58 protein-coding genes and 4 pseudogenes are annotated in these 53964 nt (G+C 71.5%); 30 read left to right on the top strand and 32 right to left on the bottom strand.

From position 1 onward, the window contains the following. Positions 1-271 precede the first annotated feature (271 nt). A complete protein-coding gene (locus ACWDVB_RS33880) occupies positions 272-1384 on the top strand; it encodes a hypothetical protein (protein WP_451514664.1) in 1113 nt (370 codons plus the stop codon). A 56-nt stretch (positions 1385-1440) separates the two neighbouring features. Here ACWDVB_RS33880 and ACWDVB_RS33875 read toward each other — a convergent pair whose 3' ends face one another. From ACWDVB_RS33875 to ACWDVB_RS33855, 5 genes and pseudogenes are all read right to left on the bottom strand, one after another. Next, positions 1441-1872, bottom strand: a complete 432-nt coding sequence (locus tag ACWDVB_RS33875) for a hypothetical protein (protein WP_451514663.1) — start codon at positions 1870-1872, stop codon at positions 1441-1443. 127 nt (positions 1873-1999) lie between these two features. Then, complete coding sequence (locus tag ACWDVB_RS33870; protein ID WP_451514662.1) at positions 2000-3607, bottom strand: sigma-70 family RNA polymerase sigma factor; 1608 nt, start codon at positions 3605-3607, stop codon at positions 2000-2002. 117 nt (positions 3608-3724) lie between these two features. Beyond that, the gene (locus tag ACWDVB_RS33865; protein WP_451514661.1) at positions 3725-6508 is read right to left on the bottom strand and encodes a LuxR C-terminal-related transcriptional regulator; all 2784 of its coding nucleotides are present in this window, start codon (positions 6506-6508) and stop codon (positions 3725-3727) included. 74 nt (positions 6509-6582) lie between these two features. Then, entirely contained in the window at positions 6583-7512 is a 930-nt protein-coding gene (bdeA, locus tag ACWDVB_RS33860; protein WP_451514660.1) for a bis(hydroxyethyl) terephthalate hydrolase, read from the bottom strand. 476 nt (positions 7513-7988) lie between these two features. Then, a pseudogene (locus tag ACWDVB_RS33855) lies at positions 7989-8470 on the bottom strand (sigma-70 family RNA polymerase sigma factor). A 129-nt stretch (positions 8471-8599) separates the two neighbouring features. Between ACWDVB_RS33855 and ACWDVB_RS33850 the strand changes: the two are divergent. From ACWDVB_RS33850 to ACWDVB_RS33835, 4 genes are all read left to right on the top strand, one after another. Further along, a complete protein-coding gene (locus ACWDVB_RS33850; RefSeq protein ID WP_451514659.1) occupies positions 8600-9631 on the top strand; it encodes a MerR family transcriptional regulator in 1032 nt (343 codons plus the stop codon). Positions 9632-9971: 340 nt separating this feature from the next. Further along, positions 9972-11087 carry a GNAT family N-acetyltransferase gene (locus ACWDVB_RS33845; RefSeq protein ID WP_451514658.1) on the top strand — a complete coding sequence of 372 codons (1116 nt, stop codon included), beginning with the start codon at positions 9972-9974 and terminating at the stop codon, positions 11085-11087. A 75-nt stretch (positions 11088-11162) separates the two neighbouring features. After that, positions 11163-12392 (top strand): DegT/DnrJ/EryC1/StrS family aminotransferase, encoded by a 1230-nt coding sequence (locus ACWDVB_RS33840; protein ID WP_451514657.1) that lies wholly within the window; start codon positions 11163-11165, stop codon positions 12390-12392. Next, positions 12379-12777, top strand: a complete 399-nt coding sequence (locus ACWDVB_RS33835) for a DUF4440 domain-containing protein (RefSeq protein WP_451514656.1) — start codon at positions 12379-12381, stop codon at positions 12775-12777. The genes ACWDVB_RS33840 and ACWDVB_RS33835 overlap by 14 nt, the downstream gene beginning before the upstream one ends. A 6-nt stretch (positions 12778-12783) precedes the next feature. Here ACWDVB_RS33835 and ACWDVB_RS33830 read toward each other — a convergent pair whose 3' ends face one another. Beyond that, positions 12784-12981 (bottom strand): hypothetical protein, encoded by a 198-nt coding sequence (locus ACWDVB_RS33830; RefSeq protein ID WP_451514655.1) that lies wholly within the window; start codon positions 12979-12981, stop codon positions 12784-12786. A gap of 19 nt (positions 12982-13000) precedes the next feature. On the opposite strand from ACWDVB_RS33830, the gene ACWDVB_RS33825 reads away from it, so the two are divergent. After that, positions 13001-13219, top strand: coding sequence for a hypothetical protein (locus ACWDVB_RS33825; RefSeq protein ID WP_451514654.1), 219 nt, complete (start codon positions 13001-13003; stop codon positions 13217-13219). Between the two features lie 692 nt (positions 13220-13911). Beyond that, a complete protein-coding gene (locus tag ACWDVB_RS33820) occupies positions 13912-15051 on the top strand; it encodes a DUF2867 domain-containing protein (protein WP_451514653.1) in 1140 nt (379 codons plus the stop codon). A gap of 105 nt (positions 15052-15156) precedes the next feature. Here ACWDVB_RS33820 and ACWDVB_RS33815 read toward each other — a convergent pair. From ACWDVB_RS33815 to ACWDVB_RS33795, 5 genes and pseudogenes are all read right to left on the bottom strand, one after another. Then, positions 15157-15373: pseudogene (locus ACWDVB_RS33815) on the bottom strand (MarR family transcriptional regulator); the annotation flags it as partial. 206 nt (positions 15374-15579) lie between these two features. After that, entirely contained in the window at positions 15580-16164 is a 585-nt protein-coding gene (locus ACWDVB_RS33810) for an alkaline shock response membrane anchor protein AmaP (RefSeq protein WP_451514652.1), read from the bottom strand. Beyond that, positions 16161-17222 (bottom strand): DUF6286 domain-containing Asp23/Gls24 family envelope stress response protein, encoded by a 1062-nt coding sequence (locus ACWDVB_RS33805; RefSeq protein WP_451514651.1) that lies wholly within the window; start codon positions 17220-17222, stop codon positions 16161-16163. The genes ACWDVB_RS33810 and ACWDVB_RS33805 overlap by 4 nt, the downstream gene beginning before the upstream one ends. Then, positions 17219-17404, bottom strand: coding sequence for a hypothetical protein (locus tag ACWDVB_RS33800; protein ID WP_451514650.1), 186 nt, complete (start codon positions 17402-17404; stop codon positions 17219-17221). The genes ACWDVB_RS33805 and ACWDVB_RS33800 overlap by 4 nt, the downstream gene beginning before the upstream one ends. Positions 17405-17488: 84 nt before the next feature. Next, entirely contained in the window at positions 17489-18007 is a 519-nt protein-coding gene (locus ACWDVB_RS33795; protein WP_451514649.1) for an Asp23/Gls24 family envelope stress response protein, read from the bottom strand. Positions 18008-18252: 245 nt separating this feature from the next. Between ACWDVB_RS33795 and ACWDVB_RS33790 the strand changes: the two genes are divergently transcribed. From ACWDVB_RS33790 to ACWDVB_RS33775, 4 genes are all read left to right on the top strand, one after another. Then, positions 18253-18843 (top strand): RNA polymerase sigma factor, encoded by a 591-nt coding sequence (locus ACWDVB_RS33790; RefSeq protein WP_451514648.1) that lies wholly within the window; start codon positions 18253-18255, stop codon positions 18841-18843. Continuing rightward, on the top strand, positions 18834-19565 hold the full coding sequence (locus ACWDVB_RS33785; protein WP_451514647.1) for an Asp23/Gls24 family envelope stress response protein: 732 nt from the start codon (positions 18834-18836) through the stop codon (positions 19563-19565). Before ACWDVB_RS33790 ends, ACWDVB_RS33785 begins: the two co-directional genes overlap by 10 nt. Next, complete coding sequence (locus tag ACWDVB_RS33780; protein WP_451514646.1) at positions 19562-19930, top strand: hypothetical protein; 369 nt, start codon at positions 19562-19564, stop codon at positions 19928-19930. Before ACWDVB_RS33785 ends, ACWDVB_RS33780 begins: the two co-directional genes overlap by 4 nt. Positions 19931-20085: 155 nt before the next feature. Continuing rightward, positions 20086-20697: a hypothetical protein gene (locus ACWDVB_RS33775; RefSeq protein WP_451514645.1), complete on the top strand. Its 612-nt coding sequence runs from the start codon at positions 20086-20088 to the stop codon at positions 20695-20697. 14 nt (positions 20698-20711) lie between these two features. On the opposite strand, the gene ACWDVB_RS33770 is transcribed toward ACWDVB_RS33775, so the two are convergent. Next, positions 20712-21695: an MBL fold metallo-hydrolase gene (locus ACWDVB_RS33770; protein ID WP_451514644.1), complete on the bottom strand. Its 984-nt coding sequence runs from the start codon at positions 21693-21695 to the stop codon at positions 20712-20714. 112 nt (positions 21696-21807) lie between these two features. Between ACWDVB_RS33770 and ACWDVB_RS33765 the strand changes: the two genes are divergently transcribed. From ACWDVB_RS33765 to ACWDVB_RS33745, 5 genes are all read left to right on the top strand, one after another. Next, on the top strand, positions 21808-22005 hold the full coding sequence (locus ACWDVB_RS33765) for a hypothetical protein (RefSeq protein ID WP_451514643.1): 198 nt from the start codon (positions 21808-21810) through the stop codon (positions 22003-22005). Continuing rightward, positions 21992-23404, top strand: a complete 1413-nt coding sequence (locus tag ACWDVB_RS33760; protein ID WP_451514642.1) for an amidase — start codon at positions 21992-21994, stop codon at positions 23402-23404. Before ACWDVB_RS33765 ends, ACWDVB_RS33760 begins: the two co-directional genes overlap by 14 nt. 9 nt (positions 23405-23413) lie before the next feature. Further along, positions 23414-23980, top strand: coding sequence for a TetR/AcrR family transcriptional regulator (locus tag ACWDVB_RS33755; protein WP_451514641.1), 567 nt, complete (start codon positions 23414-23416; stop codon positions 23978-23980). 171 nt (positions 23981-24151) lie between these two features. After that, entirely contained in the window at positions 24152-24421 is a 270-nt protein-coding gene (locus ACWDVB_RS33750) for a GlsB/YeaQ/YmgE family stress response membrane protein (RefSeq protein ID WP_451514640.1), read from the top strand. A gap of 71 nt (positions 24422-24492) precedes the next feature. Next, positions 24493-25059: a DJ-1/PfpI/YhbO family deglycase/protease gene (locus ACWDVB_RS33745; protein WP_451514639.1), complete on the top strand. Its 567-nt coding sequence runs from the start codon at positions 24493-24495 to the stop codon at positions 25057-25059. A 64-nt stretch (positions 25060-25123) separates the two neighbouring features. Here the strand turns inward: ACWDVB_RS33745 and ACWDVB_RS33740 are convergent, their stop codons facing one another. The 3 genes from ACWDVB_RS33740 to ACWDVB_RS33730 form a co-directional block, all read right to left on the bottom strand. Further along, entirely contained in the window at positions 25124-25672 is a 549-nt protein-coding gene (locus tag ACWDVB_RS33740; RefSeq protein WP_451514638.1) for a hypothetical protein, read from the bottom strand. Positions 25673-25824: 152 nt separating this feature from the next. Then, entirely contained in the window at positions 25825-26457 is a 633-nt protein-coding gene (locus ACWDVB_RS33735; RefSeq protein ID WP_451514637.1) for a hypothetical protein, read from the bottom strand. A 102-nt stretch (positions 26458-26559) separates the two neighbouring features. Next, positions 26560-27165 carry a VanZ family protein gene (locus tag ACWDVB_RS33730; protein WP_451514636.1) on the bottom strand — a complete coding sequence of 202 codons (606 nt, stop codon included), beginning with the start codon at positions 27163-27165 and terminating at the stop codon, positions 26560-26562. A 249-nt stretch (positions 27166-27414) separates the two neighbouring features. Here ACWDVB_RS33730 and ACWDVB_RS33725 point away from each other — a divergent pair, with 249 nt between their 5' ends. Next, the gene (locus tag ACWDVB_RS33725; RefSeq protein ID WP_451514635.1) at positions 27415-27810 is read left to right on the top strand and encodes a hypothetical protein; all 396 of its coding nucleotides are present in this window, start codon (positions 27415-27417) and stop codon (positions 27808-27810) included. 18 nt (positions 27811-27828) lie between these two features. Here the strand turns inward: ACWDVB_RS33725 and ACWDVB_RS33720 are convergent, their stop codons facing one another. Both ACWDVB_RS33720 and ACWDVB_RS33715 read right to left on the bottom strand, forming a co-directional pair. Beyond that, positions 27829-28734 (bottom strand): YihY/virulence factor BrkB family protein, encoded by a 906-nt coding sequence (locus tag ACWDVB_RS33720; protein ID WP_451514634.1) that lies wholly within the window; start codon positions 28732-28734, stop codon positions 27829-27831. A 47-nt stretch (positions 28735-28781) separates the two neighbouring features. Next, the gene (locus ACWDVB_RS33715; protein ID WP_451514633.1) at positions 28782-29042 is read right to left on the bottom strand and encodes a hypothetical protein; all 261 of its coding nucleotides are present in this window, start codon (positions 29040-29042) and stop codon (positions 28782-28784) included. A gap of 92 nt (positions 29043-29134) precedes the next feature. Here ACWDVB_RS33715 and ACWDVB_RS33710 point away from each other — a divergent pair, with 92 nt between their 5' ends. Beyond that, positions 29135-29305, top strand: coding sequence for a hydrophobic protein (locus ACWDVB_RS33710; protein ID WP_423591155.1), 171 nt, complete (start codon positions 29135-29137; stop codon positions 29303-29305). A 66-nt stretch (positions 29306-29371) separates the two neighbouring features. Here the strand turns inward: ACWDVB_RS33710 and ACWDVB_RS33705 are convergent, their stop codons facing one another. Together ACWDVB_RS33705 and ACWDVB_RS33700 are read right to left on the bottom strand one after the other, a co-directional pair. Beyond that, positions 29372-29608 carry a hypothetical protein gene (locus ACWDVB_RS33705; protein WP_451519504.1) on the bottom strand — a complete coding sequence of 79 codons (237 nt, stop codon included), beginning with the start codon at positions 29606-29608 and terminating at the stop codon, positions 29372-29374. Positions 29609-29751: 143 nt separating this feature from the next. After that, complete coding sequence (locus ACWDVB_RS33700; protein WP_451519503.1) at positions 29752-30654, bottom strand: ANTAR domain-containing protein; 903 nt, start codon at positions 30652-30654, stop codon at positions 29752-29754. Between the two features lie 245 nt (positions 30655-30899). Here ACWDVB_RS33700 and ACWDVB_RS33695 point away from each other — a divergent pair, with 245 nt between their 5' ends. Next, positions 30900-31151, top strand: coding sequence for a hypothetical protein (locus tag ACWDVB_RS33695; RefSeq protein ID WP_451519502.1), 252 nt, complete (start codon positions 30900-30902; stop codon positions 31149-31151). Positions 31152-31161: 10 nt separating this feature from the next. Continuing rightward, positions 31162-31266, top strand: a complete 105-nt coding sequence (locus ACWDVB_RS33690; RefSeq protein WP_451519505.1) for a hypothetical protein — start codon at positions 31162-31164, stop codon at positions 31264-31266. Here ACWDVB_RS33690 and ACWDVB_RS33685 read toward each other — a convergent pair. Beyond that, positions 31247-31378: a hypothetical protein gene (locus ACWDVB_RS33685; RefSeq protein ID WP_451519501.1), complete on the bottom strand. Its 132-nt coding sequence runs from the start codon at positions 31376-31378 to the stop codon at positions 31247-31249. The two genes, ACWDVB_RS33690 and ACWDVB_RS33685, sit on opposite strands and share 20 nt — an antisense overlap. 133 nt (positions 31379-31511) lie before the next feature. Between ACWDVB_RS33685 and ACWDVB_RS33680 the strand changes: the two genes are divergently transcribed. Together ACWDVB_RS33680 and ACWDVB_RS33675 are read left to right on the top strand one after the other, a co-directional pair. Continuing rightward, the gene (locus ACWDVB_RS33680) at positions 31512-32315 is read left to right on the top strand and encodes a DJ-1/PfpI family protein (protein WP_451519500.1); all 804 of its coding nucleotides are present in this window, start codon (positions 31512-31514) and stop codon (positions 32313-32315) included. 369 nt (positions 32316-32684) lie between these two features. Continuing rightward, on the top strand, positions 32685-33653 hold the full coding sequence (locus ACWDVB_RS33675) for a polyprenyl synthetase family protein (protein ID WP_451519499.1): 969 nt from the start codon (positions 32685-32687) through the stop codon (positions 33651-33653). Between the two features lie 16 nt (positions 33654-33669). On the opposite strand, the gene ACWDVB_RS33670 is transcribed toward ACWDVB_RS33675, so the two are convergent. Together ACWDVB_RS33670 and ACWDVB_RS33665 are read right to left on the bottom strand one after the other, a co-directional pair. After that, complete coding sequence (locus ACWDVB_RS33670; protein WP_451519498.1) at positions 33670-34290, bottom strand: L-threonylcarbamoyladenylate synthase; 621 nt, start codon at positions 34288-34290, stop codon at positions 33670-33672. Between the two features lie 198 nt (positions 34291-34488). Further along, a complete protein-coding gene (locus tag ACWDVB_RS33665; protein WP_451519497.1) occupies positions 34489-35250 on the bottom strand; it encodes a TioE family transcriptional regulator in 762 nt (253 codons plus the stop codon). Positions 35251-35308: 58 nt separating this feature from the next. On the opposite strand from ACWDVB_RS33665, the gene ACWDVB_RS33660 reads away from it, so the two are divergent. Continuing rightward, positions 35309-36535: an erythromycin esterase family protein gene (locus ACWDVB_RS33660; protein ID WP_451519496.1), complete on the top strand. Its 1227-nt coding sequence runs from the start codon at positions 35309-35311 to the stop codon at positions 36533-36535. On the opposite strand, the gene ACWDVB_RS33655 is transcribed toward ACWDVB_RS33660, so the two are convergent. Further along, positions 36521-36697 carry a DUF6196 family protein gene (locus tag ACWDVB_RS33655; RefSeq protein WP_451519495.1) on the bottom strand — a complete coding sequence of 59 codons (177 nt, stop codon included), beginning with the start codon at positions 36695-36697 and terminating at the stop codon, positions 36521-36523. The genes ACWDVB_RS33660 and ACWDVB_RS33655 overlap by 15 nt on opposite strands. Between ACWDVB_RS33655 and ACWDVB_RS33650 the strand changes: the two are divergent. Together ACWDVB_RS33650 and ACWDVB_RS33645 are read left to right on the top strand one after the other, a co-directional pair. Continuing rightward, positions 36653-36760 (top strand): annotated as a pseudogene (locus ACWDVB_RS33650) (NADP-dependent oxidoreductase); the annotation flags it as partial. The gene ACWDVB_RS33655 and the pseudogene ACWDVB_RS33650 overlap by 45 nt on opposite strands. A 65-nt stretch (positions 36761-36825) precedes the next feature. Next, positions 36826-37428: pseudogene (locus ACWDVB_RS33645) on the top strand (zinc-binding dehydrogenase); the annotation flags it as partial. A 30-nt stretch (positions 37429-37458) separates the two neighbouring features. Here the strand turns inward: ACWDVB_RS33645 and ACWDVB_RS33640 are convergent. Genes ACWDVB_RS33640 through ACWDVB_RS33630 form a run of 3 tightly spaced genes read right to left on the bottom strand, consistent with a single transcriptional unit; the run spans position 37459 to position 38928 of the window. After that, positions 37459-37911: a hypothetical protein gene (locus ACWDVB_RS33640; protein ID WP_451519494.1), complete on the bottom strand. Its 453-nt coding sequence runs from the start codon at positions 37909-37911 to the stop codon at positions 37459-37461. 55 nt (positions 37912-37966) lie between these two features. Continuing rightward, a complete protein-coding gene (locus ACWDVB_RS33635; RefSeq protein WP_451519493.1) occupies positions 37967-38473 on the bottom strand; it encodes a hypothetical protein in 507 nt (168 codons plus the stop codon). Between the two features lie 23 nt (positions 38474-38496). Beyond that, the gene (locus ACWDVB_RS33630) at positions 38497-38928 is read right to left on the bottom strand and encodes a hypothetical protein (protein WP_451519492.1); all 432 of its coding nucleotides are present in this window, start codon (positions 38926-38928) and stop codon (positions 38497-38499) included. A gap of 142 nt (positions 38929-39070) precedes the next feature. Between ACWDVB_RS33630 and ACWDVB_RS33625 the strand changes: the two genes are divergently transcribed. From ACWDVB_RS33625 to ACWDVB_RS33615, 3 genes are read left to right on the top strand one after another with little or no spacing between them, the layout of a single operon-like run. Next, positions 39071-40387: an ATP-binding protein gene (locus ACWDVB_RS33625; protein ID WP_451519491.1), complete on the top strand. Its 1317-nt coding sequence runs from the start codon at positions 39071-39073 to the stop codon at positions 40385-40387. After that, a complete protein-coding gene (locus ACWDVB_RS33620; RefSeq protein ID WP_451519490.1) occupies positions 40384-41505 on the top strand; it encodes a tetratricopeptide repeat protein in 1122 nt (373 codons plus the stop codon). The genes ACWDVB_RS33625 and ACWDVB_RS33620 overlap by 4 nt, the downstream gene beginning before the upstream one ends. 23 nt (positions 41506-41528) lie before the next feature. Further along, positions 41529-42797, top strand: coding sequence for an ROK family protein (locus ACWDVB_RS33615; RefSeq protein ID WP_451519489.1), 1269 nt, complete (start codon positions 41529-41531; stop codon positions 42795-42797). Between the two features lie 23 nt (positions 42798-42820). Here ACWDVB_RS33615 and xylA read toward each other — a convergent pair whose 3' ends face one another. The 5 genes from xylA to ACWDVB_RS33590 form a co-directional block, all read right to left on the bottom strand. Next, positions 42821-43987 carry a xylose isomerase gene (gene xylA, locus ACWDVB_RS33610; protein ID WP_451519488.1) on the bottom strand — a complete coding sequence of 389 codons (1167 nt, stop codon included), beginning with the start codon at positions 43985-43987 and terminating at the stop codon, positions 42821-42823. A 247-nt stretch (positions 43988-44234) separates the two neighbouring features. After that, positions 44235-44498 (bottom strand): hypothetical protein, encoded by a 264-nt coding sequence (locus ACWDVB_RS33605; protein WP_451612018.1) that lies wholly within the window; start codon positions 44496-44498, stop codon positions 44235-44237. A gap of 244 nt (positions 44499-44742) precedes the next feature. Beyond that, a complete protein-coding gene (locus ACWDVB_RS33600) occupies positions 44743-46569 on the bottom strand; it encodes an RICIN domain-containing protein (RefSeq protein ID WP_451519487.1) in 1827 nt (608 codons plus the stop codon). A 40-nt stretch (positions 46570-46609) separates the two neighbouring features. After that, the gene (locus tag ACWDVB_RS33595; RefSeq protein WP_451519486.1) at positions 46610-48400 is read right to left on the bottom strand and encodes an RICIN domain-containing protein; all 1791 of its coding nucleotides are present in this window, start codon (positions 48398-48400) and stop codon (positions 46610-46612) included. 115 nt (positions 48401-48515) lie between these two features. After that, positions 48516-49271 (bottom strand): anti-sigma factor antagonist, encoded by a 756-nt coding sequence (locus ACWDVB_RS33590; protein ID WP_451519485.1) that lies wholly within the window; start codon positions 49269-49271, stop codon positions 48516-48518. Positions 49272-49400: 129 nt separating this feature from the next. Here ACWDVB_RS33590 and ACWDVB_RS33585 point away from each other — a divergent pair, with 129 nt between their 5' ends. Continuing rightward, positions 49401-49763, top strand: coding sequence for a helix-turn-helix transcriptional regulator (locus ACWDVB_RS33585; protein ID WP_451519484.1), 363 nt, complete (start codon positions 49401-49403; stop codon positions 49761-49763). A gap of 1082 nt (positions 49764-50845) precedes the next feature. On the opposite strand, the gene ACWDVB_RS33580 is transcribed toward ACWDVB_RS33585, so the two are convergent. Beyond that, on the bottom strand, positions 50846-52126 hold the full coding sequence (locus tag ACWDVB_RS33580; protein WP_451519483.1) for a hypothetical protein: 1281 nt from the start codon (positions 52124-52126) through the stop codon (positions 50846-50848). A 449-nt stretch (positions 52127-52575) separates the two neighbouring features. Here ACWDVB_RS33580 and ACWDVB_RS33575 point away from each other — a divergent pair, with 449 nt between their 5' ends. Next, positions 52576-53847, top strand: coding sequence for a DUF5933 domain-containing protein (locus ACWDVB_RS33575; RefSeq protein WP_451519482.1), 1272 nt, complete (start codon positions 52576-52578; stop codon positions 53845-53847). Positions 53848-53964 lie beyond the last annotated feature (117 nt).

Below are 53964 nucleotides of genomic sequence, written 5' to 3'. Positions count from 1 at the left end.
TCCATCGTGCCCGCTCAGCGGCGTTCGTACCCTTGTCCGTAGGGTAGTTTGAGCGAACGACCCCTCCGATCAAGGGTCAAATGGGCGATTACGTAGTGTAATTGCAGGCCGGGTGGGCCGACCGCCTGCCGCACGGGCGAGAAGTATCGCCGAAACCCCGCTCCCGTACGCGGACGCCGTGCACCCAATTCGAACGGATCACCGCCTGGTTGTCGTCCCCGGCGCAAGCAGCGGATACGGTGCAGACGTGGTGATCGATAGGGAGGGGCCGGTGCCAGGAACTGCGCTGCTCATCGCGGCGGCCCCCGTCAGCAGGAGCCGGCTCGTCGACGCGGCCTCCGTACTTCCCGTGCTCGCGGCCGTGTCACCCGCGGCGCTCGCCGGGACCGATACAGCGAGCGTGGTGGAACTGGCGGATCCGCTGGACCCGCAGACGGTCCTCACCCGGCTGCGGGCCGCCGCCATGGCGCCGGGCCCGTTGACCGTCTACCTCATCGGGCAGCTCCATCTCGACCGACGCCAACGGCACTTGCACATGGCGCTCGCCCGGGCCACCCCCGCGACCATGCGCTACACGGGCTTCCCCTGGCACTGGTTCACCCAGGAACTGCGGCTGCGCCCACCGGGCGCCACCACGCTCATCGTCGATCTGCACACCGATGCCGAGAGCTGGCAGGCCCTGCACGAGCAACCGCTCGACGCGGGACCCGGCGTAGCGCTGTACGGCCGCGTCGCTCCACCGGCCCGGCGCCGCACTCCGGCGGCCCCCGCCTACATGAAGGCGCTCGCCACCGTCCTGCGCAGCGGCCACCGCCCCCCGCTCCCGCGACTCCACGAGCAGGCCGCCGCCCAGTCCCTCGCGGAGGACGCCCAGGACCTGGTGCTCGCGCGCGGCCCCCACACGCCGCCGCCCGCCGCGCCCCCGGGCGGGCACGACCGGCTCACCGACCCGCACACCGACCCGCACGCGGCGATCACCGCCGCCGTCGAGGCGGGCCGGCACGGCGAGGCGGCGGCACTCGCCGCCTCCTGGGAGCAGACCGCGCTGCGCATGCACGGTCCGGGCTCGAACGAGGTCATCCATTGGATGGAAGTCCGCGCGGACCTCGCGCGGTTCGCCGGCGACCCGGCACGCAGCTGCGAGACCTGGCTCGCGGTGGCCATGGCCCGCCTCACGGCCGGGCAGGCCCCCGATTCCCCGGCGGTGGAGGCCGCCGCGGACCGTGCCCACCACCTCTGGGACCGCGTACGCGACGCCGAGACCGTCCGCGCCCTCGGCCCCGACCTGGTCCGCCTGCGCCGTCAGGTGCCGGGCCGCCAGCGCGGAACGCTGTCGCTGGCGCAGCGCCGCCTCGAACAGTTCCACACGCAGCGGGTCGGCTGACGCCTGCCCGTACGTCATCGTCCGTACGTCACCGTCCGTACGCCACCGCCCGTACGTCAGTAGACGTCGCGTCCGACGCCTTCAGGTTCGACGTCTCCCTGCTCGGTCTCTCCCCGCTCGGCCTCTTCCCTCTGGGCCTCTTCCTGCTCGACCTGTCCCTGGTCGAGCTCTTCCTGCTCGAGGTCTCCCTGGTCGACCTCTCCAGGTCCGAGGTCTTCACGCTCGGCGTCTCCGGTCTCGCCTCCGCCGAGGAGACCGCCGAGGAGGCCCGTGACACCGCCGAGGAGGCCGCCGAGGATGCCCCCGAGGAGGCCGCTGGAGGGCTCCGGTTCGGCCGCGACGTGGCTGTGCGCCGGTCCGGGAGCGGTGGCGTGGACGCCCGCGAGGGGATTGCCGGGTGGCGCTGGGGCGGCGACCGCGGGAGTGGCGGTGGCCAGAATGCCGGCGGTGGCCAGGCCGACGGCGGTCAGAGCGGTGGGTGCACGCATGGTGCCTCCTGTGGTTCCTAGCTGACGCTAGCTGACGGATAGGGCTGTCTTGACCGAGCTTCGCGTTCCGCCGCACCACGCGCACGAGGAGCGCATCCGAATGCACGAGGCCCCGCCCGCCCCACCGTCAGAGCGCCGTGCCGAACGCCTGCGTCCACCACGGGCCGCCCGAGCCGTTGTGGATGCCCACCCCCAGCTCCTTGAAGTCGCAGTTGAGGATGTTGGCGCGGTGGCCTGAGCTGTTCATCCAGGAGTCCATGACCGAGGCCGGGGTCCGCTGGCCCCGCGCGATGTTCTCGCCGTACGTGCTCCAGCGGTAACCGGCCGCCGTGATGCGGTCGCCCGGATCGGTGCCGTCGGGGCTGGTGTGGTCGAAGTAGTCGCGCGCCGCCATGTCGGCGGAGTGCTTCGTGGCGGCCGCGGCGAGCTTGCCGTTGGACCGGACGGGCCCACAACCCGCCTTCGCCCGCTCGGAGTTGACCAGCGCGACGACCTGCGCGGCCGTGCCGCTCGGGGTGGCCGCCGGAGTGGGATCGGGTGTCCCCGGCTTCGGCTTCGGCTTCGGTGTGGACTTCGGCTTGGCCTTGATCGGGCTCGTCTTGGGCTTCGGCTTCGGCTTCTTCTTCGCCTTCGCCTTCGTCTTGCCGGGGGTCGGCTTGGCCGAGGGGGATGCGGAGCGCTTGGGAGAGGCCGACGCGCTCTTCGAGGCCGAGGGGGTGCCGGGTGAGGCCGGTGCGGCAGCGGTGGCGGGCGAGCTCTCGTCCGTGTCCGGTCCGGTGAGCAGATGGACCGCCGCGCCACCGGCGACGAGCGCGACGACCGCGGCGGCCGCACCGGCGGTGCGGCGCCGCCGCCTGGCACGTTCATGGCGGGCCCGCGCCCGCGCGGAGACGGGTGCCCCGGCACCGTGCACGGATGTGGCCGAGCCGACCGTGACGAGGTCGGGGCGGGTGACCAGCTGGGCCAGGGCCGCCCCCGCGGGGACGAGGCCGAGCGCCACGAGCAGCCGCTCGGCGGGCACCAGGTTGGACCAGTGGCCCGCGCAGACCGCGCAGTCGCGGGCATGGCGGGCCAGCCGCTTGCGCCACAGCGCCGAGGGCGCGCCGTCCCAGCCGGCGGTCAGCTGCCCGAGCCCCTCGCAACGGGGCTCGGCCGCCAGGGCGCGGACCACCACACGCCCCGTCTCCAGCTGGGCCTTCATCCGCTGCACCCGCACCGCCGCGTGCTGCGGGGACAGCTCAAGGGCCTCGGCGACCTCCGCCCGCGTCAGCTCGCCCGCGGACTCCAGCCACCACAGCGACAGCAGGGCCCGGTCGTCCTCGTCCAGCCACCTCGTCGCTTCGGCCGTCTCCCTGCGCTGCCCGGAGAGACCGAGCCGGGTGATGGTCAGGTCCACGAAGTCGGCGCCCGGGTCCACCACGTCGTACCCGTCCGCCGGACCGCCACCGGCGGGTATCGCACCCGTGGCGCGCTCCCGCCAGTGCCCGCGTATCTGGTTCATGGTGATGGCCACCAGCCAGCTGCGGAAGTCCTCCGGATCGCGCAGCCCGTCCAGACCGCCGAGGACGCGGAGCATGGTCTCCTGCACCACGTCGTCCACGTCCGTGTGGCCGTTCAGGGCCCGCCCGACGATGTTGTAGACCAGCGGAAGGTACTCCGCCACAAGCGCGTCCTGCGCCTGCTCGTTCCCGTCCTGCGCTGCCCTGACCATCGCGACCTGACGTTCGCTGCTCACGCTGTGACCACTTTCTGTGGGGGTACCTGTCTCCATCCGACACAAGGGAGACGCACAGCCGCCGCCCGGATAACAGAAACCGGATAACAGAAACCGGATAACAGAGAACCGATGGCTTCACGGCTCGTCGTGAGTGGTGAGCCGCTCGGACCTGGCCACGAGCCGGGACAGTTCGACGCGTGAGCGTACCCCGAGCAGCGCGAAGACGTTCCGGAGGTGGTGATCGACCGTCCTCGGGCTCACCGACAGACGCCGGGCCACCTCGCGGTTGGTGGCGCCCTCCGCGACACAGCGGGCGATCCGCAGCTGCTGCGGGGTCAGCCGCGACAGGCCGCCCGGCGGCCCCGCGGCCAGGGCCTCCCCGGTGGCGCGCAGCTCGGCCCGCGCCTGCTCCGCCCAGGCGCGGGCGCCGCACCGCTCGAAGGAGACGAGGGCGTCCCGCAGCCTGCCCCTGGCCTCGCCGGGGCGGCGCCTGCGGCGCAGCCACTTGCCGTACAGGAGCTGGGTACGGGCGCTCTCGAAGTCACCGCCCACCCTTTCGTGGCGGGCGAGCGCGACGGTGTAGAGCGCGTCACTGTCCTCAGGGCCCGCGAGCAGCGCGTGACAGCGGGCCAGCTGGGCGGGGGCCTGCGGGTCGGCGCCCTGGGCGGCCCAGCCGGCGAACTCCGCGACACAGCCGTGCGCCGCGTCGCCCTCCCCGGCGAGGACGGCCGCCTCCACGAAGCAGGGCACGGCGAGCATCCGCACGGCGAAGTGCCCCCGCCGCGGCCCCGGACGCACCACCGGGCCGAGCCGCGCGGCGGCCTCGGGCGCGCGGCCACGGCTCAGGTCGACGCGGGCCAGCGCCCACTGGGCCAGGGTCGCGGCCTGCGCGAGGCCGTGCCGGTCGGCGGTCCGTGCCGCGGCGGCGGCGTGGGCGGCGACCGCTTCGTCCTCGCCCTCGACGGACGCCACCAGGGCGAGGATCGCGTGATGCTGCGCGGCGATGTTGCGCTGCCCGGTGCGGCCCGCCGCGCGCAGCCCTTCCTCGGCGTGGGCCCGGGCGCGCGCGTGCCGCCCGGCCCGCAGTTCGGCGTAGGCCAGATACTCCAGGGCCTGCGGTACGTGGATGTCGGTGCCCCGCGCCCGCGCGGCGGCCAGGGCCCGCGCATTGACGCGGGAGGCCGCCGCGAGATCGCCGACGACGAGGGCCGCGACCCCGGCCCGCAGCAGCAGCGACGGCTCGTCCGCCCCCTGCCCACGGGCCACGACCCCGCGCAGCCCGTGGCTCGCGGCGCCGAGCCGCCCCCGCATGACGACGGCCATGGCGGCGCGGTACTCCTCGGCCAGCGTGTCGGCGCCGGCCACCGGTGACCGTGGGGCGCCGGCCGCCGGCGGCGGGCCCAGCGCCGACAGGTACGCCTCGGCGTCACCCATGTCCCATGCCGCCGCCATGGCGCAGAGGCGGGCCTCCCGGGCGTCGTGCGGGTCGTGCGGGTCGAGAAGCTCCGCCGCGAGCAGCAGCGTCTCGCGGGCATCGGCGACGGGGCCGTCCGCGAGCGTCAGCTGTCCCTGGACCAGTTCGACGGCGCCGCGCGTCCCGGCGTCCGTCGACTCGGACCGGGCGGCGGCGAGCAGCTCCTGGGCCTGCGCGGGCCGGCCGGCGAGACGGGCGTGGCGCGCGGCGGCGGCGCGGCGCAGGGCGCGCTCCCGCGCGGCCCTCGTGAGGTCCGCGGCCGCGGACAGGGCCGCCGCGCGCAGGGCGTGGGACACCACCGCTCCGGGCGCGTGCGCCGAGGCGGCCAGCACCGCCGCGAGACGGGCGTCGGTCCCCTCGACCGCCAGGGCCCGGTGAAGCTGCCGCAGCAGTGTGGGCGTACGGCCGTCGTCGAGGGCCGAGGCGAGCAGTCGGTGAGCGGCGCGGCGCCGGGCGGGCGGCGCTCCTGTGTACAGGGCGCGGCGCAGGCCAGGGGCGTCGAAGTGGATCCGGTCGGTGGCGCGGTGCACGAGCCCGGCCGCCTCCGCTGGGCCCAGCGCCACGCCGTCGAGCCCGGCCGCCGCACCGGCCCGCAGGACGAGATCCGCGTCGGCGCCCGCACTCTCGGCCCCTGGATCGTGGGCAGCGGCGGCGAGGAGAAGCAAGTGTGCCGTGTCCGCCGGCAGTTCGGCCGGGTCGATGCCGTCGTACGGGGATATGGCACCGTCATCGTCGGACAGCCGCCGGGGCAGCGGTGAACACCCCGCCAGTTGATGGGGCGTCAGCCCGGCGGTGAGCGCGTGGATCAGGCCCGGGTTGCCGCCCGCCACTCGCAGGATCTCCTCTCGTACGCTCGTGTCGACACCGTCGGTACCGCCCCGCGTGAGGTCGTCGAAGAGCGCGGCCGCCTCGGGCGGCGGGAGCGGGTCCAGGCGCAGGACGGGCAGCGCGGCCAGGTGGGGATCGTCGGCACGGTGAGCCGCGACGGAGAGAATGAGACCGACGGGGTGCGGTCCGTCGAGGCGGCGGGCGGTGAAGCCCAGGGCGGCGCGGGAGGCGGCGTCCCACAGATGGGCGTCGTCCACGCAGATCAGCAGAGGGCGTCCGCCCGCGAGATCGCGCACCACGGCGAGCAGGGCGCCTGGTTCCTCCGGCAGCGCGCGTGGGGCCGCCCCCGCACACCACAGGGAGTGCACCCCGCTGTACGGGATCAGGCTCTCGGCGGGGACGGCGCGCGTGCTCAGGACCGTCCCCGCCCGCAAGGAACGGAAGGAGCGGGCGGCGTGGGCGAGCAGCGTGGTGCGGCCGAGCCCGGGGGCCGCCGCCAGCACCAGGGCTCCGCCTCGCCCGTCGCGCACGTCGGCCAAGAGGGAGTCGACGGCGTGCAGTTGAGCGCTCCGGCCGTATATCCGGAGTGGACCCGTCACAGTCGTCAGTCCGGCCACGACCGTCACGTTACTGCCGCGTAAAACTTCTTGGAAGCCTCTTCAACCTCTGGGAGACCTTCTGGGCGACCTTCTCAAGAAGTGTGCGGGCAGTTGCCCCGGTACTCCTCGATCGTCGAGCTGGGGCGGGGCAGCGGGCAGAGGAACTGCTCGTAGCGCACGTCGTTGTCGATGAAGCGCTTGAGCCACGAGACGCTGTACTTGGCGATCGGGGTGTTCGAGGTGTTGGGCGTGAGGTGGCTCGCGCCGTTCAGCTCCAGGTACGCCTTGTCGAGCGAGCCGGGAAGGCTCTCGTAGAAGGGCTCCGAGTGCGAAGAGACCGGCGCGACGGTGTCGCCGTCCGCGCCGACGACGAGGGTGGGCGTGCGCAGTTCGGGCCAGGTCTTGTCGAGGTTCCAGCCGGTCAGCGGTATCGCCGCCTGGAGCGCGGGGCGGCTCTTGGCGGCCTCCAGGCTGCCGCCGCCGCCCATGGAGTGGCCCATGACGCCGAGCCGGCTGCCGTCGACGCGGTTGCGCACCGTACTGCGCTGCGTCAAGTAGTCGAGCGACGCCAGGAGCTGGCTGCCCCGGCTGGCGGGCTGGTCGAACCTGCTGAGGGTGTCGATGGTGAAGACGACGAAGCCCTGCGAGGCGAGCCGCGGGCCCAGCCAGGAGATGGACGACTGGGTGCCGGTGTAGCCGGGGGAGATCGCGACGGCGCCGAACGTGCCGTCGCCGGTGGTCGTCGGGTAGTAGATCGTGCCGCCGCCGAAGCCCGTGACGCCCAGGGACGACACGCGCGTCTCGGACACCGCGTAGTGGCCGCGGGACGCCTCGATGCTCGACACGGTCGGCGCGGGGCCGCGTTCGTACGGATTCTCCGCGGCGCCCGCGCTGCGCGACTGGGCGGTGATCAGTCCGCCCGCGGCCAGGAGGGTGGCGAGTCCGGCCCGCAACAGGCGCGGCCGGAACCGCCGTGTCGGGCGGAGGGGTCTGCCGATGGTCTCGTTGCTCAGCTGCTGCACGACGATCGCGTCCTTTCGAACGAGGGGGTTGCTGGCAGCGGCAACTGTCCGGGCACATCGGCCCCGGACACATCGGCGAAATCACCGGTCTTCAACCACCTGACGCCGAGGGAAGACGACTGGCCACTTTCCGCGGGACTCGGCCGCCGCCCCGTGGGGCGCAGGGCTCACGCCAAGAGGCGCGCGGCCGGCCGCCAAGGCACACGCGGGCCCACCGCCCACCCGCCACGCATCCGGATGTCAGTCGGGGCCGTGGGGCGGCGCTGCGTCGTGTGACGCGTGTGCAGCCCCACGGCCCCTCCGCCGCCGTTTCGGGGGGAACGGCGGTACCCTCAGCGGCGCCGACTCCGCTGAGGCGCACAGGAGGCGAGGTCCGGGCGTCCCGGTCGGGCCCGAGCCGGTGACGGCGGCCGCGGAGGGTTGCTCCTTGCTTCCCTCGGGCGGGGGGCGGATGGATGCACCGGGGCGAAGATTCTTCACGGGGCGCCCGGCGCGTCCCGCAGCAGCGGGCGGAGCCGGCGCATGCCGCGCCGCGCGTGGCTCTTGACCGTGCCCAGCGGCCAACCGGTCCGCTCGGCGATCTGCGGCTGTGTCAGATCCTCGTAGAACGTCAGGCACAGCACCGTCCGCTGCGGCATCGGAAGCCTCGCCAACTCCCCTGCCACCAGCACGCGGTCGACCACCGCGTCCACCTCTTCGCGGCCGGTCCGTTCCATGACGTACCGCGCCCCCGCGCCCCCGCGCCTTCGGCGAGGACCGCCCTGCGGGCCCGTGCCGCCAACGCGTCCGCGATCTTCCGCCGGGTGATGCCCGTCAACCAGGCGGTGATGGTGCCGAGTTCGGGACGGTAGCCCGCCCGGCCCCGCCACGCGGCGAGGAAGACCTGCTGGGCGACGTCCTCGTCCCTGCCCGCCGCTTCGGCGGGGACCCGTGCCGGCTGTGACACCGCTGCGTTCATCGACGACTCGTCAACTCCTCGACTCCCGGAGAGCGATCGGGCGGCCGTTCCCGGCCGCGGCTGGGACATCTTGGAAGCAGCTCCGTACACCCGGCAACCCGCATCGGTTGTGCGTCGTATCGTGAGCGCATGAGTGAGCCCGGGGGACGCGGGGGCGCGGGACGCACGGACGAGGCGCGGGGCCGTCCGCGGGACGGTGACACAGCGGGCGCCGCCGTCACCACCGGCGCCCTGGCGAGGCGCCTCGGAGTCTCGCCGACGACGCTCCGCACCTGGGACCGCAGATACGGTCTCGGCCCCGTCCGCCGCGAGCCGGGACACCACCGCCGCTGGTCGGAGCGGGACATCGCGGTGGTCGAGGAGATGGGCCGCCTCACCTCGCTGGGTGTGCCACCGGCCGACGCGGCCCGCGCGGCGCTCAAGCTCACCCCCGGCCTCCACCCCGAGGTGCCACCGCCCCGACAGGCCCCCCGCACGCGGCCGGAGCCCGCCGAAACGCTCGTACGACAGCGAAGGGGCCTGTCCCGCGCCGCCGTCCGCCTCGACGCGCCCACCGTCCAGGACCTGCTGACCAAGGCGGTGGAACGCCACGGCCTGATCGCCGCCTGGCAGGAGGTGATGGTGCCGACGCTGCACGCGGTGGGCCGCAAGTGGGAAGAGGCCGGTGACCGGTACGTGGAGGTCGAGCACCTGCTGTCCTGGCACGTCTCCCGCACCCTGCACCGCTGCGCCACCACCCCGGCACCACCGTCCCCGACGGCACCGCTCGTCCTGGCCTGCGTCCCCGGCGAGCAGCACTCGCTCCCCCTGGAGGCGCTCAGCGCGGCGCTGGGCGAACTGGGCGTCGCCCAGCGCATGTTCGGCGCGGCCGTGCCGGTCGAGGCGGTGTCGGCGGCGGTCCGCAGGACGGGCCCCGCGGTCGTCGTCCTGTGGTCGCAGGCCCGCTCCACCGCGAGCGTGCCGCTGGCCCGGCACATCGCCGACACCCGCTGGGGCGTACGAGGCGCCCGGGGCAGGACCGTGGTCATGCTGGGCGGCCCGGGCTGGGCGGGGCCAGCGGTGCGTGGCGCGCTGCGGCCGGCCACTCTGCGCGAGGCGCTCACCCAGATCGGCACGGTGTACGGGGAACGGGCGGACGCCCCTGGCCGCGGGGCCCGTTGAGCCGAAGGGCCCGTTGAGCCGAAGGGCCCGTTGAGCCGCGGGGCCCGTTGGGCCGCGGAGCACGCAGGCGCCCTTGACACGTGCGTACGGTTTCGCGACCTTTGAGCATCGCCGAGCAGCCGGCAGCCGGCAACCAGCAGACATCCGCAGCATCTGGAGTCCAGCAGCATCTGAAGAAGAGGCAGGACGCCGACAGCGCGTCACTGGGGGGAGCGGTCGCCCATGCGATCCAAGAGCACGAGTACTGATCCGCACGCCATACCGGCCGGAGCCACACCCGGCACACCGACCACACCCGGCACACCCTTCGCGCAACTCCTGGAAGGGCGGTCGACCTGAGGTGGAGTTCACCAACCACAGACTCGACGGACTGAACGACGCACTCCGCTCGGCCTGGCACCGCGCGATGGACGAGTCGCCCGAGTACGCCAACCCCTTCCTCGCACCGGAGTTCGCCGAAGGAGTCGCCAGGTACCGCGGTGGCTCACAGGTGGCCGTCCTGCGGGAGAACGACCAGCCCGTCGGCTTCTTCCCGTACGAACGCAACTCCTTCGGCGTCGGCCGGGCCATCGGCCTCGGCCTCTCCGACTGCCAGGCCCTCGTGCACCGCCCCGGAGTCACCTGGGACACCGAAGAGCTGCTGAAGGCGTGCGGCCTCTCCGTCTTCGAGTTCGACCACCTCGTCGAGGAACAGAAGCCCTTCGTCGGACACGTCACGGGAACGTTCGCCTCGCCGGTGCTCGACCTGACGGCCGGCGACGGCGGCTACGCCCATTGGCTGCGCGGCGCCTACCCCGGGCTGGCCAAGACGACGCTGAAGAAGGAACGCCGCCTCGGGCGTGACGTCGGGGAGATGCGGTTCGTCTACGACGAGCGCGACCCGCACGTGCTGCGCACGCTCATGCGCTGGAAGTCGGCCCAGTACCGCAGGACGGGACGGATGGACCGGTTCGCGCGGCCCTGGATCGTCGACCTGGTGGACCACCTCTTCCAGGTCCGCGAGGAGCACTTCACCGGCGTGCTGTCCGTCGTGTACGCCGGTGACCGGCCGGTGGCCGCCCACTTCGGGCCGACCTCGCGGACGGTGTTCGCGGCCTGGTTCACCGCGTACGACCCCGAATTGCGCTACTACTCGCCCGGGCTGCTGATGCACCTGCGGATGGCGGAGGCGGCGGGTCGGCAGGGCGTGCGGCTGATGGACATGGGGCGCGGCGAGAAGGAGTACAAGGACTGGCTCAAGACCCGTGAGCTGCGGGTGGGCGAGGGCTTCGCGACCCGTCCCCACCCGGTGGCCGCCGCCCACCGGCTGTGGCGCCGACCGGTGCGCGGCCTGCGGAACACGGTCCTGGCCCATCCCACGCTGCGGGAACCGGCGGACCGGCTGCTCAAGACCGTCGGCACGCTGCGTACGTCGAGCCTTCCGCTGCGCACGTCGAGCCGCCCCCGCGCACACTGAGCATCGCCCCCTTCCCCCCTCGCACCCACCCCCACCGCCCCCACCCTTCGACGAAGAGAAGCGGAAGAGAACACGGTGCCGACGCCCTACGGATCGCAGCTCAGCGCGGAGATGACACGACGGCTCGGCCGCGAATGCCTCTACACGCCCTCGGCGCGCCTCGCCCTCTACCTGGCGCTGCGGTACTGGTGCCGGCCGGGCGCACGCGTGCTGATGTCACCGGTGAACGACGACGTGATCCTCTTCGTGGTCCTCGCGGCGGGGCTGCGCCCGGTACAGGCCCCCGTGTCCGTCCGGGACGGCAACATCGACCCGGCCGCCGTACCCGAGTCGACCTGGCGGAACGTGGACGCCGTGCTGACCACCAACCTGTACGGGGTGCCGGACCGGGTCGTCGAACTGCGGCGCCGCTGCCAGCAGTTGGGCATCCCCCTGTTCGAGGACGCGGCCCACGCGATCGGCACGCGCGTCGACGGACAGCCGATCGGTACGTTCGGAAAGGCGGCCGCGTTCAGTCTGTCCAAGCACGTGGCGGGGATGGCCGGTGGTTTCCTCGCGGTCGACGACGTCCGTACCCGGCGGGAGCTGGAGCGGCTGCGCGACGAACTCCTGGTCCCGCGACGCCTCCACGACGACCTGGCCACCACGCTCCGCCCACTGGCGCGATCGGGCGTACGCGCCCTGCACCTCGTCCGTCCCGTGTGGCGGACGATGCGGCGGCTGGGACTGATGGAACGCGACACGTTCCGTATGGATTTGCACCCGCGGCGCCTCGCGGACTGCGCCCGCCGGGCGCCGAGCCTGACCGCGTACGAGCCGTGGGTGCGCGTCGACCTCCACGGCTTTCGCTCGCGCCACGGCGCGCTGGTACGCGGACAGTTGAAGCTGCGGATGGACCGGCTCGACGGCGACCTCGCCCGGCGTACCGTGGGTGTCTCCCTGCTGACGGGCACCGGCTGGGCGGGCCCGTCGCTCCGCGACCGGACGACGCGCGACGGACCGCTGCCCCTCTTCCGCGTCCCGCTCCTGGTCCAGGACCGCGACGCCCTGATAGAACGCCTCGTGGACCACGGCGTGGTCTGCGGGTACGTGTACGACCCTCCGCTCGACGACTACGCGGGCGCCGAGTTCGTCGAACCGTCCCCCGACCCGTCGGCCGCCCGCTGGTTCGCCTCGCACACGCTCCCGGCCGACCCCCTCCTCGCCCGCACGGTCACCAACGCCCTGACAGAAGAAGGCGCGAGGCCCGCGCACCCCGCACCGCCGACACCACCGCTGCTACCGTCGCGCCATGTCCAAGGCTGAGATAGACACGCTGACCGCCGAGTTCTTCGGCGCTTTCGACAACCGGGGCGGCAAGGCCGCCGACGTCGCCCGGATCCGACGCCTGATGCTGCCGGGCGGAGTGATCGTCAGTACGGGCCAGAAGCTCACCGCGTACACCGTGGAGGAGTTCATCGAGCCCCGCCAACGGCTGCTGGCCGACGGCCGGCTCGTCGAGTTCTCCGAGTGGGAGACCTCCGAACAGACTTCGATCGCGGGCGATGTCGCGGCACGGTTCGGCGAGTACCGCAAGTCGGGGATCATGGACGGCGAACCGTTCGAGGGAGCCGGGACCAAGAGCATCCAGTTCGTCCGCGACGCGGATGGCTGGCGTATCGCGTCGTTCACCTGGTACGACCACCCCTGACGGGCCTCAGCCGTGAGGGGCGGCCGCGCGGCCGCACAGCCGCGACGCGCAGCCGCCCTTCCCGCACCGGATCGACTTCCGTGACAGGGAATCCAACCGGCTCGGCAGCATCGACGACTTCACCGCCAACGACACGGACGGCCACTTCGCGCCCTCGGCCGTCGAGGCGGCCCAGTCCGACTGGTCCGACTGGTCCGACGCCATCGACCAGCACCGCAGGCAAGTGGTCCGGCTGAAGCCCGGCACCGTGGACCAGCGCATCACCCTCACCGGGCTCGACGGGAACACCACCTCCAAGAAGGGCCCGGCGGGGTTGCGGGTGGCCGAGGGGCGCGGGCTGCTCTGCACCGCCTGGCCCACGACGGCCGCGACCGGACTCGTCTGCGTCTCGACGCGACGACGGCGTGGAGCCGGGCGGGGACGGTGCGCAGATCCGCGGTGAACTCCCCGCCGAGCAGGCTGACCCGCTCCCCGCCGCGCACCCTGAGGTCCCGCACCACATACGGGTCCTCGGGAAGGGCCAGGGTGACGCCGCGCTCGAACTGGCCCCGCGGGCCGTGGACGCTCACCTGCCGCCGGTCCGGTTCCTTCGAAAGACCGGTGGAGACGTGGAGACGTGGAGACGTGGAGTTGACCGTTCGTCGACGTCGTAGCCGCCGAAGGCGAAGCCCGCGGGCCGCACCGGAATGTTCCGTGCCCATGCCCCGTCGAACGCCGCCGCCTCGGCCACCACTTCGCCTACACCCCCAGCGCCCCCGGCGACGGCTTCGCCGCACAGGGCTTCGACGTGCACAGCGCCGAGGGCTACCACCGATCCCCGTGGTCCGGGGACTGAGGGCCGCGAAGCGGCGCCGGAGCGAGCGGTCGGCGTTCAGCAGGTACAGGTGTCCGTCGGCGACTCGCACTGGCCACCGAGAGACATCCATGGTCGAGAAGCGGATCGACGGCCCCAAACGGATCGACGACCCCGTCCCCACCGACAGGCCAGGCTCTGCTCACAGCAGTCGTCGGCGGCCCTCCAGCCCTGTGTTCCACCTCACTTCCCAGCAAGTATACGGCCCCGTATATATGGCCTAGCCTCCACATATACGCAACCGTATACTTCGCGCCGAAGAAGGAAAGGTAGCTGTGGCCATGAGGCTCCCTGCAACGGCTCACACCGAACTCCCCTGGCGGATCCACGAGTTGACCCGAGACTTTCGGCTGCAGGACGTGTGGGCATTTCGCGCACCGGGCGCCGGGGCGGAGGACTTCTCCGTGATGGTCGACGCGATCCAGGCGGCCGGCGGACCCGCGGGGCAGAGCAGGCTGGTCCGGGCGCTGTTCGCGGCGCGCTGGAAACTCGGCGCCCTCTTCGGGTGGGACAAACCCAAGGCGGGCATCACGGAGCGCGTTCCTTCCCTGCGCGACCGCCTGCCTCATCGCGACCGCCTGCCTCATGACGTGAGCCCGGCTCCGAGTGGTTCCGACCCCACCACAACCCCCTTCACCACGGTGTACGAGCTCGACGACGAGTGCGCGCGCGAACTGGCGAACAAGACCGTGCACGCGGTCATGCACCTGGGGTGGGTTCCGGCGGCGAACGGCGAGTACGAGCTGCGCATGGCGGTGCTTGTCAAGCCCAACGGCCTGCTCGGAAGGCTGTACATGGCGGCCATCGCGCCATTTCGCCATCTCGTCGTCTATCCGGCGCTGACCCGGCAATGGGAGCGCGCGTGGCGGGAGCGAGGTCGCGCCCCGCGCTCGGAAGGTAGTGGCGTGGCGTCGGGAGGGGGCGCCATGGAGACCGTCGCTGGGGCCGTGGGGACGGACAACGTGCCTGCCTCCGTCCGCGCGCTGAGCTCGTTGCCCGACGCCGACTACGTCGACATGTTCACCCTCACCACGAGCGTCTCGGCGGGTGCGGAGCAGTGGGCCCGGGCGATGTTCGGTGACGTCCCCAGCGTCCCTGGACGGCTGATCTGGCGTGGGCTGCTCGGTCTGCGGCTGAGCCGAGGACGCTCTCCGGACACCGTGGCCGGATGGCGGCTCGCTGAGCGTGGCGAAGACTGGGTCCGGCTGGAGGCGGCCTCCTGGTTCCTGACGGGCAACCTCGTCGTTCACGTGAGCGACGGGCAGGTGTCGTTGGCCACGTTCCTGCGCTACGACCGCGCGCTTGCCGACGTCATCTGGCCGCCGTCGTCCGCCGTCCATCGCCGATTGACACCTGGACTGCTGCGGGAGGCCGCGGAAAAGCTTCGGGCACTCCCTACGGGAGTCACATCCCGCCCGTGAGCGAGCCACCCGGGTGGCTGGCCCGCTGACCCGGATTGAGCAATACGCAGGCGGTCCGCGACGTGGGCGTTGCTCGGCGGGAGAGTCCATCGTGGAGGTGGGCCCCTCGCGCGGCCAGGGGCGGGCCGTCAAGGCGCTCGATGTCGCGGTTGAGCCGCCCCAGGTTCTCCGCGAGCCGACGCCGGCCTTCCGCCGTGATGGCGAACTCGCGGGCGATGCCGCCCTCCGGGTCCGGGATGCGCTCGACGACATCGGAGCGCAGCATGGCGGCGGCCTGCCGGTTCAGGGTCGAGGTGTCCAGGCCGAAGACGTCACGCAACTGCCGTCCTGGTACGCCGGTCCTTCGCCGAGGTGCTGAAGGCGACGGCCCGACGGGGAACGGGTCTGGTGGGGATGGTCCACGGCGCGGGGCGCCGCTGTCGTCCTTGCTCAGGGACGGCCGCCGCTCCGGCATGCGCCGCCTTCGCCGCGACGCTGAAGGCGACGCGGACCGACGGGGGGACGGGTCTTGCGGGGAGCGGGCCCGTGTCAGCGCAGTTGTCGGGTTCTGTGGTGTTGGACCGTCAGCCGTACGTCCGCCTCCACGGCGCGGGGTGCCGCCGCCGCTCTCGCCTCCGCGACGGCCTGTCGCGTGAGGTCGTGCAGCACCGTCTCCGGGCGGCTGTCGGCGGTCAGGACCAGGGTGATGCGCGCTCGCAGGCGGTGGGGACGGCCGAGCAGGGCCACGTGCGCGCGGGCCACGCCGTCGACCGCTTCCGCCCGTTCGGCCATCGCCGCTGCCAGCGCCGGGCCGGACAAGGTCACGCCCGCTTGCCCGAGCGGCAGTTCACGCAGCCGCCCCGCGCGGATCTGCGCCGCGCCCCAGCACAGGAACAGCAGCATGCCGACGGCCAGTGCGGTGATCACCAGGGGCGGCCACCAGCCGTGGTCCCGCCACCGCCCGAGAGCCTCCCCGTCGAACCACGCCTTCCCGGAGGAGAGCCGGGGCCAGCCGGACGGCAACCGGTCGCGGGCGGGGCCGGTCGCGGACGCCAGGGCGGCCCCCGAGGCCAGCAGCACCGCCGCCACCCCAAGCAGCACCGCGCGGTTGGTGCCGTTACGCAGCCGGCTCATGGAAGGGCGCTCCTCTGCGTCGAAGGCGTGGATGGCGTGGATGGCGTCGATGGTGTGGGTGGGGTGCGTGGGGTCTTACCAGCGGACGCTCCCAGCGCCAGCGCCCGCGCCACCTCCCCCTCCGACCGCGCAGGCTCACGCCACGCAGGCCCGCCCCGCACCCGCACCCTCAACCGCAAGGACCTCGCCAGACCGCACGCGGCCAAAGCCTCCTCCGCGGCTTCGGTCACCGCCCGGCGCGTGGGCTCAAGGTGCCCGAAGCCGAGCCCGGCCCGCACCCGCGCCCCGCGGCGCCCGACACCGACCCGCACACGCGTGACGCCCGGCAGCTCCGCCACCGCGTCCCGCAGCAGCGCCGCCACGGCACGCCGGTCGAGGACGGCGCGGACACCCGCGGCCGGTGCCGCCATGGGAAGACGGCGCCGCCGCCCCGGCGTGACCGCCAGCACCAGCAGCCATACGCCGAGAAGGGACACGGCCGCCGCCGTCGCGAGGCCGGGCCAGGCGCCGCTGTCCGGGCCGTGCGTGCCCAGCCACTCCATCAGCCGGGCCCGCCACCGGGCAGGACGGCGGCCGGCCGCGTGCACGGAGACCACGTCGTACAGGAAGAGCCCGCAGACCGCGGCGCAGGCGAACGCCAACACCGTGACGGGCGCCCGGCGTTCGGCCCACGGCCGCCGCGCCCGGGCCCCCTCCGAGGCCTCATACGCGGCCTCCTCCGAGGCGTTCAGCGCGACCGCTCCCTCGGCCCGCTCCCGCTCCCGCACCCGCAGCTCGCGGACACGGACCCGGGCCGAGGGGACGGCCAGTCCGGTGAGGCGCGCCGTCCGGTCGGCGACGTGCGACCGTACGCGCTCGCCCGCCTCGTCGAGCACTACGGGGTAGGACAGCGTCACGGTGACACCCACCCGGGCCCGGCGACCGCGCACGGCGGCGGAGCCGCGGCCCACCCGGATCTCGCCCGGACCGAGCGCCTCCGTGGCGGCCCGTTCCACGATGCGGCGCACCGCCCGCTCGGCCACACTCGTCGAGCCGCGTTCCGCCGCCGGCGTGCTCACCGCCGCTCCCGGCCACGGCCGCCGAAGAAGGCCCGTATGTCCGTGCCGTCCTCCACCAGGCGTCCCACGACGAAGCCGACCGCGCCGAGCGCGGCGACCAGCAGGAAGGCGCCGAAACCGCCGAACCACCCGGCGAACCCGAGCGCCATCCCGGCGATCATGCCCACCAGAGCTGTGCTCATCGGAGCTGTGCTCACCACTCACCTCACACCACAGAAAGAGACGACGTCAGGGCAGCGCCCGGGGCCGGGCGGAAGGGGGGAGTGCTACTCCACGCGCGTTTCGCCGGCGGAGTCCGCGGTGTCGTCGTCGGGCAGCCGTACGTCGTTGACCGCGACGTTGACCTCGACGACCTCCAGGCCGGTGATGCGCTCCACGGCGGAGATGACGTTCTCCCGCACGTCGTGGGCGACGTCGGTGATCGGCACGCCGTACTCGACGACGATGTCCAGGTCGATCGCCGTCTGCCGCTCACCGACCTCGACCTTCACACCGCGTCCGACGTTGGGGCGGCCGCCGGGGACGCGGTCGCGGACCGCGCCGATGGTGCGCGAGAGACCGCCGCCCATGTCGAAGACACCAGGGATCTCCCGCGCCGCCATTCCGGCGATCTTCACGACCACGACGTCGGCGATGGAGGTCTTCCCGCGCGTCGCTGCCGGCTCGCCCGCGCCGGTGCCGCCCGTCACGGTGGTGGTACCCGCGCTCTTCTGGATCGTGCCCGTGGAGCCGCTGTCGCCGCCACCGGACGTGGTCGCGTTCGAGTGGATGTCCTGCGTCGCCATGTCGGCATCTCCTCGTGGTCGAAGTCTCGTGGAGCTCTGTGAACTCTTCCGCGCTGTACGTCAGTTGCCCGTGCGTACGGTACGGGGCCGGGTGCCCGGCTCCTCGTTTGTCTGACACGGCTGCCGGGGATTCGTTACGCGCCTCGGAAGAACTTCTGCTTCCGGGAGGTAACGTGCCCTCGCCGCGTAACGCGGGCGGCCTTCCGTGTGTCGTACGGACGCGACCTGGATGAGAGGAGCCGCGTGTGCCCGGGGACCGGGGCAGAGCGCCACAGGACGGAGCGGAGGAGTCCGCACGGCGTGAGGACGGATTGCTGGCGGTACGGGCCGGGGAAGGCGACGAAGAGGCGTTCGAGGAGCTGGTGCGACGCCACGCGCCCGGATTGCTGCGGCTCGCGACGCGGCTGCTGGGGAGCCGGACGGAGGCCGAGGACGCCGTGCAGGAGTCTTTCGTGAGCGCTTGGCGCAAGCTGCCGGAGTTCCGCAGGGACGCGCGGTTCGGCACCTGGATACACCGGATCGTCACGAACCGGTGCCTGAACCTGCTGCGCGCACGCCGGCCCGCGGTGGACCTGGAGGGCGTGCCCGAGCCGCAGGCACCGGAGCACGAGGCCTCGCCCGCCCGGGTGGCCGAGGGACATGCGGCCGTGGCGGACCTGTCCAGGGCGATGGCGGGCCTGTCACCGGAACAACGGGTGTGCTGGGTGCTGCGCGAACTCAACGGCCTCTCCTACGAATCCATCGCCGAGTCGGTCGGCATCAGTCCGGAGGCGGTGCGCGGCCGCGTCTTCAGGGCGCGGCGCTATCTCACGGAGGCGATGGCCGCATGGCGATGAACGAGGAGACCGGACGGGCCGAAGCCGGACGGGCCGAAGAGCGCGAGGCGGTCACCGGGGGGAATCCGCCGGACGGCCTCGCGGAGCGGGAACCGCTGCCCTGCGGGCGGGACCTGTGGAGCGTCTGGGAGCGCTGGGAGAGCGGCGAGCCCGATCCGCACGCCGCCGCGTGCCCGCACTGCACCGAGGCGCTGAACACCCTGCGCCGTCTGGAGGACGTCGTCTCCGCCGCGCGCGAGACGGAACCGCGGGAGCAGGAGGCCGACGCCTCCGCGCTGGTCGGCCGCGTCATGGACGTGGTGCGGCTGGAACTGCGGCCCGGCCGGACGCTGCCGCTCGGCGAAGAGGACGAGGACGCGTGGATCGTCGAGGCGGCCGCCGCGAGAACCGTCCGCGCGGCCGCGGAGACCGTGCCGGGGGTACGGGCGGGCAGTTGCCGCATCGGGGTCCGGCCCCAGGACGACGCCCCCGCCGCCCCCGCCGCGCCTGAGCGACGCCCGCGACGGGACCCGGTCATGATCCGCCTCGAAGTGGAGACGCCCCTCAGCTGGAATCTCCAGGAGGTCGCGGACCGGGTCCGCCACCGGGTGCTGGAGGCGGTCGACACCGAGCTGGGCATGCGGGCCGTGACCGTCGACGTGACGATCACCGACATCACCGATACCGGCACCGATACCGATACCGACACCGTGGACGACGACATGGAGGGACGGCGGCCGTGACGGAACAGCTCTCTTCCGGTGATCTGACCGATGCCGTCGCGAGGGCGGTGCTCGGCACGGCCGGGGTCGCCTTCCTGCGCCCGGGTTTGGCGCAACTCCTCCGGGCCTCAGGGCCGTTGACCCGGCTTCGCCTGGGAGGCGACGGCTCCGCGAGGTCCGTACACGCCTCGGGCGTACGGCTGACACGGGGCGGCGGCGCCGAGCGCTGGCACGTCGAGGTGTACGTCGTCCTGCACCGCGGACACCGAGCCGTGGACGTCACCCGGGAGGTACGCGCGGCGGTCACCGAGACCCTGCACCGGGAGGCAGGGGCGCCGGAGCCTCTCCGGGTGTCCGTGACGGTGACCGTGACAGGGCTGGTGTGAGGTGCGGTGTTGCCGTTCGGTGACATGGGAGACAGAGCTGTGACGCGGGCGAGGGCAACGGGCGCGGGGGGTCGCGGGTCGTACAGGGCGTGGGATCCAAGGGCGGACGGATCCGCCCGGAGCAGGCCGAACGACCGAACCATGTGGGGGAGACGATGAGGACGAACGTACGCATCGACAAGAGACTGCTCGCCGCGGCCGCCGTGCTGGCCGCGTCAGGGGTCGCCGCGGGAACGACGCCGGCCGCCGCGGCCGACACGCCCCGCTTCCTGGCACCTGCCGAACTGCCGCCGCACGCGTCGTCGGCCTGGTACGCAGGGCCGGTGACGGCGGGACAGCCGGACCCGCTGCCGATGTGCGTCGGCGAGGCGCTGCCGTCGACCTCCGTGCACCGCGCGTACCGCACCGACTTGGACACCGGTGCGCTGCAGGTGACCGTGGTCGAGCGCGATGAGCAGCGGGCCAAGGACTTCGCGGCCCTGCTGCGCAAGAAGCTCGACGGGTGCGCCGAGGAGGTGATGAAGAAGTACCCCGACATCACCGCGAAGCAGAAGTACTACGGCAAGGTGAACGCCGAGGAGGGGGCCCATGTCTACGGCGTCCACACGGCCTCCTCGTGGGGGGCTTCCGACATCAACATGTTCTCGGTGGGCCGCGACGGGCGGACGGTGACGCTCGTCCACTGGGGCCAGATGGGCAACTTCGCCAACGCCCAGGTCGCCGACTTCAAGACGACGACCGCCACGGCCGTGAACAAGCTCTACTGAACCTCTGCCGACCTTCAGCCTCGGCTCCCGACCCGCACGTCGGGAGCCGAGGCTGTGTCGTTCCCGCGTACGCCCGCGGTGTCGAGACGGTAGCCGCCGCTGCTGTCGGAGACCACGAGACCGGCGGTCGGCGGCGGGAAGTGGCCGCCCAGCAGCAGGGTCTTGGTGTCGGCGAGCGCCGCGAGGAGGTCCCGGCGGCTGCGAGTGGCCCGGACCGGGTCGGTGTCCACGCAGCTGGTGATGTCGGGGTGGCGCATCTGCACCGGATGGTGCACGCAGTCGCCGGTGACGACGGCAGCGGCGTGGTCGGAGCTGTGCAGCCGCACGGCGACGTGCCCCGGTGTGTGGCCGGGGGTGGACAACAGGCTGATGCCGTCGGCCACTTCGTTCTCGGGGCCCGTCATGTCGACGAGGTCGAGCAGTCCGGCGTCACGGATCGGGTGCACGGAGTCCCGGAACATCTGCCGACGGGGCTCCTCCAGCTCCCTTCCCGTCCAGTGGTCCCATTCGGCGCGGGACGTCAGATAGCGGGCGTTGGGGAAGGTGGGTACCCAACTCCCGCCCTCTTGATGGGTGTTCCATCCGACGTGGTCGGTGTGGAGGTGGGTCAGGACCACCAGGTCGACGCTCTCCGGCGCGAAGCCCGCCGCGGTGAGCCGGGCGAGGTAGTCGGTGTCCAGGTCGTGCCAGGCCGGGTTGGCCCGGGTCTTGCCGTTGCCGATGCCCGTGTCGATCAGTACGCGCAGGCCGTTCGCCTCGACGGCGAAGGTGTGGCTGGCCAGCCGCAGCACGCCGTCGGGCCCGGCGAAGTCGGGCCGGAGCCATGGGGTGCGGTGCACGACATCGGGCGTGGCGGAGGGCAGCAGCCAGGGGCCGGTCCGAGCGGGCAGCGCCACCTCGTCGATGCGGTGCACGAGCAGGTCGCCCACCGTCCAGCTCGGAGCGGCGCCGCCGGAGGTCTGCGGGGAGACAGGGAGGGGCGGGAGGGAGTGCGGCATCAGGAGGGTCCTTCACGTCTGGGCGGAGCTAAAGCAATGTCTTTGCGTTAAGGCGACGGTATGCCGTACGGTCCAGCTAACGCAAATGTTGAGCTTTTAGGGAGCGGCCACCATGTTGACCCCGACAGATCTCCTCCCGCACGAGGTGGCCCGATGGGCCCAGCGGGCCGGACTCACCGTTGAGGCCGAGCGCCTCGACCTGGTGACGGCCACGGCCAACCACATCCGGAGCGTCATCGGCGTACTGCGCGACCTCGATCCGGGCGAGGAGCGCAACGACGGCGAGGAGCGCGACGATGCGTCCGTATGAGCTGACGCTCGCCGAAGCGGCGAGGGCGATCGCGGCGAAGGAGCTGTCGCCCACGGAACTGACCGAATCGGTGCTGAGAAGGATCGAGGCCGTGGAAGGGCGCCTCGGCGCCTATGTGACGGTCCTCGCCGGCGCCGCGCGCCAGGCGGCCGCGCGGGCGGAAAGGGACATCGCGGCGGGGGCGTACCTCGGCCCGCTGCACGGCATCCCGATGGGTCTCAAGGACCTCATCGACGTCGCGGGCGTGCCCACCACGGCCAGTTCCCGCGTGCGCGAGCAGGCCGCCGCGGCCGACCGCGACAGCACGGTCGCGGGCCGGTTGCGCGCCGCCGGGACGGTCCTGCTCGGCAAGACGCACACGCATGAGTTCGCCTACGGACTGACCACGCCCCAGACCCGTAACGCGTGGGCCCACGACCGGGTGGCAGGCGGCTCCAGCGGCGGATCGGCGGTCGCGGTCGCGGCGGGCGGGGCGACCTTCGCGCTGGGGACGGACACCGGCGGGTCCATCCGGGTCCCCGCGGCACTGAACGGCGTGGTCGGCCTCAAGCCCACCTACGGACTCGTCCCGCGGCGCGGCGTGACGCCCCTGTCGTGGTCCCTCGACCACGTGGGGCCGATCACCCGCACCGTCGAGGACGCCGGCCTGGTGCTCGAAGCGCTCCTCCGAAGCGAACGCGCCCCCGCGCCCGCCCCCGCCTCACCTCCCGCACCCGGCTCGCGCCCCGCCGACGGCAACCTGACCGGCCTGCGGGTCGGCATCCCCCGGAACTACTACTTCGACCGCGTCGAGCCCGAGGTCGAAGAGGCGGTCCGAGGCGCCATCGACGCGCTCGGCGGGCTCGGCGCCGCACTGGTCGGCGTCGACATCCCGATGACCGAGTACGTGCAGGCCACCCAGTGGGGGCTCATGGTGCCCGAGGCCACGACCTACCACGAGCGGACCCTTCGTACGTCCCCCGAGCTGTACTCCGACGACGTCCGCACCCTGCTCGAAGCGGGCGCACTCGTATCGGCGAGCGACCACCTCCGCGCCCGGCGGTCCCGCGCGCTCATGCGGGACGCGTGGACGCGGCTGTTCGACGCCGTCGACGTCATCGCCGCCCCGACGGTGCCGTCCACCGCCGCCCACCGCGATCAGCGGAGCCTGCTCTGGCCGGACGGAACGGAGGAGAGCGTGTCCGACGCGTACGTGCGTCTGTCGGCGCCGGCGAACATCACGGGAATGCCCGCCCTCACCCTGCCGGTCGGCACCGACCGCGCCGGACTCCCCATCGGCATGCAGCTCATCGGCGGCCCCTTCGGCGAGGCGACGATCCTGCGGACAGGTCGCGCGTACGAGGCGACGCGAAGCGATGCCGACACCCACTCGAACAGTGTCGCAATGTCTTTGCGTTAAGGTGAAGAGGTGAGCTCAAGACCAGCCGTCCGTCCCGGGGGACGCAGCGCCCGAGTCCAGCAGTCGGTGCACACCGCCGTGCGCGAACTACAGGCGGAGGGCGGCGATCTCACCGTCCCCAGGATCGCCACGCGCGCCGGTGTCACCCCCTCGACGATCTACCGGCGGTGGGGAGACCTCCAGGAGCTGCTGGCGGATGTCGCGGTGGAACGACTGCGGCCCGAGACGCCTCCGGGTGACTTCGGGAGTCTCCGCGAGGACCTGGAGCACTGGGCCGCCGACTTCCTGGAGGAGATGTCCTCTCCGCCGGGCCGCTCCTACATCCGCGACGCCCTCGCGGGGGACCCCGACGGCGGCAACGCCGGGCAGTGCTCCGCCTACGCCGTCGAACAGGTCGAGACCATCCTTCGCCGCGCGACCGAGCGCGGCGAACACGTCCCCGACACCGACACGGTGATGGACCACGTCGTGTCGCCGATGATGTACCGCATCCTCTTCCGGCCGGGTCTGCTCGACGCGCGGTACGCCCGCGATCTCGTCGCCACCGTCTTCTACCGGCTGATGCCTCTGCCGTAGGACTTCGTGCCTGCCCGTGGGGGTCGTTGGTCCCGAATGGCGCTCGGGCCGCCGGGCACCCGACCGTTACTCCGGTCGCCGGACCCGTCTGGCGGCGTCCCGCCGTGTGGTCATGCTGAAGGCGGGTACCGGAGCGACCGACGACCTCGAAAGTGAACGGAAGGTAGCACCGTGGGCGTCATCGCCTGGATTCTGGTCGGCTTGATCGCGGGAGCGATCGCGAAAGCGCTCACTCCGGGGAAGGACCCGGGCGGGATCATCGTCACGATGCTGATCGGCATCGTGGGCGGGCTGCTCGGCGGCTGGCTCGGCAAGATCATCTTCGGGGTGGAGTCGATCAATGGCTTCTTCCACCTGTCGACGTGGATCGCGGCTGTCGTCGGATCCGTGGTCGTCCTCTTCGTCTACCGAATGCTGTCCGGCCGCCGCACCGCCCACTGAGGAACACGGCACAGAAACAGCACAGCAGCAGCACAGCACAGCAGCAGCACAGCACCAGGAAAGGCAACGTCATGGCTGACAACACCCTGAACGGCCGCCGCGTACTGGCGATCGTCACCAACTACGGAGTCGAACAGGACGAGCTGGTGGTGCCGGTGCAGCACCTGCGCGACCGCGGCGCGCACGTCGACGTGGCCGCCGTGTCGACGGACGAGATCCGCACTCTCGTCGGCGACAAGGAGCCCGGCAAGACCGTCCAGCCCGACCTCACCCTCGCCGACGCGGACGCCTCCTCGTACGACGTACTGCTGGTTCCCGGCGGCACGGTCAACGCCGACAACCTGCGCATGGAGGACAGCGCCGTCCGGATGGTCCGCTCCTGCGCGGAGTCCGGCGGCAAGGTGGCGGCGATCTGTCACGGCCCCTGGCTCCTGGTGGAGGCCGCCGTGGTCGAGGGCAAGACCCTGACGTCGTACGCCTCGGTCGCCACCGACATCCGCAACGCCAAGGGCACCTGGGTCGACAAGCCCGTCATGCACTGCGACGCCAACGGCTGGGAACTCGTCACCTCCCGTACCCCCGACGACCTCGACGACTTCCTCCGTGAGATCGACACCATGCTCGAAGCGGCCGCCTGACCCGACGGACGCCTTACGACGCGGCGGCCGGGAGGAGACTCCCGGCCGCTGGTGTGTGTCAGGACTACCGGCGCCGCATCCGGTACGCGGTGTACCCGCCCGCCACGAGGACGAGCGCGACACCCGCCCCCACGTAGAGCGCGTCGGTACCCAGGGAGCCTCCGGTGCCCGCCCGCACGCCCCGCTCCGGCGACGTCGCCCCGGCCACGGTGATCGAGTATGTGGACGTGCCGCCACCGGGGCAGGAGACGTTCACGGAGTGGCTGCCTGCCCGGGCGTCGGCGCGGATGGTGCCGGTGCCCGTGTAGATGCCGGCCGAGCCGGTGGACAGCGGAACGCTCTCGGTGAAGGCGTCCGAACTGGCGGTGGCCGACTCGGCGGCGCACCCGCCGCTGACCGAGACGACCACCGACTGCCCGGGTCTGCCGGGGCTCGGATTGATCGACAGCGAAGGCTGGCCGTCGGTCCGCGCGTCCGGCACCGTCGTCGGTTCGGTGTCGTTCCGTACGTGCGGCGCTGTCGGCACCTCGGTTTCGGCCAGCGCCTGCGGCGCCATCATGGCGAACGCCGCGACGGTGAACGCGGCTGCGGTGACGGTGGGACGGACGCGCATGAGACTTACCTCGATCCTTCGCGCGGCCGGGAGCATGCCGTCCCTGCGGACTCCGCGCTGCCCCTCATGCAAGGCGCAACCACCGCGGTCGGCGCGTCGGACACGGCCACGCGGAGTAGCCGCGACCGCCACCGTGCCGGTCGCGGCGTGGGTCAGTGGCGCGTGGAGTGGATGGACCGCTGGGTCGGGACCCCGAAGGGGCGGTGAGGCCGGGTGCGGCCGGCCAGGGCGTCGGCCCTGCGGTCCTGCGGCCGGGGGAGGAGCAGCTCGTGGAACAGCTCGTACCCGGCGAGCATGGCGTGGCGCATGGCTTCGGTGTCGGTGTCGCCCGCGGCGGCGCGCCGCGCGGCCTCGTGCAGTACGCGACTGCCGTGAGCGTGCCGCGGACAGTGCAGGGAGAGGGCGTCGGCCTGGCGCTCACGCGACTCCGCGGGGAAGCCGCGCTCGGCGGCCAGCCGGTTGAGAAGGGCGTTGGCCATGGCGACGGTCTGCCCCGGGGCGTCGATGAACCGCTCCTGGAGGAGCGCCCATTCGGTGCTGTAACGCTCGCGGGCCGCCGTGGTCAGGCCCTTGACGCGGAGGCCGCCGAAGCGCCGCAGCCGCTCGCTGAGCTCTCGCTCGGCGGCCTCTGTGTCCCCTTGGTGCTCCGCCACCGCGCGGTCGAACTCGGGGCCGAAGCGGCGCCGGAGGTCGTCGGTGGTCGTCTGGTTCAGCGGGCGGGCGAGCAGCAGCGCGGTGATGATCGCCACCGCCGCACCCAGGACGGCCAGCATGCTTACGGACATGTGCCTGCCTTCCGCAGAGGATCCCTCACGCGAGGCTTTCGCTACAGCGAGTTACCAACCGAGGGCAGAAATAAACGCTTTGGGTGACATTCGGGGGGTGATTCACCTTTCCAGGTGTGAGGAGGCCCCGTCAGCACCCGCCGAGCCACGCCTGGTGTACCGGTGCCACCAGTGCCGCCGCCGGGGATGCACGGCCCGTCCGAGCCGGCGCCCCAGAAGGAGGTAACCGAGGAGCGCGCCCGTCGTGTTGAGGATGACGTCGTCGATGTCGAAGGTCCGGCCGGTCACGAAGGCGCCCTGGGCCAGTTCGACCAGCACCATGGTCACCGCCGTCGCCACCGCCACCCGCACCAGGCCGCGCGTGCGGGGGAGCAGCACCGGCAGCAGCATCCCGAACGGCACACCCAAAAGGATGTTGCCGCCGATCTGCTTGACGGTGTCGCGGAAGGCGGGCTGGGCGAGGTAGTCGCGGATGGAGTCACCGGGCTTGAAGTTGCTGTGCGTCAGCGCCTCGGAAGCCGCCGAAGGCTCCAGGGTCAGACGGGCGAGCACCACGCCGAACGCGACCATCGCGGCGAAGGCGACCAGCATCGTGGCGGCGCGCGCCAGTGGCCGCAGCGGCGCTCTGCGCCGGTACGCCGAGTCATCAGCCTCTCCTCGTGCTCCGCTTTCTTCCCTTAGCTCCTTGTAACGACCTGTTCGTGCCATCAGTGCCTCCAGGAACGGCCATTGGACGGGCGGCACGGCGCGGCGTGCCCAGGCCGACGGGTTCCTCGAGCCGCGCCTCCCAAGCGCGGGAAGACGCCGTAGCGCCCTCCGGAAGGGGTGCGACAATCTGCTGACGAGACCACGGCCGTGCCTGTGACCGGTGCGGTGGTCTCGTCGTTCGAGGAAATGGCTGTGGAGGGTCCGGAACCGTTGTCGTGCCCGGCGCCCGGTGGTGGGGAGGAACCGACGGTGGTGGAGTGGCGTGACGTCGCCAAGGGCGCGAAGGCGGTTCCCGAGCCCCTGGCCACACCCTTCGTCTGGACAGCGGCCTCCTGGGGCTCCTTCGTACTGGTGAGTGCGCTCGACCTGCTCGGCGCCCTGGACCGCACCGGCCTCGCCCTCGCCGCACTGTCCCTGCTGGCCGCGCTCCTCGGCATGCTGGGCCGGTTCGCGGCGGCACCGGGCACGGCGCTGCTCTGCTGGGCGCTGCTCAACGTCTTCGCCGCCCATCCCACCGGGGAGATCTCCTGGGCGGGGCACCGGGACCCCGGCTGGATGGCCTGCCTGCTGGCGGCGGCTCTCATCGGCACGACGACCGCCCGGCTGATGTACGCGCGCGCCGCGTACCGCCGCGTCACCCCGTGATCGTGCCGTCCGGGGCGATCACCGGCTCACGGCGGCCCGCGCGCGGGCCAGTTCCACCATGAACTGCGCCCCGGCGAGCAGCGCCAGATTGGACACCCACAGCCAGACCAGGAAGACGACGACGCCCGCGAGGGAGCCGTAGAGCTTGCCGTAGGTGCCGAACCCCGACGCGTACCACGTGAACAGGCCCGAGGCGAGCAGCCAGAGCAGCGAGGCCAGCACCCCGCCCGGCAGGATCTGCCGCCAACCGCACGTCGCGGACGGCCCGTTGCGGAAGAGCACGAGGACGAGCAGCGCCACCAGACAGACCAGCGCGGGCCATTGCAGCACGCTCCAGGCGGCCTGCCCCGCGCCCCCGAAGCCGATGCGCCGCCCCAGCCCCTCGGCGAGCGGTCCGCTCAGTACGAGAAGCAGCGCGCTGGCGACCAGCAGCGCGAGCAGCGTCACCGCGGTCATGAGCACGCGATGCGCCTGGCGCAAGGCGGGCCGGGCGTCCTCCACCCCGTGCATCGCGTGCAGCGCCCGCCGGAACACGGCCGAGTAACTGGACGCCGACCACAGCGCGCTGACCCCTCCGGCGATCACCACCGTGAGGGCCGCGGAACGGGCGTCGGCCATCTCGCTGAGCGCCTCGTGCAAGGAGCGGCCCGACTCCGCGGGCGCCCAGTCCGTCACCTCGGCGATGAGCGCCTCGGTCGTGGCGGGGCTGACCAGGCTGATGAGGCTCACCGTGACGAGGAGAGCGGGGAGCAGGGCCAGAATCGCGTAGTACGTCAACGCCGCGGCCCAGTCCGACACATCGTCGTTCCACATCGATATGGGGGTGCGGCGCAGGGCGGTGCGCCGCGGGCCCCACGCCGACGAGCCGCCGGAGGGCTCGAACCCGGCACGCGCTCCGTGCGCGGCCGACGGGGGACTTTCCATGGTGCTGCCAGCTCCTTCTCGCATGTTCGCGGCGCGGTGTGCCGCGTTCAGTCCTGCTGCTCCGCCTCGTTGCGGTTGAGCCCGTGCGCCAGTTCCTGCAGCACTTCGTGCTGGGTCTTTCCGGTCATTTCGGCGAGCTGAAAGAGCAATGCGGCACACAACGCGGTCGCGCTGTCGGCGAGTTGGTCGAGATTTCCGTCGACGGTGCGTTTCTCCGCGACGTATTCCTCCATGACGCGCTCGCCGGAAATGTACGCGGTCATGGCTTCGATCCCGGCGCGCACACGGTCGTAGTCATTCATCGTCATGGCCGTAGACTTTCACGTCCTGTGACCATCACGCCAAACTCATGCATGAGGAAGCAGGCCCGGGGCACACGGTGCACTGGAGGTTGATATCGATGGTTCCCCTTTTGATTGTTCTTCTGCTGGCCCTGCTTCTCTTCGGTGCGGGATTCGCACTGAAGGCGCTGTGGTTCGTCGCGGCCGTGGTGCTCGTCCTGTGGCTGCTCGGCTTCGTGATGCGCTCCGCGGGAGCGGGAGGCCGGCGAGGCCGTTGGTATCGCTGGTAGATATCCGCAGCACAACCGCGGCCGGGGTCCGGACGAATTCGTCCTGACCCCGGCCGCGCCATCGGTTCAGGCAGCGTTCCTGCCCTGCCTGAACCGCGATTCCTGCAGTTGTCCGTGGTTCTCCGATGCCGGTGACGCGTCACTTCCGCCGTGGATCAGGCGCAGGTGCTGCCGACGGGCATGCCGGGCGTGACGGGTGGAAGGGACCTCGCCTTCCGCGGCGAGCAGCCCGTCCTCCAGACGCACCATCATGAACAGCAGAAGCGCCAGCCCCGGCAGGAGTAGGACGGCGACCGCGATCATGCCGCACCCCTTTCCGTTGAGGACGCGGTGCGGGTGCCCGTCAAACCGGCGGGGAACATCGCCGTGACGTGAAGATTCCGCAACAAATCGGCGCTGTTTGTGCGGCGCCACGCGGCGACGCCGCGCAGGACACGGGACGTCGACTACTGCTGCTGCGCGAGCGCCAGTTGGTGCAGGTCTTCCAGCGCGTCGAGCAGGATCGTGCGCTGGTGCCAGTCGATCCAGGCGCCGACGGCACGGCTGGTGTGCTGCAGTGCCTGGAGCTGTGCCCGGGCGAAGCCGGCCAGGGGGCGCGGATGGTGCGAGGAGATGACGCCGTGCACGGTGTCGGTCCCGTCGACCAGGGGGATGCTGTGGCAGGCGCGGCTGCCGGCCGAGAGGATCACGCGGCGCGTGGCGTCGTCGAAGCCGGGCGATGAGACGAAGTCTTTGACGGTGACCTGGTGGTTGGCGTCGGCGGCCCGGGAGCAGGCGGTGCCCCCGTCGACGAACGCGAAGTAGTCGGTGAACTGCCGGGGCAGACCGGCGTGCTTCTCCATGCGCAGCGCGCCGTCCTCGACCAGCTGGACGTTGCCCATGTACGCACTGGTGATGTTCAGGACGCGGTGCAGCGCGGCGCCGAGGACCTCACCCTGATTGCTCGCGTCGAGCGTGCCGGCGCCCAGCGCCGTCAGGGGCGGAGCCGGGTGGCGTGCCCGCGTGCCGAGCCATACGTCGGCGCCCTTGGCGGGCCCCGGCGTACGGGCGACGGCGATGGCCAGCTGGTGCAGTTTGATGTTGGCCCGCTGGGACGCCTGCCGCATCAACGCGAACGCCGCCTGCGGGTCCGGCAGGCCGTACCGTTCGACCAGTACACCCTCGGCCAGCGCGATCTTGGGTCGCGCGCGTACCTGCACCTCCAGCTCGAAGACCTGCTCCCGCAGCTGTTGGGCCTGGGCGGCGAGCCGCTCCGTCTCCCGCTTCCGGTCCCTCTCCCGCTCCCGCTCCCGCTCCCGCGAGGAGGGCTGATCCTCCTCGGGCCGAGGCTCAGGCTGGTGGTCCGTCATTCTTTTCTTTTCTCCCGCGCCGTTCAGAACTTGCTCCGGTGTTCGGCGAGCAGCAGTATCAGCGTCAGCGAGGACTCCGATGTCCTCGCCGCCCCGCCCGGCCCGCGAGAGGGGCTGCTCGCCGAGCATCAGAGCCGACAGTAGCGTGGCCCGTCAGGCGTTGTCGCGGCAGTCGCTGAGAGATCGGCCACCACAGGCGGCCTCCGGGTGGCGAGCGTCAGTCGTGCCTCACTCGTGCCCCCCACTTGAGTCAGGCGGTCATCGCCCAGGCGCTGCTGAGCAGGTCCGGGGTCGCGGAGTCGACCCCGGCCCGAGCGAGCACCCGGCGCCGGTCGTCCCGGCCCGGCGTACGCGCCCTGGTGTGCGACCACACCGACGGGGAGTCGGACCTGACCTCCTACGCGCGGGCCTTCCGGCTCACGTCCGGCGGCGCCGCCGTGCACATCGGTTCGATCGCCGCCGACCAGGGCGGGTTTCTACGGCGCATGCGCCGGTGAGCCGGCGGACATCGCGGGCACGATCGCCTTCCTCGCGTCACCGGCGGCACGGCACATCACCGGTCGGGTGCTGCACGTCAACGGAGGCGCACGCGTCACCCCGGCCACAGGGTGAGGAGCGCGACCATGAGCAGGACCAGCAGGGCCCAGCCGAGCACCCCGACTCTCCCGCGGTGCGGGTCGCGTCCCTGATGCCCTGCGCCGAGGCCGTGCGGATCATCTCTCATGACTGGTCAGCGTACGTCCTGACCTCCACGGCACGCGGAACGGCACCCGTTTCCCACGGCCGGGAACTCTGCCGCGGCGGCGCACGACTACTGAAGCGTCAACCGTTGGACAGACGAGGGATGTTGGTGGGACATGAGCACGGATGACGCCAAAAGGGTGCCGAGCCGTCGCGGTCTGCTGCGCGGCACGGTGGCGGGCGCGGCGGTCGCGGCCGTCGGAGTGGGCGGCCCGGCGTGGGCCGCGTCAGGGAACGAGAACCCGGACGGGAAGCCGGACGCAAAGCCGGACGGCAAGCTGGAGGTGGCGATACTTCTCTACGACGGTTTCACGGCGCTGGACGCGGTCGGGCCCTACGAGATGCTGTGCCGGCTGCCGAACACGCGGGTCACGATGGTCGCGCGCGAGGCCGGGCCGGTGCTCACGGACACCGGTGAGCTGAGCCTGATCGCGGAACGGTCCATGAGGGACGTACGCAGAGCCCATGTGCTGCTCGTACCCGGCGGTGGACAGCGAGGGACCACGGCGATGATGGCCGACACCGAGGCGCACGAATGGATCCGCCGCATCCACCGCCGTTCGCTCTGGACGACGTCGGTGTGCACGGGCTCGCTGATCATCGGGGCGGCGGGCCTGCTGCGCGGTCTGCCCGCCACCACGTACTGGGCCTCCCGCCCATACCTCAAGGACGTCGGCGCGGTCTACACCCCCGGACGCTTCGTCGAGACGGGGAAGATCATCACCGCTGCCGGGGTCTCCGCGGGCATGGACATGGGACTCCACCTGGCCGCCCGTCTCTCCGACGAGAAGGTGGCGCAGGCGATGCAGCTCGCGGTCGAGTACGACCCCGATCCGCCGTACGACACCGGGAGTCCGGAGAAGGCAGACGCCGAGACCGAGGCGCTCGCCCTGAAGCTGCTCGCGGACGCGGCCCGCTGAGTACCTGCTTCTGATGTCGGCATGCCCGGACCGCGGACGGCGGCCACTGTGACCGATACAGTGCGCCGTCCGCGGCCCTGGTCCGTAACTCACCTCGCGGCCTCGCCGTCCACGAGGCGCATGACAACCGCACCGAGGTGAAAGCGGCCGCTGAGTCACTTCGCTGCGAGCCGGGCGCGCGCTCCGCTGGTCAAGCGGTGTGTGGTGGGCCGACCAGCCGGGTGGGCAACACACCTGTGACGGTCATCAAGGGCGGCTGCGCCCACTCACCCCCACCACTGAAGGCCCGCGAAACGCCTGCCACGGAGGCAGATTTTGCTCCCCAGCCCAGCAGAGGCGGAAGCCGCCCTGGCCCGCACCCTTCCGCGAGTGCGTCAGTACCTCGCCGAACTCCTCGATGCCTACCCTGCCGAGCAGGCCCATCTGCAGGGTTCCCTCACTCGGCTCATCACCCGCGGCAGAGCCTCGCCGCATGAACATTCCCTGCCGCTCCTGGTACACGCCGCCATGACGGGCGACCCCGCGCCGGCCGTGCCGGTCGCCGCCGCGCACGCCCTGTGGTGGCGCGCCGCCAACACCTTCGACGACTTCGTCGACGGCGACGCCGGGCCCCATCTGTACGGGGTGCCCCGTGGCGCCGCCCTGACGGCGGCGCTGGAGTGCGGATACGCGCTGCCGTTGCGCGCCTTGGCCGCCATGGACGCGCCACACCCTGTCCGCGACGACCTGGCGAGGACGTATCTCGAAGGCTGGACGGCCGCCATCAACGGCCAGCTCGGAGATCTCCTCAACCAGCCCCAGCGCACCACCCCGGGGGAGATCCTCGCCGTCTACCGCGACAAGAGCGGCGCCATTTACGCCATGGCCTGCTCCATGGCCGCCCGGCTCGCCAACGGTATGGCACACCCCACCGACGCGAACGCCGAACGGATCGCCGGGTGGCACCGCTTCGGGCGGGTCCTTGGCATGCTGGCGCAATTTCGCAACGACGAGGACGATCTGCGCGACGGACCCGGCGAGGACCTGCGCAACCAGACACCGACCTATCTGCTCGTCCACCTGCTCCACACCCTGCCCGACCGCAGTCGGCAACGAGCTCTGCGGCTGCTGGAGGAGGCTCCCTCCTCAGCGGCCGACAGGGAACAGCTGCGCGCCATAATGACCGCACCGGAAGTGCTGCGCCCCTACCACGCGCGACTGGCCGCGCTGCGCGAAGAGGCCTACACCTTGCTCGACGACCTCGCGCCGACCTGCCCTTTCGGCTTCGCCCTACGGGCGCGCGTCCAGGCCGAGACCCACTTCCTGCCCGCCTCAGGACGACCGGGTCGAGGTGGCTGACGATGTACCAGCCCCGCTACTCGAAGCGCCTGGCGTCCCCGGCCCCATGGCGTACGACCTCCGCTTCGCCGCTGGAGAAGTCGATGACGGTGGTGGGCTCGGTGCCGCAGTCACCGGAGTCGAGAACGATGTCCACGACGTGGTCGAGCCGCTCCTTGATGTCCCAGCCCTGGGTGAGCGGCTCGTCCTCGTCGGGCAGGAGAAGGGTGCTGGAGAGCAGCGGTTCGCCGAGCTCGGCGAGCAGCGCCTGGGTGACCGTGTGGTCGGGAATGCGGACACCGACGGTCTTCTTCTTCGGGTGCAGCAGCTGGCGCGGGACTTCCTTGGTGGCGGGGAGGATGAAGGTGTAGCGGCCGGGCGTCGCCGCCTTGATGGCCCGGAACACGTCGTTGTCGAGCTGAACGAACTGACCCAGCTGTGCGAAGTTCTGGCACACGAGGGTGAAGTGGTGACGCTCGTCGAGGTCACGGATCGTACGGATCCGCCCGATGCCGTCACGACTGCCGAGCTGGCATCCGAGCGCGTAGCAGGAGTCCGTGGGATACGCGATGAGCGCGCCGGACCGGATGTTGTCCACCACGCTGGTGATGCTGCGCCGCTGGGGATTGTCGGGGTGCACGTCGAAGTACTTCGCCATTGGTGGAGTCTAGGTGATCAGCCCGGGAGAAGGCGGACCGGCGCCTTCCCGGACCGGCCGGTCGTGGGCGAGGAGCTGGTCGTCCGGCAGGCCGACGGCACAGAATGCTCGCCGGTCAGGCGCACGACTCCAGGAAAGCGGTCGTCAGCACGTGTAGTTCAGCAGGTGTTGCCCATCCCCCCGGGTGGGGTACGCAGGTCAGGCCCCGGCCGGTTCGCGTTCACGGAGGTACGCCTCCAGCTCGGCCGCCCCCGCCAGCATGGCGCGCCCGCGTGCGGAGAGCCGACCGTGCCAGTCGCGCAGGGCGGCCTCCAGCGGTTCAAGTCCGCCGGCCGCCCGTACCTGGGCGATCAGCGGGGCGATCTGCTCCAGCAGGTAGCCGCCGCGCCTCAGTTGGTGGGCCAGCCGGGCGTCCCGCACGTCGGCCTCGTCGTAGACGCGGTACCCGGTCCGCGGGTCGCGGCGTGGGCGTACGAGCCCGGCGTGCTCCCATTTGCGCAGCGTCGCGGGTCGGATGCCGAGCTTCCCCGCGAGCGGGCCGATGAACGTGCCGTCGGTTCTTCCGGGCGCCTCGGTCGGCCCCGGTTCGGACGCGCCCGTGGGTTCCAGGTCGCGGAGGGCGCGCTCCACGGCCTGGAGGGTCCGGCGGTCGTCGAGGAGTTGGGCGTGGCTCTCGTCGATCAGGCGGAGCGCCTCCTCGGCCGCGCCCTTGTTCACCGCCCGCATGATCGACGTAGCCGTCTGGTGGCCGTGGCCCGGTACCAGGGCAAGAAACGCGCGCAGGGCCCCCGCGTGCAGCGAGGTATAGGTGCGGTAGCCGTGAGGCGTGCGAGCGGCGGTGGGAAGGATGCCGGACTCCTCGTAGTTCCTGATCGCCTGCGTGGACAGACCGTGCCCGCGCGCCAGATCAACCGGCCTGAGCCGCTCCCCGCTTTGAAGGTTTCGAAGGTTTCGTCCCATGTCCCTGCCGATATCGCGAAAAAGTTTCCACCGAAGGTTCAACGATACCGTTGAAGGCATGGCTACTGACATCAAGGACACCGCCCATGCCGTCGAGGCCGCCACCGTCATGGGACTGCTCCCGGCCCGACCCCGGCTGCTCGCCCTGGGGGAGCCCACCCACGGCGAGGAGCATCTGCTCGACCTGCGCAACGACGTCTTCCGGCAGCTCGTTGAAGAGGAGGGCTACGGGACGATCGCGATCGAGAGCGACTGCGTGATGGGCCTGACCGTGGACGACTACGTCACCTCGGGCACGGGCACCCTCGACGGGGTCATGGAGCACGGATTCAGCCACGGCTGGGGCGCCTCCGCGGCCAACCGCGAGCTCGTACGCTGGATGCGCGCCTACAACGTACGCGCCGACAACGACGACCGGCCCGCCTCCGAACGGCTCCGCTTCGCAGGCTTCGACGGCCCGCTGGAGATCGCCGCCGCCGCGAGCCCCCGGCAGGCCCTCACCGCACTCCATGGCTACCTCTCCACCCAGGTGGACGCGGACCTGTTCCCCTGCACCGCGGAAACGCTCGACCGTCTGCTCGGCGCCGACGACCGGTGGACCGATCCCGCCGTGATGATGGACCCGGCCCGGTCCGTGGGCCGGTCGCCGGAGGCCGGCCAACTGCGGCTGCTCGCCGACGAGCTGGTGGCGCTGCTCGACGCGCAGACGCCGCATCTGACCGCGGTGACCTCCCAGGACGACTGGGACCGGGCGCGCCTGTACGGGCGTACCGCTCTCGGCCTGCTGCGCTACCACCACTGGATGGCCGACACCTCACCGGCCCGGCTGGCTCGGCTTGCGGGCGTGCGGGACCAGATGATGGCCCACAACCTCCTCGCCGTCGCCGCTCGCGGCCCGGCACTCGTCCACGCCCACAACTCCCATCTCCAGCGGGCGAAGAGCACGATGCGGATGGGCGGGATGCCGCTGGAGTGGTGGGGCGCGGGTGCGCTGGTGAGCGCCCGACTCGGCGAGGAGTACGCCTTCGTGGCCACGGCCCTCGGTACGATCCGGCACCAGGGAGTGGACGCGCCGCCGCCGGACACCGTCGAAGGTCTCCTGTACGCGCTCCCGGAGGACCGCTACGTCATAGACGCCCCACGGCTGGCCACCGCTCTCGGCGACACCCGCCCCGCGCCCCGCGTGTCCCCCTGGTTCGGCTACGCCCCGCTCGACCCGGCCCACCTGGCGGACTGCGACGGCATCGTGTTCCTCAAGGACGCCGGGCAATCAGCTGTCTCGTAGCGTCCTGACAACCGCGACGGCCTGGTCCAGCAGGTCGATGGGGCAGCCCCAGTAGTCGTAGATGCCGCCGCGGGCGCGGTTGCTGCCGCAGATGACGAATTCGGCGGTCCGGACGTTCTGCGACTCGTAGACGCCGAGGAGCCCCACGCGGGCCCGGGGCAAGTACGCATAGCCGTGCGGGCGGCGGGCGTGAACCCCGTCGACTGGAGGGTCCGTGAAGGCCAGATCCTGGGCAACTCCTCGGTGAAGTGCGCGACTTGGAAACCGCATGGACCGAAGAGTCCGTCCAGCGGGCCGTGCTGTCGGCCTGGGCCCGTATGCCCGAGGGCCTTACGTTCGAAGAGGCGGCCGGGTACCCCTCCGTGGTGGAGACCGCGCTGCGCGTCATCCATCAGGTCGGTGTGCGGCCCGGGCAGACGCTGCTGGTCAGCGGCGCCTCCGGGGGAGTCGGATCGGCGGTGCTCCAGATCGCCCGCGAACGCGGCATCACGGTGATCGGCACGGCCGGGGCCGCGAACCAGGACTATCTGCGGAGCCTCGGCGCCCTCGCCACGACGTACGGCGACGGCTGGGTCGAGCGGGTGCGGCAGCTCGGCCATGTCGACGCGGCTCTCGATCTGGCCGGCTCGGGCGTGATCCGCGAACTCGTCGAGCTGACCGGCGACCCGCGGAAGGTCATCTCCATCGCCGATCTCGGCGCGCCGGAGTTCGGTGTCCGGTTCTCCGGCGTGGCCGGGAGCGTGCCGCAGGCGCTCGCCGAGGCCGCCGACCTCATCTCGCGGGGAAGGCTCCACATCCCGGTCGAGAAGTCGTACACGCTCGCCGAGGCCGCGGCGGCGCACATCGACAGCCAGGCCGGTCACACGCGCGGGCGCCGGGTCGTGGTCGTCTGAGCCGTCTCCGGGCCGCGCGACCGCACGGGCTCAGTGCCACGGGCAGCGCGGCAGGCCCGGGAAGGGATCGGTGCTGGTGAGGACGCTGCTCGCGGGCATGTTGCCCCAGGCCTGGATGCCGGGCAGGTTCACCGCCTCGTCGCCTTGCGTGTAGTACCAGACGTTGTTCCCGCCCTTGTGCGCCTCGCCTATCGAATAGCAGACGAACCAGCTCTGCGTCGTCTTGAGGCGTCCGGTGACGGGGGCGTCGAAGGCCGGGCGCCCGTACAGGTCTCCGGGGGCGTTGGCACAGTACAAGTCGCCGGTGAAGGTGTTGCCGAGCGTGTCCTTGTGGGTGATGCCGGGGCGCAGAACGCACGTCACGTCGTCCGTGGCCGTCGTGGCCGCCGAGGCCGGGGCGGTGGCGGGCCAGGCCGCTGCCGCCGTGAGCATGAGGGTCGTCGCGGTGATCCTGCCGAGTCGTAATGCCTTGGCGAGCGCCATGAGTTCACTCCTGGTTCGGATGGGGGTTGGCGGAACATGGGGGAGAGGGGGCGGTTCAGCTGGGCAGGCAGGGCGGCACGCCGGGGAACGGGTCGGGCTCGGTCTCGATGCGGAACGCCGGGACGTACCCCCAGCCCTTCCACAGCGGCCAGTTGGTCACCTCGTCGCCCTGCGTGTAGTACCAGATGCGGTTGCCGCCCTGATGCAGGTCACCGCTCTCCCAGCACACGAACCAGCTCGGTGACGTCTTCAGCTTGGCGATGACCGTGCCGTAGACCTCCGGGGTCGCGAAGACGTCCGCCACCGCGTTCTCGCAGTACAGGTCCTTGGTGTACGTATGTCCCTTGATGTCGGTGTGCCGCACGCCCTCACGGACGTAGCAGACCGGCCCCGACGAGGGCGAGGCCGAGGTCGAGGCCGCGGCGGTCGTGGGCAGGCACATCGAAGCCGTCGCCGCGGCCAGCAGCGCCCCGGCGGCACGGCGTCCTCCGCCTCCGCCTCCGCCGAGTCGGCCCCGCACCACCGACGTCCCACCGGCTGTCGCTCCAGTCGCTTCAGTCACTTCGGTCGTCCGCTTCATCTTCCTTACCCCCACGAGCACTTGGGCAGGCCCGGAACCGGGTCCTGGGTGGTCTCCAGCATCACGGCGGGCATATAGCCCCAGCCCTGCGCGGTCGGACGCGACACGATCTCGTCGGCCTGGGTGTAATACCAGATGTTGTTGCCCCCGGCGTGCTGGTCTCCGACCTTCCAGCACACGAACCAACTGCGCGTGGTCACCATCCGGCCGACCACCGGACTGCTCGTGAACGACTGCAGGCGTACGTCGCCCGGCGCGTTGTCACAGAGGATGTCCGCGTCCCACTTCATCCCGGTCCAGTCCGTGTGCGGGCTGCCCTCGCGCATGACGCACGCCGTGGTCGAGCCCTCGGCCCGCGCCGGTGCGGCCGCCGTGCCCGCCAGGCCCGTCGCGGCGACCGCCGTCGCGAGCAGCGCACCGCCGGTTCTTCGCTTCATGAAATCTCCCTGCCTCTCCTGCGGAACCATTCGGTGGCCGGATTCTGACGTGGACCGCTGACAGCGGACTGACTCCGGCGGGGCCGCGTCCGGAGCGGAGCCCGGCGCCGGGCCAGGGGTGACGTGTACATAAGGTAGCCACATGTCCGAGGACTCCCCCCTGATACGAAGCTTGCGCACGGCCGTTGAAGCGACCCCTGCCGATGTACCTCTGCGGCTGCATCTGGCCGAGTTGTTGCTGGACGCCGGGCAACCGGACGCCGCGGTCGCGGAGGTCGCCGTCGCCCTGCAGCACGCGCCGGGCGACGGCCAGGCCCGCGCGCTGATGGCCCGCGCCATGGGCGCGCCCGCCCCCGGACCCCAGCCCGCGCCCGGACCCGCGCCCGCCCCCGCGTCCCCGCCCGCCTCCCCGCCCCCGCCCGCGCCCGCCTCGCCATCCGAACCCGAGGCCCCCCGCACCGGCTTCGACTGGCGCGCCGCCGCGGACCAGGTCGGCGACGTGATCCCGCCCCGTTTCGTCGACGTCGAGGCGCCCCTGACCGCCGACGGCAGCGGTGACCCCGGGGACGCCTCGGCTTGGGACGTCGACACCCCCGGCACCATCCGCCTGGCGGACGTCGGCGGCATGCAGGAGGTGAAGGAACGCCTGGAGGCGGCGTTCCTCGCCCCCATGCGCAACCCCGAACTGCGCAAGCTGTACGGCAAGAGCCTGCGCGGCGGACTCCTCCTGTACGGGCCGCCCGGCTGCGGCAAGACGTTCATCGCCCGCGCGGTCGCCGGTGAACTCGGGGCGAATTTCCTGTCCGTGTCGGTCAACGACGTCCTCGACATGTGGATCGGCAACTCCGAGCGCAACATGCACGAGATCTTCCGGACCGCCCGCCGACAGGCCCCCTGCGTCGTATTCCTCGACGAACTCGACGCGCTGGGCGCCAAGCGCAGCCGCACCCAGCACAGCGGCATGCGCAACACCGTCAACCAGCTCCTGACCGAGATGGACGGCATCGACTCCGCGGCCAACGAGGGCGTCTTCGTGCTCGCCGCCACCAACGCCCCCTGGGACGTGGACATCGCCCTGCGCAGGCCCGGACGCCTGGACCGCACCCTGCTCGTCCTGCCGCCCGACGCCCCGGCGCGCGAGAGCATCCTCCGGTACCACCTGAACGAACGCCCGGTCGAGAACGTCGACTTGGGCAAGCTCGTCAAGGTCACCGACGGCCTCTCCGGCGCCGACCTGGCCCACCTGTGCGAGGCGGCCGCCGAGAGCGCCCTGATGGACTCGGCGCGCACCGGCACGGTCCGCATGATCGGCATGAAGGACCTGCTGAACGCGGCGAAGCAGACCGTGCCGTCCACGGAGCCGTGGTTCGCGTCGGCGCGCAACGTCGCGATGTACGCCAACGACGGCGGCACGTATGACGACCTGGTCACCTACCTGAAGAAGAAGCGGAAGCTGTGAGCACGCTGCACCCGGCCGTCGAGAAGGCCCAGGCACTGATCGACCTCGACCGTCACGACCAGGCCCGGGCCCTGCTGGCCGGCCGCCTCGCCGAGGACCCCGGCGACATACGCGCCTGGGTCAAGATCGGCTACTGCCACCTCAACGCGGAACAGCCCGCGGAGGCGACGGCGGCCGCCGACGAGGCCCTCAAGCTGGCCCCCGAGGACTACGGCGCGCTCAGACTCCGCGCCCACGCCATGACGCACGACAACGGCTGGCTCAAGGTCCAGCCCGTGCTGCGCGAGCTGATCCGCGTCGCGCCCGACGACTCGTTCGCGCACGCCATGCTCGCCGACGCCGTGTGGCGCGAGGCGCTGGTCCGCTACGCCCGCGAAAGCGGCGCCAGGCAGCTCACCCACGAGGCCGCCGACCGCGTCACCCGCGAAGCCGCCGATCTGGCGATGGAGGCGCTCCGGCTGGGCCCCGAGGACGTCTACGCCCACGAGATCGCGCACCGCATCGCCAGCACGGCCGGGAACGGCACGGTCTCCGACATGCTCGACGAGGCCATCCTCCGCATCGACCCCCAGCACGCCGAGGCCCTCGCCCGCCGGACGAGGAAGGCGGCGCAGGCGCCGGGAGTCGGAGCCACCGAGGCCGCCGAGATGTACGCGGACGCGCTCGCCGCCGAGCCCAACTCCGCCGACATGCGGCAGCAACTCGACCACGCCACCTACCGCCTCCTGCGCGGCACCCGGTGGCTGGCCCTGCTCTGCGTGGGCCTGGCAGGCGCCATGGTCGACGTCTTCCCCGCGGACGACCGGCCCGCCCCGGAGCTGCCCATCCCCGTCGGCCAACGCCTGTGGTTCCTGTTCATCATGGCCGTGATCTGGGCCTTCGGAGCCTGGCGCCGCTATCGCCGACTGCGCTCGGGCGTCCAACTCAACGTCCGCTCACTCGTCCACCGCGGCCGCTGGGCCCGCATCGTCCTGGTCCAGGCGGGCTGGGCCATGCTCTGCGCCCTGCTGATCGCCGAGATCCCCTGGACGGACCGGTCCGTGCCGCAGCTCATCTTCTGGGCCGGCCTCGTGCCGACGGCGGCGACCATCTGGTTCGACAAGAAGAAGGCCCGCTAGCAGCCGATACCCTCGACCCCAATATGACGAACCACCGCACTCCGCTGGAGCCCAAGGCGGACAAGTCCACCGTGCGCCGGCACAATCTGAGCCTCGTACTCCGCGCCGTGCACGACGCGGGCGAGACCACCCGGGCCGCCGTCGCGGGCCGCTCGGGGCTGACCCGCGCGGCCGTGTCCTCGCTGACGGAGCAGCTGCTGGCCGGCGGCTTCCTGACGGAGTCGGGCAAGACGTTCAGCGGACAGGCCGGGCGGCCCGGCACGGTCCTGAAGGTGGCACGCACCGGATGCGCCGGGCTCGGCGTCGAGATCAACATCGACTACGTCACCGTGTGCGTCGTCGATCTCGCCGGCACCGACCGGATGCGCCTGACCGAGCACCTCGACAACCGTGGCGTACCGCCCACCGAGGTCATCGCGCGCGCCGCACGGATCGCCGCCCGCGCCCTGGAGTCCGCGCGGGAGCAGGAGTTGAGCCCCGCCGCCGCGCATCTGGCGCTGCCCGGCCTGGTCTCCGGCGGTGTGGTGCGCCAGGCGCCGAACCTTCAGTGGAACCGGGTGGCCGCGGAGGGCATGTTCGCGCAGGCCCTCTCGGAGCTGCGGCTCGGCAAGGCGCACCTCGACGGGTCGGGCGCGGCGCCCCGCCCGCTGCCGGTCAGTTCGGGGAACGAGGCGGACGCGGCGGCCCTCGCCGAGATGTGGTTCGGCAGCCTCGGCAAGGTCCGCAGCTTCCTCTACCTCACCGGCGAGATCGGCGTCGGCGGCGCCCTGCTCATCGACGGTGAACTGCTGCGCGGCGCCCACGGGTTCGCCGGCGAGATCGGGCACGTGGTCGTGGACGACGAGGGGCCGGAGTGCCGCTGCGGCGCGCGGGGCTGCCTGGAGCAGTACGCGGGCCAGGCGGCGCTGCTGCGCGCGGCGGGCATCGCCGAGGACGCCGGACAGCCGGGCGTCGCCGAGCTGGAGCGCAGGGCGACGGAGGGCGACGAGCGCGCCGTCGCCGCCATCGCGGGGGCCGGACATACGCTGGGCCTCGTACTGTCCGGCGCGGTGAACCTCCTCGACCCGGACGCGATCGTCCTCGGTGGCACGTACCGCACCTTGATGCCCTGGCTCCACGGCCCGATCGGCAGCTGCCTGGAGCGACGCGTCGTCTCCGGCCTGTGGACCTCGGACAGCGGCAGGCTGCGGGCCTCGTCGCCGGCCGGTGACGCGGCGCGCGGCTCGGCGGCCCTGGTCGTCAGGGACGTACTCGCGGACCCGCTGGGGTACGCGGAGCGCGCCGCGCCCTGAGGCGAGCAGCAGGTCAAGGCCGGTCAGAGACCGAGGAGGTGTTCCATGGCGAGCTGGTCGAGCCGCTCGAAGGCCATCGAGCGCGAGGCGGCGGCCCGCACGTCGAAGTCCTCGTAGGCGGACGTGTCGCCGAGCAGCGCGTCCAGGCCGTCGGCGGCGGTGGGCAACGCGAGCTGGTCGAGGCGGGCGTCCGCGAGGGCCTGCCGCACGGCGGGGTCGGCGCGGAAGGCCGCGGCGCGCTCCCGCAGGATCAGGTAATTCCGCATGCAGTTCTTCGCGGACTCCCACACCCCGTCGAACCCGTCGGTGCGCACCGGCTTGAAGTCGAAGTGCCGCGGGCCCTCGTACCCGGCCGTCTCCAACAGGTCGACGAGCCAGAACGCCTGGCGCAGATCACCGGCGCCGAACCGCAGGTCCTGGTCGTACTTGATGCCGGACTGGCCGTTCAGGTCGATGTGGAAGAGCTTGCCGGCCCACAGAGCCTGCGCGATGCCGTGCGTGAAGTTCAGTCCGGCCATCTGCTCGTGGCCGACCTCCGGGTTCACGCCGACCAGTTCGGGGCGCTCCAGGCGCTCGATGAACGCGAGGGCGTGGCCGATGGTGGGCAGGAGGATGTCGCCGCGCGGCTCGTTCGGCTTGGGCTCGATGGCGAAGCGCAGGTCGTAGCCCTGGCGCGTGACGTACTCGCCGAGCAGGTCGAAGGCCTCCTTCATACGGTCCAGCGCGACGCGTACGTCCTTCGCCGCGCCCGACTCGGCGCCCTCGCGTCCGCCCCAGGCGACGTACGTGGTGGCGCCCAGTTCGACGGCGAGGTCGATGTTGCGCAGCGTCTTGCGCAGCGCGAAGCGGCGTACATCGCGGTCGTTGGCGGTGAATCCGCCGTCCTTGAAGACGGGGTGCGTGAACAGGTTCGTGGTGGCCATCGGCACCTTCAGGCCGGTGGCGTCGAGCGCGGAGCGGAACCGCTTGACGAGCGCCTCGCGCTCGGCTTCGGACGAGCCGAAGGGGATCAGGTCGTCGTCGTGGAAGGTGACGCCGTACGCGCCGAGTCCGGCGAGCCGCTCGACGGACTCGACCGGGTCGAGCGCGGGGCGGGTGGGCTCGCCGAACGGGTCGTTGCCCCGCCAGCCCACGGTCCACAGGCCGAACGTGAACTTGTCCTCGGGGGCGGGGGTGAAGCGGTCCGTCATGGTCGATCCTTCGTCGCTACGAATTTGTTTCCTCTGTTACCAATACCCGACGAGACGCTCCTGCGCCAGACCTACGTCCGAGGGTGCCTACGACCCCGAACGCCTCGACCTGCTGGGCCCGGACGCGCGACGGCACGGTGCGTGCCGTCGCGGGGGACCATGGGCAGCCGTCGATCGGCTCGGTGAGTTCGATGCCGAGGGCCTTGCCGATCCAGGGAACCGGTGGAGCAGTAGGCGTCCAGCGTGTTCAGATCCTCCCGGTCACCGGCGATCCGGTCGACCGCGACCACATCGGCGTTGCCCCGCACGGCGTCCTCGGGCACCTGCGCGAGCAGGACCAGCGCTCCCAACCCCTCGTGGGGACGACCGGCCGTCGTGGCGTGGTGAAACGCAGGGCCGCGCGGGCCTGGAGCCAGGACCGGTCGGGGCTCTCCGCCGCGCCGCCGATGCCCGCGCGGACACCGGCCGGAATCCGGGCCAGGTCCACGGTGGTGGCCAGCACGACGCCCACGTCGGCGAGCGGGCGCCGCCTTCACCGGGCGGGCCGGGCAGAGCCGGGCAGAGCAGACCGGCGACCTGGTCGAGCGGAAGCCGCGACCGTACGGCGACGACACGGACCCGAAGGTCGGCGGCGAAACCCGCACAGGCGATCCTGTCCGCCGAGATCTCCCAGCGACATCTCACCGAACTCGGCGCGGCCCTGCGCCGAGCCCTGACCGACTGAGGCGGCCGGGAAGGACCGGCGAAGGAAGTCCTCAGGCGGTGCTCCGACGCACGAAGACGTCGAACACGCCGTTGCTGTCGCCGGGAACGAGGTCCGAGGCGGCGGAGGAGAAGGCGACGAGGCGCCCGTCGGCGCTGATGGACGCCTCCGACGAGTAGTGGTCGCCGTCCCCGCCGTCGGCGTGGGCGGTGCTGACGCGCTGCGTCTTGCCGGTCTCCCGGTCGTGCACGAAGACGTCGCTCGAGTCGTTGGCGTCACGGGCGATGAGATTGGCGGCGGAGGCGGAGAACGCGACGTGCCGCCCGTCCGCGCTGATCGACGGACTGCCCGAGTGCCCGTCTCCCTGAGTGCCGTTGTCGGCCACGCTCACACGCTGGGTGGTACCGGCCTGACGGTCCCGTACGTACACGTCGTTGCGTCCGTTGGTGTCACCGGCGACGAGATTGGTGGCGTCGGAGGAGTACGCGACATGGCGTCCGTCGGCGCTGATGGACGGTGCCGCCGACCACTTGTCGCCCTGGCCCCCCGTACCGGTCACGCTGACGCGCTGGGTCGTGCCCGCCTGGAGGTCGCGTACGAAGACATCGTCGGCGCCGTTGGTGTCACCGGTCACGAGGTTGGTCGCCGCGGAGGTGAAGGCGACGTACCGTCCGTCGGCGCTGAAGGACGGCGTCCGCGACGCGCCGTTGCCCTGGCCGCCGCCGCCCGTGACGCTGACGCGCCGCGTGGTCCTGTTCTGCCGGTCGTGGACGAAGATGTCGTCGGCCCCGTTGGTGTCGCCCGCCACAAGCGTGCTCGCGCTGGAGGTGAAGGCGACGTACCGCCCGTCGGCGCTGACCGAGGGGGAGAAGGACCAGTTGTTGCCCTGGGTGCCGTTGCCGGCGACGCTGACGCGCTGCGTGGTGCCGTTGGTACGGTCGCGCAGGAAGACGTCCCTGTGTCCGTTGGTGTCATCGGTCACCAGGTTGCGCGCGACGGACTCGAAGGCGACATACCGTCCGTCGGCGCTGATCGACGGCTTGTCCGACCAGCCGGCGGCGCTGCTCTCGGCGTCCCCGTCGGTGAGGTTCACGCGTTCGGTGGCGCCCGTCGTCCGGTCCCGCACGAACACGTCCGACGTGAGGTTCTTGTCGCCGGGTACGAGGGTCGTCGCGTCGGAGACGAAGGCCGCGTACCGCCCGTCCGCGCTCAGGACCGGCGAGGCGTCCATGCCCTGCATGGTCGTCTGGGCGCCGCCGGAGGTGAGGTTGACCCGTTCGGCGACGGTGGCGGGCGGGAACACGGGCGGGGCGTCGAGCGGCGTCTCGTTCCCGTTCCGGGGAGCCCGCTGCTGGAAGCCGCTGCCGGACTGCCCGTAACACTGGGCCAGCTGGAGAGCCGCGCCGTGCGCGTGCGAGCCCGAGGCGACGTCGAGACAGAGGCCGGGCGCGGGTGCGGCGGCCTGGATCCCGACGTGTTCGGCGCCGCTGTCGACGAGCCGGAAGTCGGCTCCGGCGCCGGCGGTGCAGTTCCCCTGCCGGGTCTGGGTGCCCCCGCGGGCGGAGGCGGGGTCGGGAACGGTCAGGCAGTGGTTGCTCTGGGCGTTGACGATGTTGATGGTGCTGCCGCCGCTGGGGGACTCGCGTACGTACCATTCCGCGCCGGTCTGCCCCGTGCAGTCGGCCTGGATGATGGGGGCGTCGAGGGACTGCGAGGAGTCCTTGGCCTCCAGGCACTTGCCGCTGTGCACGGCGGTGATGTTCACCGCCGACGCGGCGTGCGCGGCCGGAGCGCTCAGCCCGACCGAGACCACCGCCACGACGGCCGTACACGGGGCGACCAGCAGCCGCATGCGACGCGGCCTCACGAGGTGACGCACGATCAGACTCCTTCTCTGCGCGAGACCGGGTGGCGGCTCGCTAGGAAACGACGCGGCGGACGAACACGTCGGGGCGGTTGTTGGTGTCCCCGGCGACGAGGTTGGCCGCAGCGGAGGTGAAGGCGATGGAGCGCCCGTCACCGCTGATCGACGGCAGGGTGCAGAGGGCGTCCGCCTCGATCCCGCTGCCGGAGGTGCTGACGCGGTGTGTGGTGCCGGTCTGCCGGTCCCGTACGAAGATGTCGGCCACGCCGTTGCTGTCGCGTACGAGCAGATTGCTCGCGCCGGACACGAAGGTGACGTACCGCCCGTCGCCGCTCACCGCCGCGTCGGCGGCGTAGCCGTTGCCCTGCCCGCCACCCCCGGAGAGGCTGACGCGCTCGGTGGTGCCGGTCCGCCGGTCGCGCAGGAAGACGTCCTGCTTGCCGTTGCTGTCGCCCGTCACCAGGTTCGTCGCCTGGGAGCCGAAGGCGACGTGGCGGCCGTCCGCGCTGATCGACGAGGGGGTGGCGTAGTTGTTCCCCTCGCTCCCGTCACTGGCGACGCTGACGCGCTCGGTGGCGCCGCTCTGCCGGTCCCAGACGAAGATGTCGTGCACGTTGTTGGTGTCCCCGGGAACGAGCGCGGCCGAGTTGGAGGAGTAGGCGACGTGGTCGCCGTCCGCACTGATCACCGGCGTGATCGAGCTGTCGTAGCCGTCGCTCCCGGCGCCGGTCTCGCTGATGCGCCGGGTGGTGCCCGTCGTCAGATCGCGTACAAAGACGTCCCACTCGTTGTTGACGTCACCGGGCACCAGGGTGGTGGCGAAGGAATCGAAGGCGACGTGGCGTCCGTCGGCGCTGATGGAGGGCGAGGACGACCCGGAGTCGCCCTGGGTGCCGCCGCTCGCGACGCTGACGCGCCGCGTGGTGCCGGCTGTCATGTCGCGTACGAAGACATCACCGGAAGCGTTGGTGTCACCGGGGACCAGGTTCGACGAGCCGGACTCGAAGGCGACATGGCGTCCGTCGGCGCTGATGGAGACCTCGGACGAGCCGGAGTTGCCCTGCGCACCGCTGTCCGTGACGCTGACGCGCTGCGTGGTGCCGGTCGTCAGGTCGCGTACGAACACGTCGCTGTAGCCGTTGGTGTCGCCCGGCACCAGGTCGGTCGCGTTGGAGAAGAAGGCGACGCGGCGCCCGTCGGCGCTGACGGCCGAAGCGCCGTGGGAATCCGATGCGGGCTTCGTCTGGGCGCCGCCGGAGGTGACGCTGATCCGCTCGGGAGGCGCGGTGGGCGTGCCCGGCGGCAGTGGATCAAGGGGAGTTTCGTTGCCGACGCGCGGAGCCCGTTGCGCGAAGCCGGTGCCCGACTGCCCGTCGCACGTGAGGAGTTGCAGGGGGACGCCGTGCGCGTGTGAGCCCGAGGCGACGTCGAGGCAGAGGGCGGGCGCGGGTGCGGCGGCCTGGATCCGGACGTACGCGGTGCCGGTGTCGACGAGCCGGAAGTCCGCCCCGGCCGAGATGGTGCACGCCCCTTGCCGGGTCTGGGTCCCCACACGCGCGGACGACGGGCCGGGAACGGTCAGGCAGTGCTCGCTGTGGGCATTGACGATGTTGATGGTGTTGCCGCCGCTGGGGGATTCACGTACGTACCATTCCGCTCCGGTCTGCCCCGTGCAGTCGGCCTGGACGATCGGGGCGTCGAGGGACTGCGAGGAGTCCTTGGCCTCCAGACACTTGCCGCTGTGCACGGCGGTGATGTTCACCACCGACACGGCGTGCGCGGCCGGAGCGCTCAGCCCGACCGAGACCACCGCCACACCCCACACCGCGACCACAGACGTCAACACCCGTAACCGCCACCGCTGTTGGCGCATCGCCCTCGTCCCTCCCGCTGGGTCGTGGCAGCATGCCCGCCCACGCTGACACGGCCCTGACGCAGCGGTACGGCCCGAGGTGTCCGCCTCAGTTCAGGGAATGCTCCGCAGTCGTCCTGGCGACCGCGGCCACGAGCTGTTCCCGAACGGCCTCCGGCAGCTCACTCCCCTGAGCGGTGTCCACCAGGTCACCGGCCAGGCGATACAGCTTGGTGTTGGTGTTCTGCGAGGCCGTGACCAGTACGTCCCAGGCGGCCTCGGGGCTCAGGTGGTAAGAGGACATCAGGATGCCGCGGGCCAGGTCGATGGTGGGCCGGGTCTGCATGGCCCGTCGCAACTGCGCGACCACGGTGCGCAGATCCTCGACGGATTCCGCGCGCTGGTCCGCGTCCTTGGCCGCCGGTTCCGCGCTGTGCTCCTCTCCCGGGTGCGAATCTTCCGGGTGCGAAGACGCGAACAGGTGGCGGGTGCCGGTCAGTTCGAGCATCCGCTCGACCGCACGGCTGTTGGAGCCGATGGTGATGACCTTGCCCTGTTCCAGCGCCCACTGGCGCAGGTTGAGCAGGACGTTCAGACCGGAGCAGTCGCAGAACCCCACGCCGCTCAGGTCGAGTTCGATGACGCGGGCCGACCGGCTGAGCGTATGGCGCAGACCCGGCCGCAGCCGTCGGCCCGTATCCAGGTCCAGCTCCCCCCGCAGCATCACGATCAGCCGGTCACCGTCGACCAAGGCGTCGAAGGTCGTCGGCAACGGCATCGGCGGAAGGGGCGCCAGTGGTCGGCCGCCCTGACCATGCTCGTTGCCCTCCCTCGTGAGGGACTCAAAGTGTGCGGGCTCCGGCATGGCCTCTCCCTCTCGTCACCGCCTACCGCCGTTTCCAGGCTGCCCGCCCGGCACCACATACGTCAACTAATACCTGAAACGTAGTACGTGTTTTTGAAAACATGTACGCCTGGTCGCTAGAGTTGGCCCATGGATGGAGTGCCCGAGACACACACCGGATGGACGTTTCTCACCAACCACGCGCGGGTGTTGGCAGCTATCGCGGACAATCACAACGCCCGCATCCGCGACATCGCCGCGCACTGCCGACTCACGGAACGAGCGGTGCAGAAGATCATCGCCGACCTTGAGCAGGACGGATATCTCTCCCATACGAGGGAGGGACGCACCAATACGTACCAGATCGACCCCAGCAAGGTGCTGCGTCACCCGGCCGAGTCCGGCCTAGCCGTGGCGTCCTTGCTGTCCCTGCTGGCCAGGGACGAGGCCAACCGCGCGGTGCCGACCGACGCCGACGCCGACACCGGTGACCGGCACCACGCCACGGCCTGACCGACGACACACCATCGCGCGCGGCCGGTTCGCCGGCCCACGCCACCCCCGATCGTCGGATCCGCCGTCACGTCGGCTCACGGACACCGCGCCGGAACCGTACACACGGCGGGCCCCCGCTCGTCGATCTGCCGGCCGATGCCCAGTGATCTCCGGCAGAGCGCGGAGACAGACGCCGCAGAGGATGTGGTGCGCGGCCTGCTGCCTGCGGCCCGGCCAAATGGAGGCACCTCCGCTCCTCCGGTAGAGCAGCCGGAGCGCGGGCAGTGGTCTCCGCCCGAGCAGCGGGGGCCTGGCTGGCCCCGGAACGTGACGTTGATCGGCCGCCCGAGTCGGGCAGCGAGACGTCGCAGCGCAGCGCAGCCGGACGGCGGCGGGCGGCATCCGGCCATCGGAGGCCGACACGGCCACAGGGCCCCTGGCCACCAGCCTCGTGACGATGCGACTGCGGGCCGCACGCGCCGTTGGGCTTCTGCACCGGGTCCAGGAGGCAGGCGGAGAGCGCGTGCAGGTCGTCGGCGGCAACCAGCAGCGTCAGGCTCGCGCTGCCGGCCACGTGCTGGAGGCTGAGGGCGTGGGGGCATGCGGGTCGGCTGCCAGATTGTGCGCGAGTTCGCTCGAAGAGCCGGAACGCAGTCGACGTCGACGCCCGCGGCGAACGCCTCCGTCACGACGCAGGTCACCCACACCAGACCCCGGTTCACCCGGCGGTTTCGTCGGCTCCTCATGACCCGTGTCGTGTCTCCGTACGCGCTCTCGAGACCGCCCGCCGGATGCGCCAGACCCTGCACACGGGCATCACCTGCGTCCGCGACCTCGGCGGTGTCGACCATGGCGATTTCACCCTTCCGGGCGGCGTACGCGTCAACGAGGAGTTCACGGCCCTCGCCGACACCCGCGATCAGGATTCACCGGCCCGCAGCGTCTCGTCGTCGCGGGCGGGCAGGCGCTGGAACGGACGTACGACGATGTCGTCGCCTGGGTCTTCTCGATGTCGTCCTCGGCCCCTCACCTCTTCGGCCCGCACCGCGCCGCCTTCGGGGAAGCCCTGCGCCAACTGCTGCGCAGGGCTCGAGGCCGTGTCAGGGAGTGTTGACGGAGAAGACGACGCGCTTGCCCGCAGTGCTGTTGATGCGTTCGTTGATGCCCCACAGCCGGTCCGTGGACCAGGAGTAGCCCAGGTTCTGGGTGTAGACCGGCGCGGCGGTCATGACGTGCGGCGCGGCGTTGGCCTGTGCCTTGTGGACGCAGGAGTACGGATCGTCGGCCGTGCCGCCGCCCGCGCCCGTCGGGCACGTCCCTGACATGTACCAGTTCGTGCCGTCGGTGGCCGCACCCTGCATGGACCAGACCGGGGAGGAGTACGCGGCCGACGCGTGCCCCTTGGGCAGCTTGGTCGTGGCGTCGAGCGGCCAGCGGACGACTCGGCCGCCTGCCGCGTCCTTCTTGTACTCGGCGGAGACGAGGGAGTCCTGACCGCCGGTGCGGTCGAGGCTGAGGGAGTTCAGGCAGGGCGTGGTGCCCGCGGTGACGGAGCAGGCGGTGTTGCCGGTGGTGGTCTGGTACATCGCGACCATGGGCACGGCGTAGTTGTGCCAGAGGCCCGAAGAAGTGGTTCCGGTGACGCCCACCTCCTTGGACTGCTCGCTCAGCTTCCAGATGTGCCGCAGGTCGTAGACCTGGAGATAGCGGCCGTTGGCGACGAAGGCGCGGTCGCCGTACCAGACGACACCGTCGACGTGATTACCGGACACCACACGGAAGTCGCCCGTCCCGTCCGCGTTCTTCCGCGGCTGGACCAGGAGCAGGTTGTGGTAGTTGGGCGTCCCGCTCTTGGTGCTCACCAGCGAGAGCCGGGCGTACTCGTCGCCGCGCCGCTCGGCCGGTACGGGGTTGCCCATGTCGGTGCTGTGATGCCAGGTCGCGGCATAGGCGGGAACGCCCTTCCACTGTCCGTCACCGGGAGTCCCGCTGTCGCTGTACGGCAGGGACAGCCCCTGGGGGGTCCAACCGCCCTCCGTGGCGTTCCAACTGCTCGACCGGTCGTCTTCCTTCTTCCAGCAGTACCCGCTGGGCTTGAGGCTCGCGGCGAGACCGGTGTCGTGGCAGAGGCCCGCTATGCCGGCGTTGCCGCCCGTGTTGAGGAGCGTACTGACATCGACGTTCTTGACGGCGCCGGTCTTCTCCACCGCCGCGATCGCGGCATCCGTACCGTCGCCGCCGCCTGCGGAAACGACTTGGTTGAGTCTGAACTGCGAGACGGTGCCGGGGTCCACCGCCCCGAACGGCATTGCCGCGGCGGCCGGTTGCGCACTCACGAGCATCGCGGCCACAGCGGCCGCCGAGGCTCCGACCCCGCCCAATCGTCTTCTCCATGTATAAGTCACGCAACGACGATAAGCCGTCCGAGCCACATCTCGAACGGATCAGCGACGCCGGAACTCTCCTCGGGCCTCAGGCCTCACGCCTCAGCTTGATCCTGGTTGTCACGGTGGGACCGACTCCGGTGACCCAACGCGGTGCAGGTTGAGTATTCTCACCGGAGTTTGCACGGGGAGGCCGCGAGGCAGCCCCTCGTACCACCCTGACCAGCGAAACCCACCCGCACCGCTCCGATAGCATGTTCGAACTCATGGCGATCGCCCTCATCGACCGTCACTCACCGGAAAGCCATGACATCCGGCGTGCAGAGTGACTTATTTAGCTAATAACATCTAACACATCGGCCAAAAAATTGACTTCTAAAGCATCGCGGGTGTTTTCGCGAATAAATTACAGAACTACGCTCGCCGCGTGGCGCCGGCCGCGGGCGATGCTGTGGACCGCGGCGAGTGTGGTGGCCCTCGGATTCCTCATCGCACTGGAGATCGCCGCGCGCCACTACGGCGTAGCGGGGCCGATCACCAATCAAATGCGAGAGGTGATATTCGCGCCCAAATCCGGGCCGCTGCTGTACGCCAGCATGGCCTTGATGATGGTCGTGCTCACCTGGCGGCAACGGTTCATCGCGGCCGGTATCGCGATCGGCATCGACGTCGTCTTCTTTCTGGTGCGGTGGGCGCTCGACGCCCAGATGATGTTCGGCAATGGCGCGTTGTGGGTGCTTCTCGGCTATGGAGTCATCGCTGTCACGCGCCGCACCGGCGCCGAACGTGTCCTGCTGCTGAAGGGCGTCGGCCTTGGCCTCCTGCTGGTGGCCGGTCGTAAAACCGGTGACGCCTGGCTGCTCATCACCTGGAAGACCCGCCCGACGGTGCTCGACCAGTACGTGGCAACCGCCGATCACGCACTGGGCAACCCGTCATGGGTGGTGGGCCGCATGGTCGATGCCACCGGCTCGATCGGCGCCCACGTCCTCGACTACGTCTACATCCAGCTCGCGGTGGCCGCGGTCGTCGTCGCGCTGTACCAGCTGCGTAACGTGGCGACCGAGCGCCGCTTCCCGGGCCATCACCTGGTGCGCACCTTCCTGGTCATCGGCCTGCTCGGGCCCGGCATCTACATGATCTTCCCGGTGGTCGGACCGATCTTCGCCTACGGCGCGGACGGCGGGCACTGGGCGGTGGCCAACCTCTGGCCGAACACGCCGCCGCAGATCACCGTCCCGCACGGGATGCCATTCGACGAGAAAACTCCTCGCAATTGCATGCCGAGCCTGCACACGGCGTGGGCGACCACAATCTTCATCCACTCCCGCAAGGGCCCGAGAATTCTGCAATTCGCGGGCGCGTTCTGGCTGATAGCCACGCTCGGCGCAACGCTGGGATTCGGCTATCACTACGGCGCGGACATCATCGCCGGTGTGGTATTCGCATTCACGATCGATGCGGCGCTGCGCTCGCTCGACCGCGGCTGGGACCGCCAGGGAATCCAGCTGGTCGCTTACGGCGCGACGGTCTTCGTCGCCCTGTTGCTGTCGTACCGCTTCATCCCCATGGAAATGGCCAAGCACCCGTGGGTGTTCGGACCGCTTCTCGTCCTGGCGATGGTCTCAGTGATCCACGGATACATACGGACCACCAGACTGTGGGAACCGAAGGCCGCACCAACCCCACAACCGGAACCGCAACCCGAACTGGTATGAGTCGGGGGGGGGGGGCGCCCCCCCCCCCGGCTCCCAGGGGACCGGGGCCCGCCCCCGCCCCCCCCGGGGGGGGTAGGGGGCGGGGGGGGTGGGGGGAGGGTGGGGTGTGGGGGGGGT

The sequence above is a fragment of the Streptomyces sp. NPDC003379 genome (genome assembly GCF_053589195.1).
The sequence above is the reverse complement of the archived record's forward strand: the minus strand, read 5'-3'. Positions and strand labels throughout refer to the sequence as shown.

What these genes read in the sequence shown, in the direction of transcription:
- ACWDVB_RS33770 (WP_451514644.1), bottom strand. Translation starts at nt 21,695, where the DNA reads ATGCCGCACTCCCTCCCGCCCCTCCCTGTCTCCCCGCAGACCTCCGGC.
- ACWDVB_RS33685 (WP_451519501.1), bottom strand. Translation starts at nt 31,378, where the DNA reads ATGAGAGATGATCCGCACGGCCTCGGCGCAGGGCATCAGGGACGCGAC.
- xylA (WP_451519488.1), bottom strand. Translation starts at nt 43,987, where the DNA reads ATGACGGACCGCTTCACCCCCGCCCCCGAGGACAAGTTCACGTTCGGC.
- ACWDVB_RS33810 (WP_451514652.1), bottom strand. Translation starts at nt 16,164, where the DNA reads ATGAGCCGGCTGCGTAACGGCACCAACCGCGCGGTGCTGCTTGGGGTG.
- ACWDVB_RS33710 (WP_423591155.1), top strand. Translation starts at nt 29,135, where the DNA reads ATGGTTCCCCTTTTGATTGTTCTTCTGCTGGCCCTGCTTCTCTTCGGT.
- ACWDVB_RS33590 (WP_451519485.1), bottom strand. Translation starts at nt 49,271, where the DNA reads ATGCCGGAGCCCGCACACTTTGAGTCCCTCACGAGGGAGGGCAACGAG.
- ACWDVB_RS33875 (WP_451514663.1), bottom strand. Translation starts at nt 1,872, where the DNA reads ATGCGTGCACCCACCGCTCTGACCGCCGTCGGCCTGGCCACCGCCGGC.
- ACWDVB_RS33760 (WP_451514642.1), top strand. Translation starts at nt 21,992, where the DNA reads ATGCGTCCGTATGAGCTGACGCTCGCCGAAGCGGCGAGGGCGATCGCG.
- ACWDVB_RS33705 (WP_451519504.1), bottom strand. Translation starts at nt 29,608, where the DNA reads ATGATCGCGGTCGCCGTCCTACTCCTGCCGGGGCTGGCGCTTCTGCTG.
- ACWDVB_RS33830 (WP_451514655.1), bottom strand. Translation starts at nt 12,981, where the DNA reads ATGGCGTCGGACCAGTCGGACCAGTCGGACTGGGCCGCCTCGACGGCC.
- ACWDVB_RS33660 (WP_451519496.1), top strand. Translation starts at nt 35,309, where the DNA reads ATGGCTACTGACATCAAGGACACCGCCCATGCCGTCGAGGCCGCCACC.
- ACWDVB_RS33630 (WP_451519492.1), bottom strand. Translation starts at nt 38,928, where the DNA reads ATGAAGCGAAGAACCGGCGGTGCGCTGCTCGCGACGGCGGTCGCCGCG.
- ACWDVB_RS33730 (WP_451514636.1), bottom strand. Translation starts at nt 27,165, where the DNA reads ATGGCACGAACAGGTCGTTACAAGGAGCTAAGGGAAGAAAGCGGAGCA.
- ACWDVB_RS33715 (WP_451514633.1), bottom strand. Translation starts at nt 29,042, where the DNA reads ATGACGATGAATGACTACGACCGTGTGCGCGCCGGGATCGAAGCCATG.
- ACWDVB_RS33700 (WP_451519503.1), bottom strand. Translation starts at nt 30,654, where the DNA reads ATGACGGACCACCAGCCTGAGCCTCGGCCCGAGGAGGATCAGCCCTCC.
- ACWDVB_RS33850 (WP_451514659.1), top strand. Translation starts at nt 8,600, where the DNA reads ATGAGTGAGCCCGGGGGACGCGGGGGCGCGGGACGCACGGACGAGGCG.
- ACWDVB_RS33670 (WP_451519498.1), bottom strand. Translation starts at nt 34,290, where the DNA reads ATGGCGAAGTACTTCGACGTGCACCCCGACAATCCCCAGCGGCGCAGC.
- ACWDVB_RS33585 (WP_451519484.1), top strand. Translation starts at nt 49,401, where the DNA reads ATGGATGGAGTGCCCGAGACACACACCGGATGGACGTTTCTCACCAAC.
- ACWDVB_RS33765 (WP_451514643.1), top strand. Translation starts at nt 21,808, where the DNA reads ATGTTGACCCCGACAGATCTCCTCCCGCACGAGGTGGCCCGATGGGCC.
- ACWDVB_RS33745 (WP_451514639.1), top strand. Translation starts at nt 24,493, where the DNA reads ATGGCTGACAACACCCTGAACGGCCGCCGCGTACTGGCGATCGTCACC.
- ACWDVB_RS33575 (WP_451519482.1), top strand. Translation starts at nt 52,576, where the DNA reads ATGCTGTGGACCGCGGCGAGTGTGGTGGCCCTCGGATTCCTCATCGCA.
- ACWDVB_RS33625 (WP_451519491.1), top strand. Translation starts at nt 39,071, where the DNA reads ATGTCCGAGGACTCCCCCCTGATACGAAGCTTGCGCACGGCCGTTGAA.
- ACWDVB_RS33785 (WP_451514647.1), top strand. Translation starts at nt 18,834, where the DNA reads ATGGCGATGAACGAGGAGACCGGACGGGCCGAAGCCGGACGGGCCGAA.
- ACWDVB_RS33640 (WP_451519494.1), bottom strand. Translation starts at nt 37,911, where the DNA reads ATGGCGCTCGCCAAGGCATTACGACTCGGCAGGATCACCGCGACGACC.
- ACWDVB_RS33835 (WP_451514656.1), top strand. Translation starts at nt 12,379, where the DNA reads ATGTCCAAGGCTGAGATAGACACGCTGACCGCCGAGTTCTTCGGCGCT.
- ACWDVB_RS33665 (WP_451519497.1), bottom strand. Translation starts at nt 35,250, where the DNA reads ATGGGACGAAACCTTCGAAACCTTCAAAGCGGGGAGCGGCTCAGGCCG.
- ACWDVB_RS33615 (WP_451519489.1), top strand. Translation starts at nt 41,529, where the DNA reads ATGACGAACCACCGCACTCCGCTGGAGCCCAAGGCGGACAAGTCCACC.
- ACWDVB_RS33735 (WP_451514637.1), bottom strand. Translation starts at nt 26,457, where the DNA reads ATGTCCGTAAGCATGCTGGCCGTCCTGGGTGCGGCGGTGGCGATCATC.
- ACWDVB_RS33800 (WP_451514650.1), bottom strand. Translation starts at nt 17,404, where the DNA reads ATGAGCACAGCTCTGGTGGGCATGATCGCCGGGATGGCGCTCGGGTTC.
- ACWDVB_RS33795 (WP_451514649.1), bottom strand. Translation starts at nt 18,007, where the DNA reads ATGGCGACGCAGGACATCCACTCGAACGCGACCACGTCCGGTGGCGGC.
- ACWDVB_RS33820 (WP_451514653.1), top strand. Translation starts at nt 13,912, where the DNA reads ATGAGGCTCCCTGCAACGGCTCACACCGAACTCCCCTGGCGGATCCAC.
- ACWDVB_RS33740 (WP_451514638.1), bottom strand. Translation starts at nt 25,672, where the DNA reads ATGCGCGTCCGTCCCACCGTCACCGCAGCCGCGTTCACCGTCGCGGCG.
- ACWDVB_RS33720 (WP_451514634.1), bottom strand. Translation starts at nt 28,734, where the DNA reads ATGGAAAGTCCCCCGTCGGCCGCGCACGGAGCGCGTGCCGGGTTCGAG.
- ACWDVB_RS33775 (WP_451514645.1), top strand. Translation starts at nt 20,086, where the DNA reads ATGAGGACGAACGTACGCATCGACAAGAGACTGCTCGCCGCGGCCGCC.
- ACWDVB_RS33680 (WP_451519500.1), top strand. Translation starts at nt 31,512, where the DNA reads ATGAGCACGGATGACGCCAAAAGGGTGCCGAGCCGTCGCGGTCTGCTG.